We start from the raw sequence: 57,671 nt of genomic DNA, 5'->3' as shown, positions 1-57,671 counted from the left end.
TTTTCGCGCGTTGAATTTGAGCACGCAGCTCTTTCTCGGCATCTTTAACATTCACATGCTGCATGACCTGCCCCACATTGTCCCAGAGATAATTTTCCTGATCAATCAGACTGGGAACCTGATCACGCGAGGCTACCGGGCCCCAGCGATAATTTTTCCATTCCGAGTTCAAAGTCAGGTGAATACCGTAATCCAGTTCTGGATTCTTCTTGGCAAAATCAGCGAATTCTTTAAACCAGGGACAGGGAACCATAATGCTGGCTGAAGAAACAACCCCTTTTTTCATACCTTCAATCGTTCCCAGATTCACCGAATGCGACATGCCCGCATCGTCAGCGTGAATAATTACATAGCGTTTCCCGGCCTCTTTTTTACTTTCTGCCTGAACAGATGGGAAAGCGAACAAACAGATTACGAGAGCCAGAATCAGAGAGAATGGTCGTTTCATGAATCACCGTACCAATTTAGAAGAAATGAAAAGAAGATTTGATGCCACGATTTGAAAGGAATCGCTTGAAAAATGAACCCGCTCAGATCAAGCTATAGCAGGACACCCTGGTCGATACCGTTTCACTATTTTACTCATCCTGCAAGGAACCACAAATGAATTGTACTTCCGCGAAGCCGCTTGCAGCAATTTTGCTCATGCTGGTTACACTGAATTCCTTTAATGTAAACCAGGCTCAGGCCGAAATCAAACTTCCCGCCATTATTGGTGATAATATGGTCCTGCAACAGGGGCAGAAGAACCCGCTCTGGGGTTGGGCTGAGCCGGGTGAAAAGATCACTGTGACGGTAGACGGTCAGTCTCACACCGCCACCGCCGATGACAAAGGGAAATGGAAGGTCTCACTGAATCCCCTGAAAGTGGGTGGTCCTTATGAGATTACCATCAAAGGTAAAGACTCGGTGACACTCAAAAACGTGCTTTCAGGCGAAGTCTGGATCTGCTCCGGTCAGTCAAACATGGCCTGGACGGTACGATCTTCAAATGATTCCGATCTGGAAATTATGACCGCCAACTATCCGAAAATCCGATTGATATCGGTCCCTCAGGTCGGCACACAGGAACCTCAGGACAATTTCAATGGGAAATGGGAGCCCTGTACTCCCGAGACCGTCGCCAATTTTTCCGCCGTCGGCTACTTCTTCGGGCGTCAACTTTATCAAACTTTAAACGTTCCCATCGGCTTGATTGACAATGCCTGGGGTGGTTCTTCTGCCGAAGCCTGGGTGAATCGTAAACGTCTGGAAGACGAACCAGCTTTCAAGGAAATGATGCAGCGCTGGGAACAGACCGAAAAAACATACGACCATGAAAAAACCGTTGCCGCCTATAACAAGCGACTGGATCAGTGGAAAGCAGCTGCCAAAAAAGCCAAAACTGCTGGTAAACCAGCCCCACGTCGTCCACGTGGACCACGAAATCCGCTGACCGGCAATCACCGCCCTTCCAACATTTATAACGGCGTACTGTATCCCACAATTGGATATGGTATTAAAGGTGTGATCTGGTATCAGGGCGAGTCTAATGCCAGCCGCGCTTATCAATATCGCAAACTGTTCCCATTCATGATCCAGAACTGGCGTGATGAGTGGAATCAAGGTGATTTCCCCTTCTACTGGGTCCAACTGGCCGACTTCCGCAGCGAAAAACCAGTCCCGGCAGACAGCGACTGGGCTGAACTGCGAGAAGCACAGACGATGACCATGGACGCACTCCCTAATACGGGTGAAGCCGTGATCCTGAATCTGGGCGAAGCCATGGACATTCACCCTAAGAACAAGCTCGACGTCGCCAAACGTCTGGCCCGCTGGGCGCTCGCCAAAGATTATGGCGTGAACATCGTGCACCAGAGCCCACGCTACAAATCGATGGAAGTCAAAGGCAATAAAGCCATCCTGACTTTCGATCATGTGGGTGGCGGACTGGATTTATTCGACGTCAACACCCCGATCGGCTTCACCATCGCCGGTGAAGACAAAAAGTTCGTGAACGCCAGTGCCAAAATCATTGGTGCGAACAAAATCGAAGTCTGGAGCGATGAAGTGGCCAAACCCGCGTCCGTCCGTTACGGCTGGGCCGACAACCCCATCTGCAACGTGCAGAACAAAGAGGGTCTGCCTCTGACTCCATTCCGTACCGACGACTGGACCGGGATTACCGCCAATAATCACTAAATTCAATTTGTGAATTTGATCAAACGAAAACGCCTTGGGGAACGCAGTTCTCCGAGGCGTTTTTTGTCAGAGAAACCTGCGTGTGCCACCGTTCGGCTTGTCCGACGGTGCCGTTTCAATATCAGTGAAACATGTCCAACTTGTGTTATGGCAGATTACTCTGGTAATTCTTGATTGGGGAATTTATTGGTTAGGAATGAGTGAATTGCCAGCACTGTTGGGCAAGCCAACAGTGGCACCTCACGTGTGATCTGGTGCTGAATTTTGCTTCCACGAAATGCATGTAATTACACGAAAAAACAGCTGGTTTTGTAGCCCCGAATGCAATTTGGGGTTGTTGAAAACAATAGGAAACGGTGAGAGAAAGCGTGCGATGAAACTGACTCTTTCTCCCGTGTGTATTAATTCCAGGAACCGCGATTTTTCTAAATTGGAAGCATTAGTTTCCTACCGTCAGGTAGCGTTTCTTAATTCGAATGCCTCTTTATAAATGGGAGGAACCAGGGCTAACGCCCAATGGCACTTACTTCACATCATTCTTCCGTCGAATCTGCTCTTTTTTCTCGCTTTTTGAAGTGCGTTGACTTGGGGCGTCGTCGATACGCCTCCCGGGGATATTTGCGACCCGGTCGGTTGGGAAGCTTGTCCTGCATGGCGATGCCCAGCGCGAAACGAAAACGCTCTCGCCAGTCGGCAGCCGTGGTATACATCGACGACATGAGAAACGTCCGGAATGTGGTCCAGATTCTTTTGAAGCTCATGCGACGCGGAGGCTCTTTGATCAGATCTGCCGCCTGCCGCCGAAATTGAACGACCAGATTATAGGCGACCATTGAAGTCAGCAGTTCCTTGTGGAACATCTCCACGCTCCGCGCACGAATGTTTTCCGTATCCAGGACCACTTTGATATTCCGAATATCGGTTTCGACATCGGTCCGCCGCGCATACAGGTCGGACAGTAGCTCGACGGATTCATCCAGACTGGTGACCAGGTACAGCGGCTTCCCTTCGTTCGTTTCGATTTCATGCAGTTGAACCGACAGCACCGCGTCGGCAGGCAAATCGGGATGCTTCTTGCGTTCGCTGGGACTGGGCTGCCACTGACAGGACCAGGTTTTTCTGTCTGTTCCTTCTTTGACCAGAGTGGCAATTTTGCGCAGTCGATCGAACCGCTGCTTAGACAGTCGGAACAGGAATGACAGATCGGCCTGCTGAACCTTGTGGGCCACGGAAAAAATACCATAGCCGGCATCCGCCATGACAATACTGTCAGGGGGCATTTGCGTCAGGCAGTTGTCGATCAGCGTGGTTTCAGACACCGCCTCTGGACCGTACATGGCGCCCACTTCCGGAACCAGGGCAGCGCCGCTGGAGAGTTCATGAGCGACCACCAGCAAAGCCACAGGCCAGACCCCTTCGCCGTATTGATTCGAGGCGGGAGGATACTGCTCCTGCAGTTCTTCTTCTGGCGGCAGTGTGATCGTGGTGCCGTCGATCATAAACACGCGGCGATCCTGAAACGACGCCGGCGATGCTTCGATCATGGACTGACTGACTTCTCTGGCGAGCCATTCTGCAACACTGCACGGCAGACGCGTTCTGGCCCGGCTGTAGGCGCCTGTATTCAGCGAGAGTGTCCCCTCTGAGACGCGTTTATTATCGGGCAGCAGCTCTGGTTTGGAATCCAGCAGTTTTTTGACAGCCGCTTCCAGAGAGGCATCGGGATTCATCCGCTGATACACGAGCATCCAGAGCACGACACTGGTCGTGTAAACGGCGTTCGTACGTGTCGGATATAACTCGTCGGCCTGACTCAGATCGACCAGTTCCTGAATCTGTTCGAAGGCTTTGTCGAATTCTTGATCGAGTTGAGGATCAGCGGGGATTGTTCGTCTTGCACACATGCCAAAATGACTCCTTGTTAGAGAAGTTTTATGTCATGCGCAAATATCATGCCAGTCATGGCGGTTGGAATGATTATTTTTAAAGTAAGTGCCATTAGGCTAACGCCCTTCGGCTAATAAGTCATTCCGGCTGGCAAAGTACCTAAAAACAAAATCAGCCACACGGTGTTAGCCGTGGTCTAAACCGAACTGGGTTAAGTTTCGATCTTGGGAATCACATTTAAAATCAATAAATAAACTACCTAGCGCCGTGCCGCTCACATAATTGATGCCGGTCACAACCACTTCTTCTTTTTGAAATAGATGATCAAGACTGTGGGAAGTGTGATGAAAACAAGCCAGACTACGGGATAGCTCCACTTCCATTTCAGTTCCGGCATGTATTCGAAGTTCATTCCGTAGATCCCGGCGATAAAGGTCAGGGGAATAAAAATCGAAGCGAATACTGTCAGGATTTTCATCACTTCATTCATTTTATTGCTGACACTGGAAACATAAATGTCCAGCAGGCCTCCCAGCATGTCACGATAGGAATCGACTGATTCGGTAATTCGCAAGACGTGGTCGAACACATCCCGATAGTAAATATGGATCTTCTCGCTGATCAATTCATGGTCAGAACGCAGAATGGCTGAGAGCAACTCTCTTTGAGGAGATGTAGCACGTTTGATATCGATCAATTCCCGTTTCAGACGCTGGATTGCCACCAGAGTATCAGATGTAGGATTGGTCAGTAGCTCTTCTTCGATGTCATCGACCTGTTCATCCATGGAATCGAGCAATAAAAAATTCTGATCCACGATCGTATCTAAAAGCGCATAGGTCAGATAATCCGATCCCAGACTCCGAATACGACCAGTGCTGTTCCGAATTCGCTGAACCAGCGGGAGGAACAGATCATCCTTGCGTTCCTTAAACGTGAAGACAAAGTCATTGAGCACCAGAATACTAACCTGCTCGTATTTTACTCTGAAATCTACCGAGCTTGAGTCATTCTCCCCTGACGACAACCCTTTGAGCACGATGTAGAGGTAGTCGTCGTACTCTTCAAATTTCGGTCGCTGGTGGGTATTTAAGATGTCTTCCAGCACCAGGGGATGAATGTTGAAATACTTTCCGATCAACTCGGTGATTTCGACATTTTTCAATCCTTCCAGACAAACCCAGGTGATTGAGTCCTTCTCTCGGAATTTGAGCAGGTCCTCCACCGTTTCCACGACCGGTTCTTCGAGATCGATTCGACCATAATCAATCACGGAAATACGGGTTTCCTCTTCATCAAAATCACCGATATGCACCAGCGAACCTGGTGGCATCCCCGTCTTCTTTGAAATTCTGCTATAGGAATCGATCATCTATTTCTGCCCAAAATCAGAGTGATTTTCCTTCCGCTCCGGCCGCTGTGTGATGCCACCGATGGGGTAAAACAGCAGAGGGACGCAAGATTTATGTCGACATCAGGCGGATTTTAAGAGATCTTAAGAAGTTCTGCGAGACCAAGCTGCTCGCCACCGAGGGACTAGATTTCGATGGAATTCCCGTCTTCATGATACAGCACGCGGTACAATTCACGCCGACGGTCATTCCAGTTCTGCACACTGCCCCCCTCACGATGGCGGCGCAATTGCTCGAAATCGAGGTCGTGAATGATCACTGTTTCCACATTTGGATTACACTCAGCCGCCACCGCATCGCGGGCAAACTCGACATCAGCGGGCGTAAAGATACCAGACTGTGCATAGTGAATGTCCGCGTTTTCGACAAAAGGCAGGTTGCCCGTGCAGCCTGAAATCGCCACGTACAGATGATTTTCGATACAACGGGCCTGCGCACAGTGCCTGACACGCAGGTATCCGTGGCGGGTGTCCGTATTAAAGGGAACAAACACAATTTGCGCCCCTTTTTGAGCGGCGATGCGTGCCAGTTCGGGAAACTCGATATCGTAACAGATTTGAATCGCGATCCTGCCGCAATCGGTGTCAAACACTTCCACGCGTTCGCCAGAACTCACGCCCCACCATTTCCGTTCGCTGGGTGTAATGTGAATTTTATACTGTTTGCCAATCGTACCATCCCGGCCAAACAGATAGGAAATGTTATACAGCGTATCGCGCTCGACCACAAACTGGGAACCGCCAATCACATTCACATTATATTTGACTGCCATCTCGGTAAAGAAATCGAGGTATTGTGGCGTGAATTCTGCCAGCCGGCGTGCGGCCTGCCCCGGGCGCGTGGGCTCGACACAAGAGAGCAGCTGCGTTGTGAACAGCTCCGGAAACAGGATAAAATCGCACTTGTAGTCCGAAGCGGTATCGAGAAAGAATTCACACTGCTGGGCAAACTCGTCAAAACTTTTCACCGAACGCATCTGGTACTGGACCACACAGATGCGAATCTGTTCGACCGTATGATGAAACCGGCGTTTGGCGCCGCGCACATAATCCAGGTTGGCCCACTCCAGATAGGTCGCATACCCACAAGATTCGGTATCGGACGGTAAATAATTGGGGATCAGCCCTTGCACTGAAAAGCCGTTAGCCAGCTGTGCCGTCAATACCTGATCGTAGAGTGCTTTCTCAACGACTTTCTCAATATACTCCCGAGCTGAAAGAGCATCCGCATGTTGATGGTATCCCGGAATGCGGCCGGCGATGATCATTTGCCCCAGATTCTTCTGACGGCAGAGTTCTTTACGAGCGTCATATAAACGGCGCGACAGCTTCATCCCCCGAAATTCAGGATGAACCATGATTTCGATCCCGTAGAGTGTGTCTCCCTGCGGGTTATGATTCCGGATAAAACCGTCGTCGGCGACCGCTTTCCAGTTGTGCCATTCGAGACTGGGATCGAAATCCAGAATCAGACTCGATGACGAAGCGGCCAGACGCCCCTCAATTTCGACACACAATTGCCCTTCAGGGAAAATCGCCAGCTGGCTTTCGATATGCTCGCGTCCCCAGGCCGGCATACCCGGAAAACAGAGCTCTTCCATTTCGACCAGCGCGTCGAAATCTTCAATGGTCAACGGGCGGACTTTGATTTTCCATTCAAACTGCTTCAGGTCAAGCGGCTCCATACGGAATCCTTTTCAAACAAACGGCCGGGGATCACACGCTGGCGTATTATTGGTACCCGCACCGGTTTTGACTAGCCCTGTGAAATTGATTTGGAGCACAGATTCCGTTTTTTTCAGCCGTCCTGCTGCCTCGTAAATAACCGTTTGGTCTCTGCTTTACTTAACAGCATCAGTGAGCAACTGCCCAGAATGGTCCCCAGGGGAAACGCAATCAAAACCACCACCGAGCCAACGAAACAGGTTCGATGGCTGATCCGTTTCAAAATACAAGTTCCCGTCATAAAGCAGACCAGAGAGAAAAAGACGGTAAAGAGCAGCATTCCAATCACCATGCTTCGCCGGATTGATTCAAATTGGTCACTGTCTTCATATTTTGTTCCATCGGGTTTTGTCAGGTTTGCTGTTTCAAAAGAGTTCTCTTTGAGTTGTTCGCCAACCTTGCTCAAAACCGGCAGGTTGAAAATTGACAAGAGCCCCATAACTAAAAATAGCGTGCCAATCAGATTGAGCTGGCTGGCTTTTTTTTGCGTCATCAAAGGTTTCTCCTGAGAGAAATATGCTTGAGGGTTCAACTCGAAGCTTCTGCGAATTAAGACAGAAAGTCGGACTCATTTAGCTCTGTCTGTTCCTGAAACAGCGGCTGGACTTGTTTGTCAAACAGAATGAGCAGAGACCAGATTCCCAATGCAGTACCCCACGGCATACAGAGGCAGCTCATCGCCGAGCCAACGATGCAGAAGGTCTGGTGCTTTTTTCGGTAGAGATTGATCCCTGTGGCCAGCATCACCCCGCCAAAGATCAGCAACATTCCTCCCATAATACCATACATGAGAGGCAGCGTTCCTCGCATTTGTTCAAAAATCTCCCGAGGATTGGGAACCTCTCCCTGATGCGGAAAGTCGATTTTCATCACCGATTGCATCATCATGTAATGAATGGGAATGAAGAGTAAACCCAGCAGACAGAGCCCCGAAGCCGCCATAAACAGGACGCCGACCACCTTCAATTGTTTTTCAAGCTTCTCGGTTTCAAGAGACATCGGCATGGGCCTGGATCACAGATGTAGAAGTAATGCGCAGCGGTCAGTTGATCTTAGAAAAAAATCCCCAAGAGAGCAAACAGCGAACTCCAGACACCTCCCTCTTCTGTTCCTTCTTCCTCAGGACGCCGGGCGACCACTGGTTGCTCTGCCGGATTCTGATAACCAGACAGATCCGGCTCATCCCATTCCAGGGGATTCATTTCAATGTTGGAATAGGTGTAGACGGTGCTCTGATTTCCTCCGGAATGAATATATTGGACCGCCTTCAATCGCCAGGGCCTCTTTTCGAAATGGAGTTTAAATTCGCTAAAAAGTATTCTGTAATCCTTTTTTAAGGGCGTTCCGGTAATCCAGATGTGGGTTTCCGATTGCCGGAACACTTTAAAATCACAATGTTTCAGCCAATCATTGAATCTCGCCTGATTCGGCACACCGGGCAGAAACGGGGAGATTCCGTCCGCTGAGATTTCATAAAATAAATCTAGAAAGCCCCAGCCTTCGCCCTCTTTTCGCTTTGGCAGATTTGCGTAAATCCATTCTTGAACTGTTTTTTCTTCTTCGTCAATCATCAACAACCGCGTTTTCAGCCAGCGCCATTGTTCCGCTTCCGAATCTTTGTATTCATAAGACTTTCCTTCTGGCGTTTTTTTCAAGGACTCAATACCGGGCTTCTGAGCAGGAGGTCCATATCGCAGGAAACCATGACGGGGCCCAAGATAACCGAACTCACCATCCGCATGCTTTTGTACGCGAAACACTCTGTCGTAATAAATTCGGTGAAACTGACCTCTGACAGAAGTGAAGGTCAGATTCTCATCACTCCATTCACGCAAGACTTGAATGGCGCGCTGTTTCGATTCTAACTTCGGCTCAGATTCAGCCCTGACTGATACCCCCAGCCAACAGCAGAAAACCAACGGCAACAAATGATAGAACTTCATCAGTGCACTCCCTTGCGAAGACAAATGGCCATGACAACTGAAGTCAGGGATCGTATCAGTTTGCCACGCGATCGTCAAATTTTTCCCAAACCAGCTAGTGGGGAACCGTGCCCCCGTGCAGTTCGTTCAGGGGCCATCCCAAACGGGCATTATTTTTTCTCTCTCTGGTGAGTGATATCAAATAAAATACGGATATGCCGACAGTCAGAAAACCGTTTTTGCAGCGGTTTCTCACGTCGGTTGCTTTTATTCCTGTTTTGGAGAAGGAAACGAAACATGCCTTATTCTCAGTCAGTCTTAAAAAATGAATCGATGGCATCAATCCTGATTTGTCGCGCTGATCTTCCTTCCCGAATCAAGCAGACGCTACAATGCGGAACGCTACATCGAATGCACTTTGATCATGGAGTGAACTCCTGGCAACCTCAAGTGAACGCAAACGATAGCGGTTTGATGCGTCACGAAAACGGGTGCTCATTCGGAACCGGTTTCGCGGGCGTTTCCAAAATCGTGCTGAAACCAGTGGGTTTTATAGTGCTGATTTTCACAGGAGCAGAAAAAAACACGAGAACATTGTGTTTGTCTCGCGCACGCGACGCTATCTCCGCATGTTCGAAAACGGCATTTGGGAGTCGAGACCTGAAAATTCAGAACGAATCTTTGCTTTACCAATCCACACAGGTATCAAGAGAAATTCAGTGCTGGTTTCTGAATGTGTACTCTGATCTGAGAATACTGGTGAAAAGAACCACCCTGGCGGAACCAATCGCTTCGTTGGAATCAGGTGGCATTTTAAAGTCACTCGGCAGCAGCGGCTTCGCCACGCTCGCCTTGATCATCCTGGTGCTGTTTGTGGTTATTGTTGTGGTGGTGCAGACTCGACTCTTCAGTCGGTTCGACAACGACGAGATTCGTCGAGAGTTCTTCCACCACCTGTCCTTCGAGTCCATCTTCTTTTCGTCGTGCACGGCGAACTTGAGATGGCTTGGTCCCTTTGGGCAGCATGCCCAGATTACAGATTGGCTCGCCAGGACTAATCGCGGGCAGGGTAGTCATCCCAATCACGACCGCATCAAAGGGGGAATAGAGCATACTGCGTTCACGGCCGAGCAACGTGGTATTCGTAGCAAGCGGCTGGTCTTTTTTGATAATGTCTCCCGGCTTTACATGAAACTTCAGAAAGCCGCCCCGCTCTGCTCGCACCCAGGTCGATTTATCTACGACAACTTGATAATCAGGACTTTGAGGTTCGCCTTCCAGCATCTTTAGATCGCGAAGCACATTCCGCACGCCACGCGCCGCGGATTCCACGATTCCCGGTTCCACCTTCCAGACTTCTCCCCCTTCCATGATGATTGTGGGACAGCCGCCAGAACATGCTTCACGCCGAAACGCGCCGACGGGGCCTTTTCCATTCATAATGATTTCCGACCCAAAGGCTTCCGCCAGCCGTCGGACCTCGGGATTCGTCATATCGCCGCGAACATTCGGATAATTAGTCCGCCTGACCGAAGCGGTATGCAGGTCAATGCCGTAATCAGAGCGCGAGACAATTTCCTCAAAGATGATTCTTGCCATGCGACCGGCAAGACTCCCGGTGGCTGATCCGGGGAAGGAACGGTTCAAGTCGCGACGATCGGGAAGGTAGCGGGAGTGCCGATCAAATGCGAGAATATTCAGAACCGGTACCAGGATGACCGAACCTCTCAGCAGTTGAAAGTCTTCGTCCTGGATCAATTCACGAATCGCTCCTGTCCCATTTATTTCGTCACCATGCAGAGCTGCAGTGACGAAAACGACGGGACCATCTTCCTTAGCACGACGGATGTGAATCGGAATCTTCACCGTCATACTACTATAACTCTCGCTCACGGCCAATTTGACATCACGTGACTCACCAGCTGGAATTGATTCTCCATTCCATTGATCAATTGGCTTACGTTTGCGAGGTTTTGTCATAGTTACCGTTATTTTTTCAGTTGTTACGAGTTGGCTGACTCATTGTGAACTTCGTCTGCAACGGGCAAGTCGGGAAGCCCCAGCACTTTCGGACGTCGTTTACGACGTGTTTTCGACGGAATCAGATCGCGCATAAATTCCAGTTTGCCGAAACAAAGCAGACGATCATTCGATTCTAACAGCCGATCAGAACGCGGATTGGGGACCACCGTTGTCCCACGATATAATGTCAGAACATTGATATCATTGTCTCGCAGCCCAGACGCGTTGATTGCCTTGCCGACATAATCAGAGCCTTCGGGGATGTAAATTTCCGTGACTCCATATCCGCGGCTGACCGTGAGTCGCTGACGCAGATCGATCTCGGGAAAATCAACCTGAGCCGCAATGTAGTCGACGATGGCACCGGCAATATCGAGCTGCGTACATTTCTCGATCCCTTCCAGACCTGGTGAGGAATTGACTTCCATAATTTGAGGTCCGTCCTTGGCCTCCAGCATATCGACTCCTGCCACCCGTAGTCCCATAATCTGAGCAGCTCTGACTGCTGTTTTGCAATAGGTTTCATCAAGCACGACTGGTTCTGTCAGACCGCCTCGATGGACATTGCTGCGGAACTCCTGACCTTGCGCCACACGACGCATGGCAGCGACTACCCGGTCTCCGACCACAAACGCCCGAATATCACGGCCTTTACTTTCGGCGACAAATTTCTGGATAAGAACGTTTTGCTTCTGGCTCTGCAGCATCTCGATAATTGCTTCTGCCGACTTCACCGATTCCGCGAGCAGCACGCCGATGCCTTGCGTTCCTTCCAACAGCTTGATTACAACCGGAGCGCCGCCTACGCGTTCGATAGCTGGCAGGACATCCTTCTTATCACGTACAAACGTCGTTTGCGGAATGCCGATCTGGTGCCGACTGAAGATTTGCAGGCTGCGAAGTTTATCCCGCGAGTTAGAAATCCCGGCGGACGAATTCGCACAGAACACATCCATCTGTTCGAACTGCCGCACAACGGCGGTACCAAAGTAGGTAATCGAGGCACCGATGCGAGGCAGCACTCCGTCATAATCAGAGAGGGATTTCTGGTTGTAGTAAAGATCTGGCTCGGCTTGTTTCAGGTCGATCGCAAACTTAAGCGTATTCAGAACCTTGACCTTGAAGCCACGCTGTTCGGCCGCTTCGTATAATCGTCGCGTGCTGTAACATTTGGGACTGCAAGAGAGGATTGCCAGTTTCATAATATTCCTTGTAGAGCCGACTGAATCGGCGTTAGACAGAGGCTATTTATTCTTTGACCGCTTTACTCTCAGTGGTTTACCACCGTAGTAGGAGACTCCTGCATCAACAAAAAAACGTTGCCGGAATGCTTCACGTCCTAACAGCATTCTGAAGCCCATTTCGTCACGATTCGCGAGCGTCAATTCCACTTCCCACACGATGCCGAGCAGCTCAACATTGGTAATAATCACCGGCCTCATGCTGGCCTTACCGCTGGAACTGCGAACAGACCGATATTCGAACACGCGTGCTTCAGTCTCAATGACCTCATGCGTTTTCCGCTGCACAGGGTGAACTTTAAATCGAATCCACTCTTCCGCATCGCGTTCGAATTTATGTAAATCGTAGGCATGCAGAGACGACGACCGGGCTCCCGTGTCAACTTTCGCTTTGATTGTATGAATGCCCAAATCAGGGAGTTTCACCCATTCACGCCAGCCGATAACAGATAACTCAGCTTTTCGTTTTTGGACACTTCGTGGTGTTCTCGTCACTTCTGCTGCGAGGCCTCCATTGATTCTATTTAATCGTGATTTTATCTGACTTTAGTTGCTTTCGCTAGTTCCGGCAGACTTCAATTTGTTGATTCTATGCCTTAATTCAGGTCGAACTACTTAAAAAAGATATGTAAGCGGTAGGGTTTTTAGCAATCAGGAAGAGCATATAAATCATTTGTCGAGTGTGCCTAAGAGTTCTCTACCAATTGATCGAATTGATTCAGTAGTTTCAGTAATTGCTGCGCCTCTTCTACGTGACTGTGATAATCATACTGTCTCAGAGCCATGAGCCCCACCTGACTCTTCTCGGGATACTCACCTTTTCTGGCGGCTTCACGGGCATTTGGTAAGAACACACACTGGAGCCACCACTCAAAAGAGGGGGCATCCATGAAACTGGTCACTTCTGATTTCATTGGATCGTCGGTCCAAAACTTGATTCGTTTCATTTCTACTTCAATTTCAGCAAGCTTTGCCAATACCTGTTTGTCTTTTTCCGATCCTGTGTTTCTGGTCATTTTGAAAGCCCTCCTGATCTGGAAACTCTTACCATGCATACAAAAAAACAGGCTATGCACGAATCGAGCATAGCCTGTGTAAGTCTGGTTTTATTTTACGATGAAATCGTCGTCTTTAGTTATTCAGGCTTGAGCCAAAATCCATTGGAGTAGACGAATCCAGCTTAGGGGCGTACTCATAAGGAGCCGCATATTGATACTTCAATGGTGCTTTCGGATTGATGAGATATTCATCATCATTCCCAAAATTGGACGCTGAAGGATAGTGAGGCGTATAAGATCGCGAAGGATTCCCCGCAGCAGGTGCGTTGATCCGTTCTGACCACCCCAACTTGACATCAACAGTACTCACCGCACCCTGCTCACCCACTTGAACGACAGACAATTTCACATCCTGACCTGGCTGTGCTTTGGCGAGGAGTGCGTTTAACTGACGAACGGAAGCCAGACGATGCTTTCCAAAAGAGAGGATGATGTCGTACTTCATCAAACCTGCTTTGTCTGCAGGAGATCCGGGTGCCACGTGCATAATGACAACGCCGTATCCGGGATTGCCATTAATGTCTGTTCCGACTCCGGTCCACCAATCGGGGGCGCCATTGGTTAAATGTGCTGCCAAAGGTCCGGAAGCATCGGTTCCAACGATGCCTAAGGTTGCCTTGTAATACTTCGAATAATGCTGATTCAAGCGTGCTTTATGAGCTTCGCTCATCAAGGCGGCATACTTCTGACGGGCCGTAGAAGTTGTTTTATTGTTGACGGTCCCCTCTTGAGCCTGTGATTCATAATTCACGACTAAAAAGAGTGTGAGAAGACAAAGCAAGCCCTTGCTCGATATAGACTTCTGCAATTTCATCTTAGTAACCCTTTATCTCAAAATATGTACAAGACACATGAAAATTCTATTTGCTGCGTTTCTCAACTCGAAGACAACGTCTTTCTGTTACACTCAACGCATTTACCCTATCCTAGCTCACGCATACACCTTGTCAAACACGGAAATGGAAATATGTTGATTTCCTGCAACACGACAATTGTCTGATTTTCATGATCACCGTTGGCCGAAATTTAGAATCGGCGCAGCTGCAGGCGGGTGGTGCGAGAACGGTTCACAGGTTTCAAGAGCAGCCGAAGCCGACATTGAAAAGAGGGAACCAACTGGCGGAAAAGTTGTGTCATTGAACCTTTTCACGAATCGTTGCGGGTTCAGCCTTAGCTAAAAGAAAACACGACAAATCGACCTTGAGAGGTTGTGAGCTCTTTTTTGTCCTCAGATGTAATTGTGAGCGCAAGTATCCAGCCTGGGACGGCAAAGTCATTGTAAAAGAAACCCGGATCATCTGTGGATTAATTCTTGACTGCTTCCATGTATCAATCACCCAATCAGAGCTGTCTGTAGACAGATCCATTAACTGGTCTTCTTCAGGCAGAATGACAACCACTTCGCAAGCCACTTGCTCTTTCATCATTTTTTGTCCCAGCAACAGTTTTTGCGGCCGAACCTGGGTATCTTCGATGATGTTCGCCGTTACAGGAACAATAATTGTAGGGCGAAGAGAGTCTGGGGTACTAATTTGAAGATAGCCTTCAATTTTTCCAAATTCGTTTGTCGCAACGGAGATCTCAACAACTTGCTCAAGGCCTCTTGTAACCGGTTGGGAGACCTTGATTTTCTCGCTGGAAGACTTAACGGAGAGACCTGTTATTTTTTCTCTATCAGTGCGAAAGATTCGAATTTCCCTGGAGAAGGCTTCACCGACTCTTAATGTCGGCACTGTAATCATAGACGGCTTCGCATCAATGGGCCATTCGGCCCTCCCTTTCAGAGGCAGGTGAACTTGTTTATGGCGGCGATCATTGGTTTCAAATAAGACCATATGATTAAAAGTACCGGGTTGCTGAGGAGCATGCATCTTCACTTCGATCAGTGTGACTTCTCCCTGGGAGAGTGTTTCCTGTTCGATCGTCGCGGGGGCGCAGCCACATGAAGTGCGCAGATTTTGAATTTTTAATTTTTCTTCTCCCACATTTTTGAGCTCGATAGATGCTGTCAAAGGTTCACCAGGCAATACCGTTCCAAAGTCTTTGCCAACATTCTTGATTTCCAATAGAGGTTCTGGTTTTGATTTGGATTCAACATGATCAGAGCAACCCAAAACCAACATGAGAAAAAAACAGCGATACATTGTGAATGAGCCTCGTGGAAATTCTGGATCTGTGGTTTCAAGTGATAATACTGATCAATGAAAGGAGTTCTCCGGTATTAATCGATTCAGAGTGTTTAACCGTTTAAGGCAACTCGACTCCCAACCGATCGAGCTCTGCATTGAGTGCAGCTTTCGAGTTGGAACAGAGTAATGCATGACCATCCCATTTGAATGGTAGCGTATCCGCAGGAACCGGAGCCTTCGGTGGATCGATGATAACAGTGACTCCGTGATCATTCGGCAGGGAAACCACAAAATGGTTATTGTTCACATGCATGATCATCGGCAATTTAATCTCTGAAATAGATTCTTGATGAACGGTAATCCCAACAGAGAGAATTCCCAGTGTCTCGAGTCCTTTTTGCAGCTCCGCCATGGTTGATCTTCCTAAAGAATCACATGGAACGATCTCACCACACTTGGACAACGATGTCGAAACCCCAAGGCATTGAGAAATCACTCTGACAGCGACGGGCCCGCAGGGGTTCTGGGGATCAAGAGTAGCCAGAGTATTTTCATTTTCCAGGCTGGATTGATCAGCGCGCTGAGTTGGCCATAAGTTAAATTCCATCAAAAAAAGCCCCATTGATGTTAGAATCAACAAGACAACAAGCACAGAACGAAGTGCAGACATCTGACGTAATCCTTAGCTTACTTTGGCGAAGTTTTCCATTAGCCAAAAAACTCACGCTCTCCCAGAGACAATTTGAGGCAATTGATTTGCCAATCGAAAGCTGAGAATCGATATTGAATGCACAGCGTTACTTCGAATCAGGGTTTTGAGTGTTTTTGTGGCTCCGCCGGAAAATCATGATGCCGATCAGCATTACAAAAATTGCAATGTTCGTATAAACCAAAATCATCTTAATACTTTTATGATTGATCTGGTTCGCGCCAAAGACCTGGTTAGCAATGTCCTTGTCAGTCAACCTTTCAATGCTATAAGAGTCACCGGTGATTTTGTTATTTACAAATGTGTGGTTCGGAAATTCGACTTTGAAATCATCATCTGACAACGGGGGATTCACTTCCCAATTTTTGAAAATGAGTTCATGCCGAGAGGTTGTCGGATACTCTGTTTTGTCAGGGTCTGTATCCCCTTTACCGACACGAAAGCTTTCATACACGCCACGCCCAGGTACAAAAACGCCAGCATACGCATTCTGATAGTCGGACGTTAAGATCCTGGTATATTCAATCCACTTTCCATCCGGGTAACGCCTGAGGTTGGCAGACCGCTTGACCGCGGCAAAATTCAGCGAGGGAGCTAACCAGAATTTCTGTTTCCACTCAATATTATTCACCAGGACCGGCTTTGTTTCGACAACGACAGCAGGAATCCCCTCAATGTTGTCGTCGCCGACAACACTGGCATCGCCACTCGAAATCCATTCGAGAATCGTTTTATGGAAATAAAAAGTCAGATAGACCTGTGGCTTGATTCTCCATTGTGTTCCTTCCGGTTTGGAATGAATCAAAGCATTTCCCGCCTCCCCTTCCTGACCGGTAATCTCGCGTAATTCCTCTCCATTGAATGCGCCCTCCAGACGTCTGGGACGCTTATCGGAAGGAACCTTAAGGCCATCATGATTCCCTGTTGACCCATCCAGATAAGGAATATCGCCAACTTCGACAAAGTGAAATCGAGCTCCCAGCTCCTGTTTCACATCCATTGCCACATTCGATTTCAGAAAAATTTTCTCATCGAGAGGCGATTGTTCCAGAGTGTTAAGTCGAATTTGAACGGAATAGCTTTTGAACACACTCTCCAGATCAGTGAGTGCTGCTATAATTTCATCCTTGGAAATAGTGCTCAATCCATCTGCCGTTGCTGAGAATGGCAGGAAAGCAAGACAGAAAAAGAGAACGGCAGCTTGATAAAATCGCGTTTTCATCGCTTGGACCAGCCTGTTGAGAGTCACCCGAGACAGGAAGAAGAGAGGCAAGAATTCTTTCAGAGCTTGTGTGGATATCAACCACCTGGTTGTTCGCACTGAGTCTCTGTAGCGACCCTCACTCCTGAGCCACAGGTTCCCTGGGTTGAAGTACACAGAGATTCACAACTCCCGTTCACAACATCGCCTGTTTTGACTGTCGCACAAGAATAGCCCGAAGCTTCTACTGAGCAGTCGGTCCATGTTTTTACGATTTCTCCTCTTCTCATACGAGGACCCCGGCAATCTCCGAAATTCTCAGTTGTTTTCGTAACCGAAATACATTTCGCAGGATTACTGGTTGAAACCGAACAGGTGGATTCATTAACCGGACAAGGATTATTGTTCGGGTCCTGATTGATCATACAATTGGCTGTAAATTTTTTGGTGTGAGTACAGGCGTTATCTCCGCCAGTATAATGCAGACTCGACAGAACCGCCGGGCTCGCAGGATGAGAGAACAAACGAAGCGTTGGCAGAGAACCGAGTAGAAAAGCATTCAAAACAATGATCGTCGCTAAGATCCGATTAGACATGACTTCATCTCCAGATGCGCTATAGAATTAGGAATCGGTATCAATTTAACCGCCAACTTTGCAGGGCGTTGTTTTAGGTTTATTTTGCTTCTCGCCACATGTGCCATACTCAACGCATGTCGATTCGGGACAGTCTCCATTCACTTTTGCCCCTTTCTTACATTTGATACAGCCAAAAGTCTGGGGGTTAAGAACACAGTTAAAACCTTTACCACTCCCCTGCGGACCATTACCGGTACACTGCTCATGAGTCTGATAATGATGCTGTACGCACATGTTGACATCATTGGGGTCTTCAGCACAAAAAATTGTCGTTCCCCCCGGGCAGTTACTTGGATTGGTATCTACACAAGCCTTGGAATTTGCTTTCTTATGGTTACAACCAGTTGCTCCACCAATGAAAAGATGAGTTTCAGAATCATTGACTGTGACTACAGAATGATTGCCACTTACCAACTGAGCATGAACTGCCGCCGACATAAATAACGACAATATTACTAACCAAGAATGGAAACTTAACAGCCTCATAACAATCCTCCTGAACGTTAAATATGTCAGTGTTTTGGCAGATTAAATTGAACAGATCAATTTGCTTTTTTCACTTCTGGATTCAGATACGAATCTACCGTCGTCTCCAGTTTATTGCCGGGAATCTCTGTCGCTAGAAATTTGAGTTCTTTATCAAGGAGAATATAAACCGGAGTCTTTCCTTTCCCGATATCATTCCCCCAGATTCGATCCTTTTCATCCTTACTCGCATTACAGGAATCAGAATCAATAAACTTCAGTTTCCACCAGTTCCTGCTGTTGTAAAAAGCAGCCCCACGCTTATTCATTTCAGACAGGTAGTCTGGCCAGTCATCCATCCAGAAACTCACTACTTTGAAATCTGGACGGTCTCCATATTTCTTAAAGATCTTTTTCACTTCATTTAAATTCTTCTCATAATTCTTATCATCAAGCGACCAATATGTCAGAAGCGTAAAGCTACCTTTGTTTGTTTCAATATTGCTGACATTGCCATCACTGGCAAACCCCTCAATCAAGGGGGCTTTCTGACCAACACGAAACCGCTTTAAACCCTTTTTTCCCTCAACTGACTTTGAGACGACGTTTGGTTCTAATTCTGAAGGCCCCTTCGTTTGATTCTCTTCCGACTTTAATAATGAAGCCTGAAAGAACATGACCCCAATGATGAGAGTCCAAGAATATCCTGTTTTTGAGACCATCGAATTATCCAATCTCTGAGAGAGTGAAGCGGGCAATATCACCAAGTGCATACCCACCACACATCAGGAAACACATTTTCAGGTATATACTACCATGACAGAACATGGACACAACACCACTTGGGCACTTCTGGATAAAATTTTTTAATTTCAGAGAACACTTTCCCTATATTACATAGACCATAAGGCCGCTCCCCCACCATTAACACTGGTAGATTCTTTTTTTTCCCTATGTAATTGCATAACATCAGAATACTCTCAATTAGGAAATGACTCCGAAATCACAAGACAAAACGCATAACAAAACCCAGCTCATCAGGAAAACGAATCATCATGTATTCTCCAATGCTGTCTCACCTGAAAACAAGACTAACCACCATCGTGGCTATCTTCCTTTTATGCACCGGTTGGTCTCAACATGCATGGAGTGCCAAAAAAGAATCCGGGCGTCCTAACATCCTCCTGATTGTCGCCGACGATTTAGGCTATAGCGACCTGGGCTGTTTCGGGGGTGAAATTGAAACTCCACAACTTGACTCCCTGGCTGCCAGAGGAGTGCGCTTAACACAATACTATAACACGGGACGCTGCTGCCCTTCTCGTGGTTCGATTATGACCGGGCAATATCCCCATCGAATCGGACTGGGGCATATGACACGTAACCTTAATCAACGAGGTTATCAGGGGCACATTGCCGATGAAGCCATCACTGTCGCACAGATCCTGCAGCAGGGTGGCTATCGAACATTTCTCTCCGGGAAATGGCACTTGGGAACGGAAGACCCGACCAAGCTCGGCTTCGAAGAATTTTACGGAACACTAGTCAGCGCGAAAACGTTCTGGGATGTCGATCATTTTACGAGGCTGCCTGCTTCTCGGGCCACACATACATATCCCAAAGGAGAGTTTTATGGCACGGATGCTGTCACCGATTATGCGATCGATTTCCTGCGGATGGGCAGGCGAACTCCTGATCACCCCTGGTTCCTGTACCTGGCCTATAATGCGCCGCACTTTCCTTTGCATGCCCCCAAAGAGGATATTCTCAAATATGCAGACCGTTATCATGTCGGCTGGGATCAAATCCGAAAACAAAGACTGGCCCGTATGAAAGAGTTGAAAATCGTTCCGCCGGAAACCAAACTTTCTCCCCGCTCTCGCTACTGGGACTGGGGGGAATCAGAGGCACGCGTGAACCCGGCCTGGGATTCATTACCGACCGACCGTCGGGGAGATCTGGCACGACGCATGGCCATTTTTGCCGCGATGGTTGATCGTATGGACCAAAACATCGGCCGTGTTCTCACCAGCTTGCGTCAAAACAACGAGCTGGAAAACACGCTGATCATTTTCACTTCCGATAATGGTGCCTGTGCCGAGTGGGACCCGCATGGCTTTGACATCCGGTCCAGCCGGAATAATACATTGTACTGGGGAGATCAGCTCGACAAGATGGGAGGCCCGGACACACATCACAGCGTCGGTTCAGGTTGGGCGAATGCTTCGAATACGCCCTGGAGGCTCTATAAACACTATAACCATGAAGGAGGGATTGCTTCGCCGGGCATTATTCACTGGCCCCGTCAAATAAAACAAAAGGGGGCGATTGTTTCGACTCCCGCACACATTATCGATATCGTGCCTACGTTGCTGGAGGTCTCAGAAGTCAGCTATCCCCAAAAATGGGACGGCCACTCCACGCTGCCGCTACCTGGTAAGAGCCTGATCCCTCAAATCAATGGCAAGCAACAGACAGATCGCACGCTCTATTTTGAACATCAGGGCAACCGGGCTATTCGCGAAGGCCACTGGAAACTGTCGGCACTTCGGGGAGGCGACTGGGAACTTTACGATCTCTCACAAGACCGCACCGAGCTGAATGATCTGGCAGAGCAGCGCCCTGATCTCGTGAATCAACTGGATCAAAAGTGGAACCTCTGGGCGAAAGAAAACTTTGTACTCCCCTTCCCCAAAGACTACCGCATTGATTATCTGCCACCAATCAAAGAATAATGCGGTCTCGAAACGCATCAGAAACAAAAACAGAGTTGGCCGGGAATGACCAACTCTGTTTTTTACATTTCAAACGCAACCTGTGTGAATTGAGAAAATCTCACTCACTGGCAGCCGCATTTTTGTCTTTGTCTTTCTGATCCAGTCTGACCATCAGCCATTGCTGTGTCTGATCTTTTCCAATATGAACCAGCAGAGGGGCTTCATCTTTGGTCAGATTGTAAATACCCGTGTCATAAACAGTATTCTTATCGTCCCCCACGGTCCAGGCAGCACGTTGACTCTTTTTATCAATCGATCCCTGCACCTGCTGCGTCTTTTTTGTTTTCGTATTGGTGTAATTTCCGCGGATAATGCCTTTTGAATTCACAGCCAATTCGACAACCGAATCCGATTTTGTCTGTCCACTTTCAGACAAAGCAAATACGCCCAGCGGCATCCATTGTTCTTTTTCGTTGACATCAGCAGAAGCACCGGCGGCCGCCAACTGACTGGCCTGCTGCGTATACTCTTCCGCTGTGCCTACATCCTGATTATTGACGTACACACTGTTGTCCTGGTAGACCACGTTATTTCCGTAGTCATAATAAATCGGTTGCGTATCAGCCAGGGTTAACCAGGCCATCATGGAAGCCCAGGTACAGGCTCTCCAGGCGTAGCCTGCAGGCCAGGCAGGAACATACCAGACTCCCGGATTTGCCGCATACCAGCCTGGGTAGTACATTCCGTATCCATAAAATCCACCCCGTATGACTGCGCCATGATAATAACGCGTAGAAGGAGGCACATGCACAAAACCGGCTGCATAACCGCCGTTCGGGCCATGCACAATACCGCCGGCCGTTGTTCCGCCACCACGTCCATGAACCACACCACCTGCGGCACCGCCGCCATTGGGTCCTACAACTCTTCCTCCCGCGGCAGAAGCACCGCCTGGGCCGACCACGCGTCCGCCGGCAGCACTACCTCCATTGGGACCAACGGCTTTGCCTCCCGCAGCCGATCCACCATTGGGACCGACTACACGACCACCAGTTGCGGAACCACCATTCTTACCGTCAATAGAACCGCCCGCGGCATGACCACCATCAGGTCCGACAGCACCACCGCCCGAAATTGTATTTCCTCGCGGCCCGGTATAACTTCCGCCGCCGGCTACTCCACCATTGGGTCCATGATAAATATTGCCTGAACCGGAACCATTCGAGATCGAACGATTAATGGTATCGCGTCCCGTAAAATCCTGAATTTGGGGATGCGAGTTGGTGACGGAATTGTGACCGGCATCGGAAGGAAGCCCCAGAAAATTGTCCAGTCCCTGACGTGTGGGCCGCTGGTTAAAGTTCATATTACCTACATTCAAAGAACCATCGGTCCGACCACCACGCAAGCCGTTCATCCCCCCTTGATTGAGACCGCCACGACTGAAGTCGCCACCATTGGGACGGTTCATATTTCCGATATTCGACTTATCAAACGATCGCGCTTCGTTGGCGAAACGGCTATCGAAGCCGGTATTGTCATTGAAACGCGGGGGAACATCAAAGCGGCTGCCATAGTTGGAGAACCGGCTGCCATTGAAACCGCCTGCGCCCCCCAGGTTTCGGGAAGCTGCGTCAAATCCACCGCCACCACCGAGATTGCGACCTCCACCATATCCTCCGCCACCAAAGCCGCCTCCTCCGCCTCCGCGAAAGCCGCCGCCACCAAATCCTCCACCACCTCCATGAAAACCACCGCCGCCAAAGCCGCGCGCCCAGGAGACAGACGAATCAGATGAGACAAAAAGTAATGTCGTAATGGAAAGGACGCTGATGAAAAGTTTCATTCGATCAATCCTCGATTTCTGTATTCTTAAAAAAGCAATAATTTATTGTAGGAGCCGGCACTATTTTCGTTTGGAGACGACTTCCAGTGCGTCGGGTAACGGATTTCCATTCACAGTACGATTTACCGATTGCCAGCGGCAGCCGTTGTCATCAATCCTGGAAAGGATGTTATTCGCACTGGTAATCATTCCGTTACTGGTGACTCCCCGCGATTCGATGGCCCAACCGTTCTCCACGGGAACCCAGATTCCCAGAGCATGGCTACCATCGGTATTGAACGTCCAGGACATGATGTCACCCGAAATGGGATCGACGCCGATAATCTGTTTTCCCACTACTTTTTTTGCACCTTTCATGGTCGAATAGAAAGTCCGCTCAATAAACTTATTGCCGGGCAACCAATGAAAGTCTGTGGTTAATGTGATGCCTCTGTCTTCGGTAACCCAGGTCCCAATCAGCCACTCGAGATCTTTGATTCCGGAGAGAGAACCGGCCGCAGGCATTGCTGATTCTTTGATGCTGCCAATTTGCCATTGTCCATTACGCTTCACATGTGTGGCTGTATATTGGCTATACTCGGGCGCCACTTCAGGAACCGATACGATCGTCCGACCATCCTCAATCGCCAGAGTTTCACCAATCTGACGAACAGAATCGACAGAGATTTGAATTTTCGCTCCCTTGTTTTTCTTGAAATAGGTTGAGTATGCCCTTTGAATGGCAGCACGTCCGACCAACCGTTTTCCGCTAGCTTCGATATACTCGCCCTCCGGAGCCCAGAAACCAGCTACTTTCTGGGCATCCCCCTGATTGAAAGCCGCTTTAAATGCTGCTGCCATTTTTTTGATGTCTTGTGCGGCCCCAGAAACTTCGGACGTCGTTTGCGTTGCAGAAGGAGCCGGCGGCGCAGACTCGCCATTCAGAGGAGTTCTCTGAAACTGAGCAAAGCCAACAGAGCTGTCAAAGACAATCAAGAGCAACAAAGCGGGAAGCGTGAGACCACAGCCGGTCTGTCGAAGGAGAAGATTCATTCTGACATCTTTCAGAAATTTGAGTTGTTTGTGAGAGAGTACGCAGGCTGCCAGTTCGCTACAGCAACTGGTTTTATTTTATTCCTGTCTGTTCAATATTGCACGCTTTATTTATGATCTCTTTCAGAAATTTTATAAGCCGTGCCTCTTAACGGTAAACTCAATCGCCCAACTACACCAAAAGCGCAATTTAGAAAAAATTTTCGCTCACCTGAGTCTTGAATCAATCAGATAACACATTCTTCATATTCGGTAAACTTGATATGGCAGGCACCGTTTCGAATTCATAAACGGTCTGCAAAGATACAATAAAACACAACCTGACCCACACCTCTGTTCTGACCGGCAGTGTCTTTTCAAATGCGTCAAATGCGACTTAGAAACGCCCTTACGATATAAGAATCATCGATGCTTCATCGTCTCAAAAAACTTGCACCTCTGGTTGTCATCACAATTTTTATGGGAGCAATCTGGCTGCTCTCAAAAGAGTTAAAACATTACGACCTGCACCAGATCCGTTCTGCCGTCGCTCATATTCCGGCCTGGCGACTCTGGGCAGCCGCCGGCTTGACTATAATCAACTATCTGATTCTCATCGGCTATGATTATCTGGCAGTACGCGCCATTCAGCATCCGCTACCGCTCCGCAAGATCTCACTGGCTTCGTTTACCGGCTTCGTCATCAGTTATAATTTTGGTGCTCTGCTCGGGGGAACGTCCGTCCGATACCGTCTCTATTCCGCCTGGGGACTTTCGGCGGTCGAAATTCTGCAGCTTGTGATCATGCTGGGCACGACTTATTGGATTGGCGTATTTGCCTTAGCCGGTGCCGTGTTCATTTTACACCCTTTTCCTGTGCCGGCATCGTTACACTTGCCGTTCGTTAACGTCCAGTCGATCGGGTATGGACTGCTGGCTGTCGCCGCCGTCTATTCAGCGCTGCCTTTTATTCGCAAAACTCCAATTGTGTTTAAAGGTATTGAATTTCGCTTCCCCAAAACCAGCATGACTCTGCTACAACTTCTGGTTTCCGCGGTCGACCTGATGCTGGTCGGCGCCATTCTTTACACTTTGTTAGCCCCTGACCTGACGATTGGCTATCCAGAATTCCTGGGGATGTTTCTCCTGGCAACCGTAGCCGTGGTTCTGTCTCATGTGCCTGGAGGCGTGGGTGTCTTTGAGCTCGTCATCTTAACTCTGGTCGCTTCCCCGTCATCAGCAAAAATCCTGGCGGGCTTGCTGGTTTTCCGTGTGATCTACTACCTCATTCCGCTCTTCATCGCGATTATCATGCTGGGGCTGCACGAACTTTCGCTGCAACGGGGACTCGCAACACGGGTTGTTCAAAAAGTGAATCGCTGGTCTGTCTCTGTGACTCCCCTGGTACTCTCCTGGTGCACACTCCTGGCGGGAACCGTTTTACTGTTTTCAGGATCCACTCCCATTGTTAAAGCGCGACTCGCGCACCTGCAGCATACAATCCCTCTGCCGCTTGTCGAAGTCTCCCATTTTATTGGCAGCCTGATCGGTGCTGCACTCCTGGTACTAGCACGCGGCCTGCAACGACGACTTGATTCCGCCTGGTGGTTGATCACCTCATTACTGGGGCTCGGCATCATCGTCTCGCTCTTAAAAGGCTTTGATTACGAAGAAGCCATTCTGCTGGCACTAATCCTGATCGCGCTCTTTGTCAGTCGCAAACAATATTATCGTAAAGGCACCTTGATCCACGCACGATTCAGCCTGGCCTGGACCAGTACCATTCTGGTGATTGTCATTTGCTCGATCTGGCTGGGACTCTTTGCCTATAAGCACGTTGATTACTCCAATGAACTCTGGTGGGTCTTTACATTTCAAGGGAATGCATCCCGTTTTATGCGAGGCAGTATCGGTGCCGTCATCTTTCTTATGTTATTTGCACTCTCAAAACTAATCGCCGCACATAAACCCCGTTCCCAGGAACCAACGGCAGGTGAACTGGCTGCTGTCACTGAAATTGTGAAGGCAGCCCCCAAAACATCGCCTTACCTGGCTTTACTGGGAGATAAATCTCTGTTGTTGAACGAACAGCAAACGGCTTTCCTGATGTATGGCGTTCAGAAACGTTCCTGGATCACCTTCGGAGATCCTGTGGGTCCCGAAGAGGAGCGCGCCGAACTCATCTGGCAGTTCCGGGAACTGGTCGACCGTTATGACGGCTGGCCTGTGTTCTATCAGGTCGAACCCGAAAACCTCTCCCTCTATCTCGATCAGGGAATGAGCATTCTGAAGCTGGGTGAAGAAGCCCGTGTGCCTCTGGAAGCATTTGATATCGCGGGCAGCAGTCGAAAAAAACTCAGACAAACAGTCAATCATTGTCATAAAGAACAGTGTGAATTTTCTATCATCCCCGTTGATCAGGTTCCTGGGTCACTTCCCGAATTAAAACAGATCTCGGATGCCTGGTTGAAAACAAAAAATGTCTCTGAGAAAGGCTTCTCTCTCGGCTATTTTGACGAAGACTATCTCAAACAGTTTCCCATTGCCGTCGTGAAACAAAACGGAAAGACCGTCGCTTTTGCCAATGTCCTGGAGGGAGCAGACAAGGAAGAACTCTCTGTCGACCTCATGAGATATCTGCCAGAAGCACCGGCGAGTGTGATGGAATATCTATTCATTGAATTACTGCTGTGGGGTAAACAGGAAGGGTATACCTGGTTCAATTTTGGAATGGCCCCCTTATCGGGAATGCAGAATCGTCCCCTCGCGCCGGTCTGGAACCGGACCGCGAATCTGATCTTTCGACACGGCGACCACTTCTATCACTTTGAAGGATTACGAAGTTATAAGGAAAAATTTGATCCGGTCTGGACTCCCAAATACCTGGCATCGCCAGGCGGACTCGCCTTGCCTCATATTCTGAAAGACATCGTCGCTTTGATTGCAAAACCTCACTCGGACTTAACAGGGACATCACCTCATGGACCATTGGGATAAAATCGAAGGGTCTCCCATTCACCTGGGAGAAACCTGGATCGCATCGGAGAATGCCTATAATTTTGCCCTGTATTCAAAACACGCGACGCAGGTTTCGATCCTCTTCTTTACCGAAGAGAATTTGAATGAACCCGTCTTTCAATTTCAGTTTGAACCGCATCGCAACAAAACCGCGGAAATCTGGCACTGTCGTATTCCGGCTCTCGAGATCAAACATGCCAAATATTATGCCTACCAGATAGCCGGCCCTTCCCCAGAAGGTCTCTTTGACTGGCACACTTTCGATCCGGAAAAACTATTAGTCGACCCTTACTCACGCAACATCTACTTCCCCCCCACATTTGACCGGCAGCTTGCCTGCCAGCCGGGAAGTAATATGGGCCGTGCTCCGCTGTCCGTCCTGCAGTCAATCCAATGTGCGTTCAGTTGGGAGGATGATGAACCCATTCACCATACCTCGAATCTTGTCATCTATGAAATGCATGTTCGAGGTTTCACCAGACACAGTAACTCCGGTGTTACTGAAGACGCACGCGGTACCTTTGCCGGCGTCATCGAAAAAATCCCCTACCTGAAGGAACTGGGAGTGACGGCGGTCGAACTGATGCCCGTATATCAATTCGATACGCAAGACGGAAATTACTGGGGGTATATGCCCCTCGGTTTCTTTGCTCCTCACGATGGTTATTGCACGTCGCAAGAAACATGCGAACGTCATATCGAATTTTGCGAAATGGTCAAAGAGCTGCATCGTGCGGAGATCGAGGTCATTCTTGATGTCGTCTACAATCACACGGGCGAAGGAAATGAATTTGGCCCGACATATAGTTTCAAAGGCATCGACAACACAACCTACTATTCCATGACAGGCGATTTGGATACTCCCTATGCCAACTACTCCGGTTCGGGAAATACACTTCACACAGCGAATCGGGCAGTTCGTAAACTGATTATAGACAGTCTGCAATACTGGTCCAAAGAAATGCACGTGGACGGCTTTCGATTTGATTTAGCCAGTATCCTGACAAGAAGAAATGACGGGAGCATTGAAGAATCGAATCCGACGACCCTGGGGCAAATTGCTTCCGATTCAGCTCTGGCTGGTCGACGCTTTATCGCTGAGCCCTGGGATGCCGCCGGGGAATTTCAGCTTGGTTCAAAATTCCCAGGCCATCGCTGGATGCAATGGAACGCCGCCTATCGCGACACGATCCAGCAATTTGTGCGCGGCGATGCGGGACGAATTCCCGATCTGATGACGCGACTGTATGGCAGTTCGGATCTCTTTCCCGACGACTGTATGCATGCCCTCCGACCTTATCAGAGCGTCAATTACGTTACATCCCACGACGGGTTTTCCTTATATGATCTCGTATCCTACAACACAAAACGGAACTGGAAAAACGGCGAGAACAACGCCGATGGCACACGTGACTACAGTTGGAATTGCGGCTGGGAAGGCGAAGAGGGTGCTTCGCCAGAAGTAATGCAGCTCAGAAAACAACAGGTCAAAAACTTCTTTTGCCTGCTGATGGTGTCGAATGGCTCCCCGATGTTTCGGATGGGAGATGAGTTTCTGCAGACACAAGAAGGAAATAACAATCCCTATAACCAGGACAATGAAACAAGCTGGCTCGACTGGAGTAGACTGGATACACACCGCGACATGTTTCGCTTTGTCAAATTGATTATTGCCTTCCGCAAACGACATTCCTCTTTGTGCCGTTCACATTTCTGGCGAGACGATATCAACTGGTATGGAGTCACCCACTATGTCGATCTCTCAGAGAATTCGAAAACGCTGGCATTCTGCCTGCACGGCGCAGAAGAGGAAGACGCCGACATTTATGTGATGATCAATGCTTCCGCAAACGCGTGTCACTTTGGCATTCATGAAGGGGCTCCCGGCGAGTGGAAACGAGTCGTCGATACCTCTCTGGCCAGTCCCCAGGATATACTGGAGCTGGAAGAAGTTGCTGTGGTTTCCTCATCCACGTATGATGTTCAAGCACGTTCTGTGGTGATATTAATGAAGTAATCGGATGCGTCATGCAACTGGCCATTAACTAAGATATAGATCGGGAGAAAACTGATGATTAGCCTCATGGAGGTTTTTGGCAGCCTGATGATTCTCTTTGTCATAGTCCTGTTTTCTCATCGCCAGATTAAACGATCGGCAGACCGAAAAAACAAAGAAAACCGCCAGGACGGAGAGTCAGGACAGAACTCTGAGTAACTTCAGTCAAAGCCACTCGTTAGCTAAGGAATCATTTTGAGGAAAGATCCGTCATTTTCATCTTGAGAGTTTCAATTATCTGACCTAAGCTACTGAATCGCGCCCGCGATAGTGATTGATCCATCGAAGCCACTTTACAGGAGGTAAAGGCTGTGAGCGAATTCCAACCACCACAATCTGGGGATAAAATTACTACTCGCTGCTGCGTTGTCGGCGGTGGACCTGCCGGCCTGTTTTTAGGTTTCCTCTTGGCCCGTGCCGGCGTAGAAGTCATTGTGTTGGAAAAGCACAAAGACTTCCTGCGAGATTTTCGCGGCGACACAATTCACCCTTCCACCTTACAATTAATGCACGAACTGGGCATTCTGGATGAATTCCTGCAAATTGCCGATAAGCATTTTGATTCGCTCGATTTCAATATTGAAGGCAAGCAGATCCCAGGCCCCTACTTCACCCATCTGCCCACGAAATGCAAATTTATTACGTTTGCCCCGCAATGGGACTTTTTGAATCTACTCGCGAAACATGCCAGCGAATATCCAAACTTCCAGGTTCATATGCAATCCAAGGCAACGAACCTGATCCATGAAGGCAATCAGGTTGTCGGCGTCAAAGTAGAGGGAATTAACGGGGAATATGAAATTCGTTCCGACCTGGTAGTCGGAGCTGACGGACGAGGATCCGTGCTGCGAGTCGATGCGGGAGTCGAAGTCGTCGAAAAAGGAATCCCCATCGATGTCCTCTGGTTTCGCGTCGGAAAATCGAGTGAGTTACTGGATCACACACTGGGACGAATCAAGAATGGTCGCATGCTGATCACCGTTGATCGTGGAGACTACTTCCAATCGGGATTGATCATCCATAAAGGATCCTTTGACGAAATCAAAGCGGAAGGACTGGAAGCATTTCGCAAGCGAGTTTCAGATATTTTGCCGGATCTCGCGGAGGGTGTTGCCGCAATTGATGACTGGGAAAAAGTTCGTCTGCTATCGATCCAGCTGAACCATATTACCAACTGGGCTCAACCGGGTCTCTTATTTATTGGTGATGCCGCCCATGCGATGTCGCCCGTTGGCGGAGTGGGTGTTAATCTCGCGGTCCAGGATGCCGTTGCGACTGCGAACCTGCTCGCCGATAAACTTTATGCAGGCAAAGTCACACTCGAAGACTTAAAACAGGTTCAACACCGCCGTGAGCCCCCCGCACTCAAAACACAACGCATGCAGGTTTTCGCACACCAGCGTCTGTTTGGCGGTCAGACCGCTCCCGGAAAACCGGTTTCTCTTTCCTGGGGCTTTCGCAAAGTCGCCGGTCTGTTCGCCCCGATCATCCGTAAACAGGCAGGCAAAATCGTCGGCCTCGGCTTCCTGCCCGAGCATATTCAGACTCCGGAACGAGCCCCCAAAGAAAGTGCTTCGTTGACCTAGTCGATGCCAGATTCACAAAAGCACAAAAGAAGCTGGCGATTCAGCCTGATGAATTGTTAGAATAAATGCTGTTTCGAGGTACCACCAGGTGCCTGACTTAAGTGGCATGCATCGACAATTGGGGCTCCGGATGCGTCAAGGCTGTTTCAATCTACTGCTGTCTGTTATCGCTTTTCACCTGACCGCTTCCCTCCAGGCGGAAGAAATCACTCTCGATCCTTCCGCCATCAAAGCCGCGATTCAGTCATCCATCCCACTCATTGAAAAAGCGGCTGCAGGTTCTGCCCGCGAGCGAAAATGTTTTACCTGCCATAACCAGGCTCTGGCTGTGCTCGCGCTGGAAGAAGCGAAACAGCGAGGGTTTGCAATTGATGATGCCAACCTTGAGTTACAGATCAAGCATACCGCCGCCCATCTCAAGCGCGGTCTGAAAAATTATCAGGCAGGCAAAGGTCAGGGAGGCGGGCCGGACACCGCCAGTTACGCACTCTGGACTCTGGAACTGGCCGGGTACAAGTCGGATGAAGTGACGACAGCGGTCACCGGCTATCTATTGGAACGGAACAAAGACAAAAACCACTGGATTCGAAATTCGACACGCCCCCCTTCCATGTCCAGTGACACAAACACGAATTATTTTGTCATCCGAGCCCTCAAAACATTTGGCACCAGCGAGCAAGCCGACCGCATCGAAACACGCATTCAGCAGGCACAACAATGGTTACTCGATCTGCAGCCTCAATCGACCGAAGAACGCGTCTTCCAACTCCGTTCGTTTCTCATCCTGGAGGTTGATGAAGCAGTCACCCAGGCTGCCATCACAGCACTGCTCAAAATGCAAAACAAAGATGGCGGCTGGTCACAACTCCCCGAGATGACCAGCGACGCTTATGCCACGGGAACCGTACTTGTCGCCCTGCTCCGTTCCGATCTCGTCTCCGCCGATCAGCCGGCTGTCAGACGAGGTATTCAATATCTGCTCAACACACAACAGCCCGATGGTTCCTGGCATGTGCCCACGCGTGCGAAACCGTTTCAGACCTATTTTGAAACAGGCTATCCACACGGCAAGGATCAATTCATTTCGGTCACCGCAGGCAGCTGGGCCACGGTGGCCATCCTGTTAGCTCTCCCGCCAGAGAAATAACCCATGTTTTGCTAACAATCAGTAAAATCATCAAGAATTTTCAAATCGATTTCGTATTTTGGAGTCGATCTGATATAAACCGAGCTAGGTTTATTTCGACGTGACCGGTTGAGGTCAAAGCTGTTTCCCCACAACACAGAGATCATTCTTGAGGATTGATGATTATGTTTAGCCGCATTTCCAACGGATGGGCGTTATCCAAACAAAGTTTCCGCGTCTTGATGCTGGATAAAGAACTCTTGTTGTTCCCGATCATGAGCGGTTTTGCCTGCCTGATGGTCTTGGCCAGCTTTGCACTCCCGCTGATCAATAGTAAATACGTCACGGTCATTATGAATGAGCATCAGGCCCCTCAAGATCCGCTGGCCTATGTCATTCTATTTGCCTTCTATTTCGTGAACTACTTCGTCATTATCTTTTTCAACTCAGCGTTAATGTCCTGTGCCATCATCCGGCTCAAAGGGGGTAATCCCACTCTCAGCGACGGTTTTTCGTCTGCCCTGAATCGGCTGCCGCAAATCACAGGCTGGGCACTGGTTAGTGCAACAGTGGGCTTCATTCTCAGGCTGATCGAATCAAAATCAGAAAAGATCGGGCAACTCGTCGCCGGGCTGCTCGGCATGGCCTGGTCGATTACGACTTATTTCGTCATCCCAGTTCTCGTTGTGGAAAAAAAAAATCCCTTCGAAGCCATGAAACGCTCAGTAGGTATTCTTCGCAAAACCTGGGGTGAGTCTCTGGTCGCTAACTTCGGGATCGGCCTGATTGTCTTCCTGCTGATGATCCCCATCTTTGGGCTGATTGTAGGCGGCTTCATCATGATCGGATCGGTCAATGCAGTCATTGGTGGTATTATGATCGCAACCGGAATTGTCTGTATCTTACTTGTCTCACTGGTCTCTTCGGCCATCCATTCGATTCTGATTGCCGCGATCTACCTCTTCGCAGCAGAAGGCGAAGTTCCTGATCAGTTCGACCAATCACTGATCGAGCACGCGTTTACACACAAAAAAGCCAGATCGATTTGAGCCGACACGGAATCAGTTTTTCGTCTGCTGATCCGCGTCCCGCCAGACCTGCCTGCATTCCAGAGGATAATCGGTCAAAATGCCCTCAATGCCTGCAGCACGAACCTGATTCCAGACCTCAGGATTGCGTCGGCCCGCGCCAGAACCACCAAAGTTAAACAGGACCTGTTTCCCCTGCTGCTTGAGTCGATCGACTTCCGCTTTCTCTGCAACAAACGTCAGCAGAAACACATCCAGCTGATTCTCTTTTAAACGCGCGTCAATACTCTTGCGGTTGACGTTCTGTCCAATCCGAATGCGAGGATTCAGTTTCTTCAACCGCTGGCTCATTTCCGCACTCTGATCAAATGCGAAACTGTCCTCGAACAGATCATTTTTTTCGAGCAACTCCACCAGTTTCTTTTCGCCGTCGGGGTTCAATTGCTTGATATTCAGCGCAATGATTGTGTCCCCCTGTTTTCTCTCTTTGATTAACTTAAGCGTCTGCTCCAAAGTGGGAATCCGCGTCCCGGCGAATACCGGATCAAACCAACGCCCCGCATCCAGTTGCTGTGCTTCCGCCCATGTCACATCACGAATGGACTTTCCGAGACCATTGGTTGTTCTCGGCAAGCTGTCATCATGAATGATCACCAACTCTCCGTCCTTTGTCGTGCGGATATCCAGTTCAAAACCAATCCGCAAATCCAGGCAGACACGAAACGCCGGCAGCGTATTTTCCGGAGCGTGCCGTAACATCCCCCGATGGGCAATCAGAACGGGATCAGCAGTATGACTCACCTGAGAGAAAATACAGAAGCAGATACAAAATAGACTCAGTCTGACATATATTGATTTCATGATTAATGAGTGCCCTTCACCTGGCAGCATTCCTGAGAAATAAAATTGACTCTGCGGTACCGTTCATCAGAATAGAATTAAGAAACCAGATCACATCGATCTGGATTCTGCTTGAAGACCATCCTGACAGTGGAATATCATTATAGATACCATTCTGCCCCCTGTCTGTCACCTGAATCGGAAATAAAAATGCATTACCTGAGACCTTTCCTCTTTGCCCTGTTATTCATGACACTTCCTCTGAACGCGGCAGAGACGGAATTCGAATTGCAATTAACTTCTTCCAGCTATCAGAGATTCATCACACGGATCAAAAAACAGGGCTTTGCACTCACGGATGTCAGTGTCACGCCGGGAAAACGCTTCGACAGATTCATGGCCATTGCGGTGAAACGACCAGACCAGAAAGCATGGAAGGCCCACCATGGTCTCGACGCCCGCCAGCTGGAAGAAAAACAAAAACAATATGCCAGTGAAGGTTTTCAGCCAGTTGTCATCAGCGGCTACGAACGGGGAAACACATCACGATTCGCTGTAAGCTGGGAAAAGAACGAGCAAGCCGAACATATCATTCGGCATTCACTTTCGAATACACAACTACAAGACACACTCAATGAGTTAAAGCAGAAAGGTTTTATTCCGTTTAAACTGGATGGCTACATGCTCAATAACCAACCGGTCCATGCCGGGATCTGGGTGAAACGAAATGATGTCACCTGGGATGCGACCTGTAATGTTCCTTCAGACCAGTTTCAAAAAATCTTCGAGGACGTTTCTTCTCAGGGTTTTCGTCTGATTGATCTCTGCGGCTATGTCATTGATCGCAATCCTGTCTACCATGCAGTCTGGTATAAAGAAACGGAACCCGCCTGGATGTCACAATTCCATCTGACCCTGAAACAGTTCCAGGCAGAAGACAAAAAAATGCAGGATCAAAATTACCAACTCACGAATATCGATGGCTATCGAATTAACAACCAGCCCTTTTTCAACGCTATCTGGGTGAAAGAAGAAAACAAAACGGAATCCTCTATCTGGAAAAACGCGGATGAGATTCCGGTCTCAGGAAAAGAACAAAAAGAGTTCGCATCCCTGGACCGTTCCGTCAAAGAATTCCTGCTGGAGCACCAACCTCCGGGAGCCGCGGTCGCCGTCAGTTATCAGGGGCGGCTCGTCTATGCGCGGGGGTTCGGCTATGCAGACCAGGAACAGAAAAAACTGGTTCAACCCAACAGCCAGTTCCGGATCGCCAGCATTTCTAAGCCGATCACCGCAGTCGCGATCATGAAACTGGTTGAAGAGGATCAACTGGAATTAAATACCAGAGTCTTCGATATTCTCAAGAGTTACCAGAATGAACTTTCCCAACAGGGTGTAGATCCTCGACTGAAAGAGGTGACGATACAGCAATTACTTAACCATACTGGAGGCTGGGATCGAAGTGCCTCTTTCGACCCGATGTTCCGTTCGGTTTCTTTCGCGAAGCAATTGGGAACGAAACCTCCTGCAGAAACCGAAGACGTGATTCAGGTCATGCTGAAACAGCCTCTCGACTTCAAACCGGGAGAACGGTTTGCTTACTCAAACTTCGGTTACTGCCTGCTGGGCAGAGTCATTGAAACGGTAGCCGGAAAGCCTTATCACGAGTATATTCAACAAGAGATCTGTGACCCTCTACAAATGACTCAGACAAAGCTGGGAAAAACGCTACTGAAATACCGCGAGCCGAATGAAGTCAAATACTATAGCCCCAGAGTAGGCACCTCTGTATTTTCGGAAGAGGGAGTGGAACAGGTGCCTCAACCCTATGGTGCCTGGTATCTGGAAGCGATGGATTCTCATGGCGGCTGGATTTCATCCGCACCAGATCTGGTCCGATTTGCAACCGCATTCAATAACCGTGAGCAATGTCCGATTCTCAAAGCGCCCACGATCTCACAAATGTTTCAGCGTCCGGAAGGACTGGCCGGTTTTGATCAGAACGGAGATCCGAAATCCTTCTATTACGCCTGTGGCTGGTCGGTGAGACCCTTTAACCTGCGGGGTAGCGAAAATCATTGGCACAACGGCGCACTGCCTGGAACATCAACGATCCTGGTAAGACGGCGCGACGGAATCAACTGGGCCATCCTATTCAATACACGCTATGGAAAAGAGAAAAAGAGTTTATCATCTCTGATTGACGGGCAAATGCATCGTTGGGTAAACCAGATCAACGATTGGCCTGAATATGACCTCATTAAATAGAACAGACTTTCATGCCCCTTAAGATCAAACAACATCTTGCTTCAAATGAGTGTTAAAGAACTGTTTGGCAGTCTATTCATTCCTGTCAGCTCTTGTTTGCCTATTTTTGAATTGGTTTGATGCAGACACAATACCGTCGGCACCCGATGCTGTTTGCTGGCAGACTGCGGAATAAACAAAGAAGCCAGCAACCTCTGTTGAAGCTCATCAGAATGCGATGAGGTTTTCTGTCGTTTCAACATTCGGACGCCAGCCTCTTCCAGCGTCTTCATCCAGTCTTACCACGTTTTGACGGCCTGTTTCTGACTGCTCTAATCCAGATGATATGAGAGATCAAGGTGCTCCTGATACACGGGAGCACCTTGACTCTGTTCTGGACGTTAACCGGCTGACAGCAACCTGGAAACAAAACCTGTCAGACAGGAAAATTCGGACTGCCTCTTCTTTCCCCTGGTAACCTACTTGGAATCAGCCTGCTTTGACTCCGGCTTGACGGGTTCAGCCGCTGTTTCCAAGATATTTTTGATAATCGAATCCTTCAGTTTTTTATGATCCGATTCCACATCAATCAGCAGGTTGTTTCCGAAGATCACATTCGTCGTCGGTTCAATCACTTCAACGGCTTTGGGACGGACAGAAGAAAACAGGTTACCGGAAACCGTAACACCACGCGTTTTGTCCAGCGTCAAGCCAGCGGCTTTCAGGTCATTCGTACGACGTTTGACATTACCATTGCCAATATAGCTGTTCGAGAAATTATTCCCGGTGACGGTAATCCGTCCGGACTTGGGACCAATCCGCAACGCATCGGCAGCCAGCAGAGTGAAGGTATTCGCACTGACGGCACAACCGTGCGCGTCGTCCAGAATAATGCCGCTGCCGTTATGAGCAATCACATTCGCAGACAGCGTAATCCCATAACATTCCCGGTCCAGAACAATCGCCCGACCTTGACACTCTTCAATCATGTTGGCACAGACGATCGAACCGTAGGTATTTTCAATGATCACACCATCACGGAGATGGTCATCCAGGTTATTGCCGCTCATACATAGATTAAAACCGTCCATGCAGTGAAGTGCATCCAGGTTCTCTTCAAAGTGATTGGCAGAAACGACGATATCATGGCAACCGATCGTATTCAGACCAGTTGCTTTATTGTAAGTAATCAAACAGTCGGAAACGCGTGGATCTTCAAAACAGAAATCAAGAAAGATTCCGTCACTGCCGTGATAGCTACAGGTCACACCATGAATATAGATTTCTTGTACCCACTTCGCATTAATTCCCCGTCCGCTTTTCTCATTTCCGGTGACCCGAAAATTCTGTAACTGCACACGCCAGATACGCGGCTTGGGATCTTTCTTCCCATCAGGAAGTTTGGCGTCTGCTGGCGGGTGAATGGCAATCGCATCTTTCCCTGACTCGTTTTTGTTATGAATGTGTGTCGCAGATCCAGCTCCCATAATTAACACATCGCCCTTGGTGATCACCAGAGGCTGATCAATTTCAAACTTACCGGGTGGTAACAAAACCACTCCCCCCTCATCCGGTATCGCATCGATGGCTTCTTGAATCGAAGTATAATTAATCGCATGAATCACAGGCCGTGCACCGGCCAGTTTGGGCTTTTTAGAAGAAGGCTGGTTTTCCTGACCAGCGGCGACCAGATTGAGATTGAATAGCAGAGCCACAATCAAAAATGAAAAAAGAACAGAAGTTTGAGAACGTTTCATAACAGGCAGGACCTCTCATTTGATAAGAAGCGGGGGCAAGGATCAGGGCAACTCCGCTAGAGCTGACCGTTCAAAATCAATTCGCCAGAAAGTCTTGACAATCCAAACAAATTAACTTTCTTACGTAATTACCACTATGACAACCGAATCCGAGTAGATAGTCAAGTAGCAAGCGATTCCGATACGCAAATTGAATTGTTTCTGGCAGACTCGAAGCCTGCACGAAGTAGGATGTGAGGCGCCGTCTCCTTTTTTAAAAATCGAATTCGATGAAGCAATCAGCGAAAATGAAGGTCCCTTGTTTTTTATCGTGGGAATGCTAGAATCCTCTTCCTCAACAGTTGCATCCATTTCTAATTTCAGTAACATAAGTAGAGATAACAAGTTGCACCTGTTTTTCCATGGCAAGGAAACAAAAAAATAGCAATGCCGCTAATTTTCAGGTAACCAAAGCCTGCGAAAGACAGTCTAAAAGAGACATGCACCCGTAGCTCAACTGGATAGAGCACCGGTCTTCGGAACCGGGGGTTAGGGGTTCGAATCCCTTCGGGTGTACTTTTTCAAATCAATTTGAAACCAACACTTACAACGACAAGGCCTTCGTCACTCAGACGAAGGCCTTTTTTGTTCCCCCACTTATCCCTCGTGTAGTTAATTTATTCTGCTGCGCGATAAGCCGAGTGCGAATGGATCTGGTTTCCCATCCGCGTGGTGACGCCTGCTTTTTGCCTACAGTCGCATCTAGCGGGCTTCCCAAACCGTGCGCGTCAGCGGATTCTGGCAGTAAACTTGTTTACCGCGTTGCATCGCATCGATGCTGTCGTTCAACTGTATGCGATTCTTGCCATCTTTTCTTTAAGAATCTGACTCTCGGATCTCAGGTATTCGATCTATTCATGCTCGTGCTTGTTAGCCTAATCTGCAATCATAATGAAGAACAGTTGCAAGGTTATAGAGAGAAGCTCATAAATGGCCTAATTATGCAAGCATAAATTGTGGATCTTTCACAATTAGGACTATTCGTGATCGCATTCACTCTGTTTTTTTTGAATTGAAGTCAAAAAACAGAGTGATAGTTCTGAATCTATTGTAGTCGAGTAATAATCTCTAGGTATAATCAACAATTGACCACAACTCTATTCGATAAACCTGTGAGAACTCAGATAACGTGTGCAATCATGTTACATATGATTCATTTATAAGAGAGATAAAATTACTGGGCCATTATATTGAATAATCGAGCGAGTGCATTTACATCGTCGAGTTTGCTTTATCGTGTCAAACGACATGATCAGCAAGCATGGGAACGGATGGTTAACATCTATAGTCCGTTGGTTTACCATTGGTGTCGAAACGAATCTGGATTGAGTCCAGACGATGCTGCTGACGTAATGCAGGAAGTCTTTCGTTCTGTTTCAACCTCGATTGCTTCCTTCCGAAAAAAAGGGAACGGCACTTTTCGAGGCTGGTTACGTACGATCACCGCCAACAAAATTCGTGATATGATTCGCAAAATGCGCGGTCATACGAGTGCTATTGGTGGAAGTGGCTGGCAGAACCATTTAAAAGAGCTACCCGAATCCAAACTCGAAGAAACGGAAGCAGCCGAAGACGGGATGGTCATGCGACGTGCGGTGGAATTGTTAGATGGCAGCTTTCAGGAACAGAGTCGAAAAGCGTTTTGGCTCGTGGTAATCAATGGTTACACGGCAGCCGAGTCCGCAGAAAAACTTAAGATGACTGAGCAAGCAGTCTGGCAGGCTTGCTATCGGATTCGCCGACGTTTACGTGAAGAACTTGCCGATCTTATCGACTAACCATAATTGACGTTCCAGTTTTTATCGTGAATTATTGGCTCGATGCAACTTATACGTGGTGAATGAGTTAAAAGCTACTTTTGCATCTCTAAACTTTTTTGAGCTTTTCCATAAGTTCGCGTTAGGCGCAATCGTTTTATAATATTAGGGAAACCGTTTTTCGAATAAGAGATTGGAACAGTACTACTCAATTGGAATACCCAAAATACAAACAAACCGCGAATCAAAATCATAGACTTGATCGAAGCGGGTTGTGATCAGATATAAAATTTGCGATCACCAAAAGAGTGATAATTGATTCAACAGAATCTAAATATATGAGCTCCTAATGCCCAATCCAGAATGCCTTAGCCACGAACAGTTGCAAGCATTAATCACAGCCGATCTCCCTGAACAATCGGCTGATGAGTTGTTTGCACATCTTGAGTCTTGTGCTGATTGCCGTTCGGCCTTGGACGCCCAGTATCACCCGCAGAACAAAAACACACGAAGCCCCGTACTGAAACCTCTCGATGAAGAGCCGATCATGAAAGATCCGGCATTCCAACGCGCTGTTAAGCAAATCGAACAGTTTGGTTCAGAGGATTCAATATATATCGATCACCTTGCAAAAGATCATCAAGAAAAGGAGCGAGAACAACTTAATCTGGTCGGCGAACAAATTGACCAATATCGCATTGTTGCCAAACTCGGTGAAGGTGGAATGGGTACCGTTTATAAAGCGGTACACACCAAATTGGACAAAGTCGTTGCCTTAAAAATCCTGCCTACTGGAAGCCACGTTTCAGACGAAAGAATTGCTCGATTCGAACGTGAGATGCTGTCAGTAGGCCGATTGAATCACCCGCATATTGTCGGTGCAACCGACGCACGAGAAATCGACGGTACGCATTTTCTGGTGATGGAATATCTGGATGGAATTGATCTTTCACACCTCGTCGAGAGAATGGGGCCTCTGCCAATCGCCGATGCATGCGAAATTATTCGGCAGGCTGCCGTGGGTTTGCAGTATGCCCATCAACACGACTTGATCCACCGTGACATTAAACCGTCGAATTTGATGCTAACCACCGACGGACAGGTCAAAATTCTCGATCTGGGGTTGGCCCTCATTCAGGGTGATGAACCTATCGAAGCTCAAAACGGTGAACCAGCTGAAGGTGAGTTGACTTCAGCAGGTCAGATTATGGGAACGCTCGGATACATGGCTCCCGAACAGATTGACCATTCTCATGACGTTGATATCCGAGCAGACCTGTATAGCCTGGGTTGTACGTTTTTTAAACTGTTAACCGGTGAAGTACCGTTCGAGCATCTGAGTTCTACATCAGTCTCGGAAAGAGTGAAGATTCAGATAAAAGAACCTGCTCCCTCTATCTTGGAACGAAGAATGGAACTCCCTGACGAATTAGCTGCGATCATTGATCGCTTGCTGGCGAAGAGTCCAGGCGAACGATATGAAGATCCCGGACAACTTGTCCAAGCTCTGGAATCATTCACCGCCGGAAATAACTTGAGAGCGCTCGCTCAAAAGTTCTCGCCATCAGATAACAGCCAGAAATCAACACAGAGCGGTCTCTGGGATTCTATTTTACCTGTCGAAGCTGATAGCAATTCCACATTGAGATCTAAGCCGTTTTGGAAGATCTCTGCCATCGTCGTGGTGCTATTGCTGTTAGCAGCCTTGGTGCCGTTGCTGACGAAGAACAAAGACAAGATAAAGCTGACGCCGATTGATCCGGATCGTCTGGCGGCGGAGCGAGTCCTGACGGCCGGTGGAATCATTGAACTACAGACCAATTCCGGAACATTTGAAGTCTTCCAAGTCAGCCAGTTGCCATCGGAGCCATTTAGAATACAAACAGTACATATTGGTCACAGGTATTTGAAAACGACACCGGTACCTGATGATGTTCTGCGTAGTCTGTCGTCGCTCCAAGATGCTTTCGATCTCAATTTTTATAGCTCAGGATTGAGTAATCGTGGTCTGGCGCTGCTAACAGATCTCCCAAATCTAAAGTACTTGACCTTAAGTAAGAACTCAATATCTAGCGCGGGACTGGCACACCTGGTGCAATTCGAATCGCTTGAATCTCTCGGACTGGAATACACGCACATTTCTGATAAAGGGCTTCGACACCTTCAAAAGCTTCCTCATCTAAAAGATCTCAGACTTGATCAAACCGATATCACAGATCGTGGTCTGTTGAATCTCAAACAACACAAAAATTTAGAGACCCTTTCTCTACGTGGTACTCACGTGACCAATGCGGGAATACAGCATCTAAAGGAGTTTCCACAACTGTCATATCTAACGCTCCAGCATACCCCAATCACTGACGAAGGCTTGGTTGGACTACAGCAATTTAAAGCCCTCAGAACTATTGAGCTGTCGGGACCCCTCATTACTCCGGATGGGCTTGGCGGATTGGGAGACATCCCGAACTTGAAGTCCATAGCTCTTTCAGACTTCAAAGTCACCGAAACCTTATTCTCGAACCTGGCGCAGATCAAGAGTCTGGAATCTCTGAGTCTACCAGCTGACTCAGAAATATCTGACGAATGGCTGTATCATTTGCACTCACTACCCAAATTGTACCGTCTGAGACTAGGTGGTGAGTTCTTGTCAGATCGCGGTATGGAAGAGCTGTCTAAACTAAAGAATTTACAAATCCTCACAATATATAATTCCAGGATTACTGATACCGGTTTGGCCAACATTCCTCAATCAGCCGATCTAAGAGAGTTTAAAATTAATAGTCAATCAATTTTGACAGATCGTGGGTTGAATGAAATTACCAAACTGAAGCAATTGCGAGTTCTCCACATCAAGGAGTGCAAAATTTCCGATGTTGGTTTAGCCGACCTCCATCAACTAAAGCGGCTTCAAGAAATTCAAATCACGAGTTCCGAGATCACTGATGCCTGTTGTGAGGATTTGATCAAATTACCCCAGTTGAATGTTTTGATGCTCTACTCGACTCAAATCACCGCTGAAGGTGCTAAGAAACTGGTCGATGGCCTTCCCAATTGCAAAGTCTATCTTGATAGCGACTGGAAAACATTTTCTTGGCTAACGAGTCAAACACCGACTGCGCAATAGATTATTTCATCTCTCGGGTAGACGCCGCAACTCTTTCATAATAAGTGAGTTGCGCTGAGTGTTGCCGATTCGATCCTGCTTTCTTCGCATAATTTCATCAGTATGCGTTAGGCGCTTGCGTTCTTGAAGTTAAAGGGGCCCCAAGCTGATAAGTCCGCCGACCTTGCCCAGTTGCTGTTAGTAGACAGCCCGACCCAACACAACCTAGAGAATTGTAATGACTCGCAAAAAACTGTTGAAGAATCTCCGTAAACGTAGCCGCCGGCATGCCAACAAACGTAACCATAGGCATGCTAGAACACAACAGGTTCAGATTGAACAGCTTGAACCAAAACTGATGCTGACAGCCGATCTGGATGGCAACCGGATAGAACAGCTCCTCTCCCAGTACACCGCCGATGACTTTATACAGGGATTTGATAGTGCGCTGGTCAATCTTGAAGAGACCATCGATAACGCTGCCGCTGCGGTCAATCAGATTCCGCTGATCGGCGACCAACTTGTTTCTGCAGTCGATCCGTTTCTCACAATGCTGGACGACATGCGCGAATCACTGCGTTCGAACGTTGAATTCGCGTTCGCCCAAGCTGGTGCCGATGAGAATGCCAGTCTGCTCGAACTTTACGAAGGCACAATCTTCCAGGTCTTCGGTCCCAACGGACTCAATGCCTTACAGGATGGAATTGATCTCGGCACCGTTATTGACACCACCGATGTCGTCCGTACCTCCGGTATCGATCTATTCACGAACGGTGACGAAGTCGAAGATAGCGAATGGGTACAGTGGAACGTCCATCTGGCGCAACAGTTTCACATTGACATTCCCATTGATGCAACAATCGACTTCGAAGCTCTGACCGGTTCCGACACGTTGGCAAATCTGGGATTCTCGATTGAGACAACAGGCAGCCTGAGAGTAAGTGTCGACTGGGAAGCCTACCTGGGCTGGGGCGTTACACTTGGAAACCAGTTAACTAGCGTCGAACCCGGATTCTTCATCAACGCTGCAGCCGTCGATGACGCAGGAGAAGAAGTCAAAGAAATCCGGTTGACAATTGACATTACTGCTGCTCCAGCAACCGATGCCTTCGGACAGGAAATTCCCGGAGCACCAAGCGGACTGAGTGGAAATGTTGCGCTTGGATTAGTCAACGGTAGTGTTGTAGATGGAACCGTCAATCCGGAGACCGGACAAGTAGAAAACACTTCGTTCACCATCGACTTCACTGTCGACATTAATGATGATTCGTTTGTAACCGATCCTGATGCATTTTTGATTGGCCCGAATCAAGCGTTGTTTGATCGTGTCACACACCAGGAATTGCTCGAAAAGATCGATCAGAAACATGTTCCTGATGTGCTGACACCGCAAATCGATGTCGACGGACAAATCAAGTTACATTTCGAAACTGATACTGGCTCTCTTCCCGGGTATTCCGAACAGCAACTTGGTTTCATCGACGGCTCGCTGGGATTGCCAGAAATCACCTTCGATTTGAACGTCGACGCATCGGTCAGTCATCGATATTTTTCACTTCCGAATCAATTTGTGACGATCCCAGATATCGACCATTTGGCATTCAACAACGTAACACTCGATGTCACTCCACTGCTTAACGGTATTGTCACACCAATGGCCAATCTAGTGGGTGGAACGCTAGGGCCGCTGTTAAACGTCTTTGGCGTGGGGCTTGACGCGGGTGTAGGATTTCTCAATGCACCATTGCCGATTCTGAATGTAATCGGACCCGCGATGGGTTTTGGCCAACCGTCTATCCTGAGCCTCTCGGGTGTGGGGGACAAACTCAATCCACTATTCAATGCTGTTGGTGATATTGTTGATCTCCCTGCTGAGATTGCAGACTTCCTGCAAACTTACAATGGCGATCCGATCAACTTTGGCTCGTACGAATACGACTTTGACGCCGCTCCAAACGAGCCGAAATTCAATCGAACACAAACATCGTTGGCTGGCACTATCAACTCTGACGTATTTACCTCACTTTACGGAGAGAGATTGCAGCGCGGTGGATTCAATCTAGATATTATCGAACCGGGTGAAATTCTTGACATGTTGATCGGGAATCCATTCGATATTGTGAGCTATAACTTACCGGCGATCTCGCTGGATCTGAGTGGCGATTTTGGGTTTGATTTCAAAGCACTCAACTTCGGCATCCACGCCGGTGCCAGCCTGGACCTGAAACCAATCAGTTTTGTGTATGATTCATCCGGCTTGGAAACCATCGTTGACTCCACACGAGCCGGTATAATACCCGACTATAAAGATCTGCTCGATGGGTTCTACATTCGCAATAGTCCCGGCAGAGAGTTCAATCTTTCGCTTGACATCGGTGGCGGTGGCGGGGTCGATATCGGAGTCTTCTTCGCCAATGCAAATGCCAGTCTAGCTGGCGATCTGTTCTTCGATCTACAAGATCCGAATGAAGATGGCAAACTGCGGCTCAATGAGATTTTTGCAGTGACCGACCAATTGTCAAGTCCGCAGAATGTCATCAATTTGTTCGATGCCGGCATCGATATTGAAGGTAGCTTTGATTTCTCAGGCGGCTTTCGTATCTTTCTATTATTAAAAACGATCACGCAAAGTGTTTCTCTCAGCGGTTTGGGGATCCCCTCGAACATCAATCTCGGTCTTTCGTTAAGTAACATCCTGGGATACTCAGTTTCAAAACAGCCCGCAGGCCAGCCTGGCCTGGGAACCGAGTTCACTGAGGCCGAACAGAAAGTCCTCAGAATCAACGCGGGACTATTTGCTGACGATCGAGTGCACGGTAGCACGAACGACTCTGGTGGTATCGATGTTAGTGGCAGAGACGGTAGCATCATCGTTACCGCTAATTTGCCTGGTCAGGGTTTAGTGACTCAATCATTTGACGCCAACGTCGATCGCGTTGTCATTGTAGGAACTGAAAATAACGATCGGATCGACTTCTCGGGACTCTCCAACGTGGCCCTCGAAGTACACGGCCTGGGTGGTGACGACACCATTCTCACCGGCGGTGGAAATGATCTCATCTTCGCTGGTGCGGGGAATGACCTTGTCCATGCTGGTGCGGGCGATGACATCGTCCTGGGCGAAGATGGTGAAGATACAATCTTCGGTGAAGCAGGCGCTGATGTTATCGACGGTGGTCATGGTAACGACACAATTAATGGCGGCTCGGATAATGACTTCATCACCGGCGGGTGGGATGACGACCTGTTGATCAGTGTCGCTGGAATTGACCAGATTTTTGGAGATCGTGGTGATGATATCATTCAAATTGACCACCGGTCTCAAGCGACCATTGATGGCGGACGTGGTTTCAACACATTATTGATCAATGATGCTCAGGACGATTTCAATAACGATCGTCCACTCACCGCGACTCTCACTGCGAATACATTCGACGTCATCGGTGGCAGCACATCGACTTATTCAGATATCGACTTCGTTGACGTTTCGTTAGGATCTCTCGCTGACGTCTTGACGATTCATTCTACTTCATCATCGGTCCGAGTCGATGGAATCGTCGGCCTCACCGAATCCGATTCCCTGATCATCGATCGCACACACGACACCGTCGATAGAAATGGCGCGCTCACAGGCGATACGATCACCGGCCTGGGACTCAATGATATCACTTATACCAACATTGAAAACCTCGCGATCAACCTTGGTAGCGGTTCTGACCATTTTACTGTCGAAAGTACTTCCGAATTAACGGCTACCACAATCAATAGCGGTTTGGGCGATGATACGATCACACTCAAATCAGTCGGCAGCACCAAGCTGACTCAAATCATCGGTAATGATGGAAGTGATGAAGCGATTCTACTCATTCCAGATAATCCATCAGAATTTGGGCAACTCGGCGTCGGCGTCGAACGGCTGGTCATTGACAATTCCACTGCGGGTGACTCGGTCTCTTGGGAATACAGCGATGGGCGAATTCAGGCAAATGGTAATCCAATTGTTGACGCCCTGGGGGCGGAGCTGGTTGTTTTCACTGCTGGCCTGGGCGGAGCCGATTCGCTGGTCGTGGAAGACAACGTTGACAATCCGCAGTTCATCACAATCGAAAACGATCAGGTTCAGATTCTCGAAGGGGTCAACCTGCTTCATCAAAACGCAGCTCAGAATTTTTCGTTTGACACCACACAATTTCCAACTTCCGCACAAGGTATTGCAGGAGCTCAGGGGATCACCGATAGTCCAGATGGAAATCACGTCTATGTTACAGGCGGTTCACACATCGCAGTTTATCGACGGCAACTGGATGTCAACGGCAACAGAACTCAAAACCTGGAATTCATCCAGGTTCTCGTCGACGGGATTAACGGCGTTGATGGACTCCATGGGGCGCAGGATGTGATCGTCAGCCCAGACGGACGCCACGTTTATGTTGCAAGTTTCAATGACCAGAAGATTGCCATTTTTGAACGTGTTTCAGAAACCGGTCGGCTGATCTATAGAAGTCAGCTACACATGCCCGGCCAATCATTTACCGGCATTACCATGGGGCTCAATTCGCGGGTTTATGCGACTGCTGGCGGGTTCTTGGCTTGGTTCGAACGCGACCCCACAGACGGTCAGCTTAGGGTTGGGGGGCTCCAAGTCCCCGGGGGCACGCTTACCGACATCACCGTCACGCCTGACGGTAGCGAAGTGTACGTGACGACACAAAATGGTATTCATCGTTACGATGTCAACTTGAACGGCCATATCCTCGTCGATTCACAATTAACCCCCGGCGAGAGTTTATTCCTTGGTCAGTCAATCTACTCTCCGAACGGTGCTGTACGGCTTACTCTACAACATGATGGAAACCTGGTGCTGCACGACGTGAGTTTCCCTGCTCCCCGGTTACTGTGGCAGCTCGTCACGCAAAATACGGGTGTTGTGCGCGCTACGATGCAGACGGACGGGAACTTTGTGCTCTATCGAGCCGACGGTTTCGCCGTATGGGATTCCAATACGTCGGGTCAAAATGGACTTCGCGGGGTCGTTGAAGACGATGGGATCTTCAAGTTTCGTAACCCAGCCAATGTGGAGATCATATCTTCTCGTGGTCGTTTAGGCCAAGAGTATTCCTTTGCCGACAGGGCCGACAGTTTTCCTTACAAATCGGTGACCGCAACAAACCAATATGTGTATGTCGGAACGTCCACAGGAATCCGCCGATACGATCGCAATTTGAATTTAATCAATACTAAATTTAGCGTACGAGGAACGGACGTTACCGCACTTGATATTCACGAGCCTTCCGGAACCTTGATAGCCGGTTTCGACACTCGAACTACGCGGCCTATTGGAACTGATCAATTGATTGGCAACCAAGATTTGCATCTGGGGCAGTCGATCTACTCTGAAAACGGTGCTGTGCGGCTCACCTTACAACCCGATGGCAACCTGGTGATCTTTAATCTGAGAGACACCACGGGAAACCCAGTAATCTGGAGCCTCGGAACACAGGGTAGCGGCGCTGCTTTCCTCAGGATGCAGACGGACGGGAACCTTGTCCTCTATAGTGCTGGCGGCGCCTCCGTCGTTTGGAATTCAGGAACTTTCGAACCCGGCAACCCCGCGGTACGTGCAAGAATACAAAACGACGGAAACTTCGTACTGTACCGGGCGAACGGTACGGTAGCCTGGGTAACGAATAGCGTGATTCCCCCAGCACCGTATGAACCTCTCATTCCTGCTGAGATTCAAGTGCTCGACGGGGCGCTCAACCCAAGCATATTCAATCGTTCTGATCCTGGGGGAATTAACGGACCGACCACAATTCAAGACATCACTATGACAAGCGACGGCGTCAGCTACAGCATCGATCCTTCTCTCGCTTCGCTCTATGTGAGTCACGCTCCTAACTCTGGTGACACTCTTAGAGAGGGACAGCCCCAAAATCAAAGTCTGAATAAAGCAGGCGAAGCGGACGCCAAAACTGTCGTTTTTGGAAACACGGCTTACACGCTCAGTTCAAAATTGGGCACGCTGACGATTACTGATGCCAACACCGGTGCGAATAGGGGGCGTGTGATTATTCCCGGCATTCTAACCGCGGGATCAATTGCTGTCTCCGATAACGGGCAATTTCTCTACATCACGAATCCTACCGAAGACTCATTGCTGATCTATCACCTGGATTCCGTCGGCAACGTCAGCGGGTCTCCGCTTATCCTGGCTGATGGCGTCAGTGGTGCCGATGGTTTGGACGGAGCAAACCAAATCGAAATCGTCGGCGATCGCCTTTTTGTTTCCAGCCCGGTAGAAAACTCCGTAGCGGTCTATACGGGTGCCAATAGCGGCACACTCACATACCATTCGAAAACATCCGCTGGTCTAAATGGACCGACTCATATCACATCCTCAGCAGACGGCTCGCATGTCTATGTCTCGAGCGAACTCAACCATAATCTGGTTGTATTCGGAATTACTGGCAACGCGTTAGTGCCCCTGCAGTTTGTCACCAATGGTGTTGACGGTATTGTAGATATGAGGAGTCCGCAAACTTCCATTTTGAGCAACGACGAACGCTTCCTGTACGTAGGTAGTGGAGATGATTCGATCGCCATTTTTGCACGGAACACTGTCACTGGTCAGCTGACGTTCGTCGATTCGATTCGCAACGGCGCGCAGGGAATACAAGGCCTCGATGGATTAAGTTCGCTGGCAATGAGTAGTGACAATGACTATCTGTTTGCCGCAGGTGCTGAAGCAGACACCGTCGCTGTTTTTACTCGTGACATCGACTCCGGTAAACTTCGTTTTGTGCAACGCGTACGCAATGGTTCAGGGGGTGTTGTGGGACTCAACAATCCGACAGATCTGAACATTGTCGGCAATCAGCTTCTGATAACGACTGGAGGAGAAGCCGGTCCTCTCAACGAAAATGGTGGTCTGGCCTATCTGCAGATTGACTCTTCACTTCCCAAACCGAACGCATATAGAGCCACATACACGGGTGTTGAAAGCTTGACTGTTCGCTCAGCCGATGCCTCTGATCAGGTTAGTATCCGTCATATCGTAATTGAAACCATTGTCGAAACCAGAGGAGGCAACGATGACGTTGTGATTCACCATGCTCCAGCTGGACTGAGTACGACCGTGAATTCCGGTGCCGACAATGATAGCATTGTTCTTCGCGAGAGTGGCAACGGGTCTCAAGTCTATCTCAATGGAGAATCAGGCGATGACACACTGACCGTCTTCTCCGTCGGCAGCAACACCACAACGGTATTAGACTCGGGAACAGGAACAAATCTGTTTGTGGTCGATGGAACAACATTGGGAGCAGACCTTCAGATCGTAGGTCATGAAAGTGGTATTGATACTCTGAAGCTCGACACCAAAGGGATCACTCCCCCCTCGGAACCGAATCGTGTGGATGGTCCCACCAGCGATGATGGAGTTCACTTCGAACCGAACGGATCAATCGTAGTAACAGGTGAAAGTTTCGGTATCAACTACTCATTCATTGATGAAGTGCTTCGGATTGCTGCACCGACGGCTGCCGCTGGTGGCCCTTACGCGATTGATGAAGGAAATGCACTTTCGCTCGACGCAAGCGACACGATTGAACCAGCCCTGGGTGGTCTCGTTTCTTATAGCTGGGATATTAACGGCGATGGTCAGTTTGGTGACGTGATCGGACTTAGTCCTGTTATCACCTGGGCGACACTGATCGAATTTGGAATTGACGACAATGGAACTTATCAGATCGCTGTGCGGGCAACCAACTCGGAGGGTTCTGATGAAGTGTTTACAACACTCACATTGAATAACACCGATCCCATTCTCAGTTTGGCAGGTGGCAATTCATCAACTCAGTATGTCTCTTATGTATTAGATCTTTCCGCAACTGATCCCGGCGATGACACAATTAGTGAATATACGGTTGACTGGGGTGACGGCTCAAGCACCACTTTGACGAACGAAGCAACAGCCAGATTGTTACACACCTATACGACAAGTGGAAACTTCACAATCACCGTCAACGCCATCGACGAAGACGGGGGCCCTTACACAACAACGAACGATGTCAACGTGATCGCTGGACCGCCACCAACACGGGCATTGAGCGGTGCCGCTGGCCTCAATGAAAGTGAGTCCTTTGCGTTAACATTGACGGCAGCTGGACCAGGAACTGTGTCAAGCTGGCTGGTGAACTGGGGAGATGGAACCACGTCCACACTGAATAGTGCGAGCGGCTTACTCAACCATATTTATGCCGATGACGGAGCTTACCAGGTCACAGCGGTTGTCACTGACAGTAACGGCGCCACTTCATTGGCCACAAATTCTCTGAACGTTCGAGTGGAGAACATCGCACCAACAGTAACTTATAGCGGCACCTCGTCTGCTGATGAAGGTTCGCAATATACGATTCATAATCTCTCAGCAACCGATCCCGGGGCAGACACCATCAGTCAATGGATCGTTGATTGGGGCGACGGTCAGACAAGTCTGGTGAATCCCAATGAAACGAATGCGGCTCATATCTATCTTGATGATGGCAGCTATACCGTACGAGTGGGTGCCCGAGACGAGGATGGCATTTTTGTCAGCACAAATGAAGTCACGGTCACAGTCAGTAATGTAGCACCGACACTGACGCTGAGTGGCGACAGTCAGGTAGATGAAGGCTCGGTCTATAAATTGAATCTCTCGGATATCGACCCCGGCAATGATACCATTAGTGAATGGATCATCGACTGGGGTGATGGTACTTCGACCAATGGAGTGCCTGGTGAGATCGTTTCCGGCAATCCCGCTTCAGTCACACATGTGTATGCCGATGGCGATAACCAGTATACGATTACGGCAACCGCAACTGATGAAGATGGCACGTACACCTCCAGCAATACAGTGACCGTGAACGTGCAAGATGTGTCTCCAACTCCAACGATCAATGGTAATACAGTGATTACGGAAGGATCTCAGATCGAGATCAACCTGACATCCAATGACCCCGGGCCCGATCTGATCAACTCCTGGATAATTTATTGGGGCGACGGCACCACCCCAGACGTGTTACCTGGTGACGCACTTTCAGCCGTCCATACTTATGCGGACGATGGCGAGTACAACATCGTGGCAACGGTCAACAACAACGATGGCGCGATTGCTTCTGATCCACATGTGGTGACGGTCTTTAACGTCGCTCCTACAGTCATAATCGCAGGTGAAGTGCAGAGCGACTCGACTCAGCCTTTCAAGCTGACTCTGGGTAATATAATCGATCCAGGTGATGATACCGTGCTTGAATACCGCGTTGATTGGGGCGATGGTTCGATCTTCCCCGACAGCGACGGCGATGGCGACGACGATACGTTCGAAACCTTTACCTCAAACGGCGTCATCGAGCACACGTTTGAAGATGGCAACGGCGCCCACTTGATCGTCGTGACCCTCGTCGATGAAGACGGTACCTTTCCTGTTGCGGCAATTTTGCTGACTGTCAACGAAGGCAGCCCAGCACCATTGCGATTAAGTGCGTTGACTGCCCCAGAGAATCCAGGCGATCCGGAGAGCAGCTACATCATCGAATGGGGCGATGGCACTTCTAATACATACACAAACGCTGACGCCCTTCCGAACGGAGACGGTCTCCTGCTGATTGATGTGGACCATATTTTTGACAATAACGGTATCTATAGCGCAAAGGTCTATATCAAGCATCCCAATAGTATTGATCCCATTTTGGTGCGTGAACTGCCGGTGGTTGTCAACAACGTTAACCCGGAAATAGATAATGTAACACTTGTCACGAGTACCCCTCAAGAAGGAGCTCCTGTTCAACTTGAAGTCAATACTTCGGTCCAGGGAAGCCTGGATCTGCTGACTTATGAGTTTGACTTTGATAATGATGGTGTATTTGAAATCAGTGCTAGTGCCAACACTGCAAGCCACGTTTTTGCTGATAATGGGTCGTTTCTCGTTGGAGTCCGCGTTGTTGATTCAAGCGGAGGTAGTACTTCCCAAGTCATTTCGATTGATGTCGCCAATGTTGATCCCCAAATCAATTTGATCACGGAAAGCCCGCAAATCAATGAGGGTGCTTCGTTTTCCGTAATGGTTCAAGCAACTGATGCTGCCGGTGTACTCGATCCGCTGACTTACGAATTCGATTTCGACAACGACGGCACTTTTGAAACCAGCAACACCACTGGAGTTGCCGATCATACCTATGCTGATGATGGCCTCTTTATCGTCGGAATCAGAGTCTCCGACGATGATGGTGGCAGCGTGACAACTTCGAAGGAAATCTCCGTAGCGAACGTCGCTCCCACAATTGTGTTCACTGGAAATTCCACAGCAACTGAAGGGACTGATTACAATCTTCAGCTGGGAGACATTGTCGATCCTGGAGATGATACCGTGATTGCCTATACCGTACTCTGGGGAGATGGTCAAACAGATCAGTTTCTGGGTTCTCCTGTATCCGGTAGTTTCATTACTCACACTTACCTTGAGGGGCCCAATAATCACACGATTCAGATCATGCTCGAAGATGAAGATGGGACGCATCTGGTACCGACTGAAGTCAATGTGTCCGTTCAAAATGCCTCTCCGGTGATTACACGACTTGAGACCAACGCGTTTGAATTGGGAGAAGTTGTTCTGACTGAGCAAACTACGATTTCCGCTGATTTCACAGAGCTCGGTATTCTAGACGCACATTCCGCCAGCATCGACTGGGGTGATGGCACGGATCCGGAATTGGTTCCTGTTAATGAACTTGACGGGGCCGGTACACTGAATGGTAATCATATCTATGCACTTCCCGGTACATATACAATTACCGTCACACTCACTGATGATGATGGTGGTATAACTCAGGCGGAAGTCACTGCATTCATCGCTGGCACAGGTCTTTTCAATGGTACTTTGAGTCTGGTTGGTACTAATGGTAATGATCACATTCATGTGTTTCGTTTTTTCCATAAATATGTGGTGATTGCCAATATCTTATCCGGGTTCCCAGTACGGTTTTTCAATGTATCTGACGTTCAGAAAATCAGTGTTGTGGCCAGAGGTGGCAATGATCATGTTCATATCAGCAACAATGTCTCTGTGCCTGCCATTCTCAGGGGTGGTGATGGCCATGATTCCCTGATTGGTGGCTCTGGTAATGACACTTTGTTAGGAGAGAACGGACACGACTATTTATCGGGTGGAAATGGGAACAACATTTTGGTGGGCGGTGATGGTAATGACTGGCTCAGAGGTGGACGTGGTCGGGATCTATTGATCGGTGGTCAAGGCAGAGATTATATCAAAGGTGGTTCAGGAGACGATATCCTCATCGGTGGATTCACCAGTTTCGATACGAACCTGGATGCCCTCAACGCCATTTCCACTGAATGGAATTCGGGAGCCAGCTACCAGACGCGTATTAACAATCTTCAGACCGGAGTCGGCCCTGATCTAGTCACATTAAAAGCCAACGGTCCTGACACCACCGTTTTCGATGATGGTGAGCGCGACACGCTCAAAGGAGAAAGAGGACACGATTGGTTCCTGGGTGATAGTGACGATGATCGAATGAGAAAAAGACGGGATGAAGTTTTCACTCATATTGATATCCTGGACCTCATTTGATATTCATAACAGATTCGTGTACTTCGCAGGCTATTTTGAGAACATCCTATACTGAAGCCATGAATATATGCGGTCAGGATTTACTTCGGTATTATTAAACGCTAAATCGCGTTAGGTCAATTTATTCAGCCATATACTCTATAATGATTTGATTTCATACTCAGTATGAAAATTGAAACTACTTCTCAATGACCGGTTCAAATACCATAGACGACCTGGTCAGAACTTTGGAGAAGCCTTCGAACCTCGAAACTTTACTCAGTCCACTTGAGCCCCCCCTATTATCCCCCTACTAATACGCGTTCTCCAAGCAATAACAAAGCATTGTCAAAGCGTGGTTGAAGTAAATGGCACTGAAAAACAGGCCTTTGTGAAGCATAAGCAACACATGGCGAAAGCAACTACGGTCTTCGGAACCGGGGGGAGTAGTGGAATTGTAAACGCAACCTTATCACTTACGCACAGAGGACTTCCAACGTGCGACTTGTTACCGAGTTTGGAGTTTTTAATCCAACTGATACGCCCACGCGCACGAAATTTTGACCGCAACGAACCAGACTCAATAATCTAGCACGATCCTTCCAAAGTAGATCACACTTTATTTTGGCAGTACCAGAATCAGCATTGAGTAACTTTGCCGTAACATTTTTTACATATTTGATTTCCACTTTGTTCTTCTACTGATGAACGTTATTACCTTAGGTCGATTCAACTTCTTTTGTTAAAATACTAGTTTCAAATTCTAGATTTTCTTTTTCAGCTCAATCAAAGTTAATTTCTTGACCTGTGTTTCGTCTTTTCGCGTTCCTGATACCATGTCACACCCAAATGTTTCATTCAGATATTCCTGCTAGAATACTACTTGAACATGTTCAATTGGGAATCTGATTTGATTCCCCAATTCGCTTGTCAGGTATTGAGAAAGGTCATCTGCGACTATCTTAGTAATCTTTTCAATTTGAGCATCGGTTGGAGATTGACCTCTAAGATCTAAAAGAACTGTCTGAAGTCTACCATGCCCTGTAATTTGAACTCGCTGTGCGATTTGCTTTCGAAGTGACCGCTTCCGAGTGCCTCCTTGTAACATTTTCAGAATCGCATTAACATCAATATTTCCATTGCTATGTATTAACCGATCACTCTTAACCTCTACCATGAGTTCGCTTCCATGAATATCGGGCACAGTAGAGCCTTTTGGTGGTCGTCTGCTTAAACTACCATCTTTCTTACGAGCTATACTCCCAGTTTTGGTAAACGGCTGATTTGGACTTGACCCAATTTGGCCATATAGGTACTGCATTTCCATTTCTGTCTGTCGGAAATGTGGCTTGGTAGGTTTGCCTTTTTGCAAATCACGAAGTGTTTCTATATACTTTCGATATTCTTGACGCTTCTTAGGATTTAATTGCTCTTGAATCTGAGTTTCCCAGAACGCAATCAATTCATCATATTCTTTTAGAGTAAATCGGTGCTTTACAGAATTTGTGGCCATACGTTTGGCGTATCGAATCCCAGTTTCAACTCCTTCTTTTCCAACTTTTTCCAGTGCTTCTTTAGTAACTTTAATTCCATGCTTTGTTACCGTTGCCCCATGACCAAATATTGGGATCATTCCAGCAGCAGAAAAACCTACCCCTTCCCAATCACCTTCGATCAAGTAAATGCCGGCGTTAATAGCATCAGGAAAAACTCCGAGTACCGGGATCAATCCTGCACCGTCTAATACCAAGTGTACCCATTCCAAGACCGGATCCTCTTTGTGAGAAGGCTGTCTGGATTTATCCATCTTCTTAGCAAGTCGGTTGACATGTGTTGGAACTGTATCAAGTCGCTTTTCGTTCTTATTGCCCTGTTTGATTGTCGCTTTTGCTTCTCGAATTGGGGCATAGCAAGGCTCTAGCTCATTATGCTCGTCGGTTCTGCCGGAATCCCGAAGTTGCTTCAAGTATTCTTCAAAGTCCATCGGGTCACTGGCAACCATCAGTCGAGCCGACTTACCGTCTTCGTCAAGTTCAAAATAGAGATGATGCTGCTTACCTTCTTCGTCCTTAAATTCCTCTTTCGCATCCCACCAGTTAGCAACCTGCTGTGCGCCAGATTTAATACCGCCCCAAACTTTTTTCCCAAATGCAACCAGCTTTTCAACCACAAACTCTATCACCTTGTCGATCGGCTGGCGTAGTTTTGAAACGACAGACTTGATTTTGTCTCCGATGTCACCTAGCCCGACTAAACGGGCGAGGAAGGCAATGATGAGCGGGATCGAATTGGCCATTGCTTGTTCAATCCACTCGGCGGCGGCACCGACCATTCCTTTGGCCATGCGCGTGAAGCTGGATGTAATCGATTTAACCCAGACGAAGATCTCCTTGATCCGCTCAATGAAGAACATCATTGTGTTGTACATCATCAAGACAGCTTGAACAAAAGCACCAACGGGCGTAAACATCGAAGCCAGTTTGTTTGCCGCCTTCATAATCAATTGTGTAATTAACCATTCGGAGACGGCATCAACAATCTTCTGCTTAACCTCAGCCATTTTGTCTTTGATCCATTCCCAGATGATACCCGGGCCTTCTGTAAATAGTGACTTGACCTTCGCCATCACATCTTCAACGACCGCAACATTGCGCTCCCCAACCATCTCGACCACTTTCCCGCGAATATACTGGTAAGTGAATCCAAATATCTCCAGCAGCATGCTAAACACAGACTTCAGTGTAAAAGTCTTGGGAAGTGTAATCCCGCCAGCGGCAAAGGCGCCAAATATCCAGCCCGTAATCCCGCCAACGAAATGTTGCCGAAAATTCGACATGAATCGACTCATGCCCTGCCCAACTGAGTGGATCAAACTCTTCAAGAAACGGGCTGGTTGCTTGATAATGTCCATAAACGCATCACGCGCATCTGACAGGATGGATAAGAATTCTTCGCCCGGAATGCCAACTGCTTTACATGCTGCCAGGAAGAGAATTTTTGCTGCATCAAGAAATTCGCCATTCAGTATGGCACCGACGATCTGAATTTGGGTCACGATTACGAGTTCAAACAAATCCATAATCTTGGTAACCACTGATTGAACACGGTCGATTAAGACAACCACTGTGTCTTCAAGTCTCTTGGCGATCGCATTCACAACTTCGACAGCGTTTTCGACCACGACGTCAATGGCTGCATTGACCTTGGCGCGCAGTTTCGGAAACGCAATCAACAAAGCAACAACCAATATCTTCAAACCTGATGCAAATGTCTGAATCATTCCCACAACGACGTCACGGAGACGATTGATAATACCGACTGCAACCTTTTTGGCTGTATC

Annotated in this window: 33 protein-coding genes and 1 tRNA gene (2 of these 34 cut by a window edge); 12 read left to right on the top strand and 22 right to left on the bottom strand. The window is 48.4% G+C overall.

The annotated features are described in order from the left end of the window. Window positions 1-448, bottom strand: the 5' portion of a protein-coding gene (locus tag Enr17x_RS09365) for a polysaccharide deacetylase family protein (protein ID WP_145308081.1). 497 nt of this gene lie to the left of the window's left edge; only the first 448 of its 945 coding nucleotides appear in the window; its start codon is at window positions 446-448; the stop codon falls past the left edge of the window. 155 nt (window positions 449-603) lie between these two features. Here Enr17x_RS09365 and Enr17x_RS09360 point away from each other — a divergent pair, with 155 nt between their 5' ends. Beyond that, window positions 604-2,181, top strand: a complete 1,578-nt coding sequence (locus Enr17x_RS09360) for a sialate O-acetylesterase (protein ID WP_145308079.1) — start codon at window positions 604-606, stop codon at window positions 2,179-2,181. Window positions 2,182-2,714: 533 nt separating this feature from the next. On the opposite strand, the gene Enr17x_RS09350 is transcribed toward Enr17x_RS09360, so the two are convergent. From Enr17x_RS09350 to Enr17x_RS09275, 16 genes are all read right to left on the bottom strand, one after another. Continuing rightward, complete coding sequence (locus Enr17x_RS09350; protein WP_145308077.1) at window positions 2,715-4,085, bottom strand: IS4 family transposase; 1,371 nt, start codon at window positions 4,083-4,085, stop codon at window positions 2,715-2,717. A gap of 275 nt (window positions 4,086-4,360) precedes the next feature. Continuing rightward, on the bottom strand, window positions 4,361-5,440 hold the full coding sequence (corA, locus tag Enr17x_RS09345; protein ID WP_145308075.1) for a magnesium/cobalt transporter CorA: 1,080 nt from the start codon (window positions 5,438-5,440) through the stop codon (window positions 4,361-4,363). Window positions 5,441-5,604: 164 nt separating this feature from the next. Further along, window positions 5,605-7,164 carry a carbon-nitrogen hydrolase family protein gene (locus Enr17x_RS09340; protein WP_145308073.1) on the bottom strand — a complete coding sequence of 520 codons (1,560 nt, stop codon included), beginning with the start codon at window positions 7,162-7,164 and terminating at the stop codon, window positions 5,605-5,607. Window positions 7,165-7,277: 113 nt separating this feature from the next. Further along, a complete protein-coding gene (locus tag Enr17x_RS09335; RefSeq protein WP_145308071.1) occupies window positions 7,278-7,697 on the bottom strand; it encodes a hypothetical protein in 420 nt (139 codons plus the stop codon). A 56-nt stretch (window positions 7,698-7,753) separates the two neighbouring features. Next, window positions 7,754-8,203, bottom strand: a complete 450-nt coding sequence (locus Enr17x_RS09330; protein WP_145308069.1) for a hypothetical protein — start codon at window positions 8,201-8,203, stop codon at window positions 7,754-7,756. 53 nt (window positions 8,204-8,256) lie between these two features. Continuing rightward, complete coding sequence (locus Enr17x_RS09325; protein ID WP_145308067.1) at window positions 8,257-9,147, bottom strand: hypothetical protein; 891 nt, start codon at window positions 9,145-9,147, stop codon at window positions 8,257-8,259. 798 nt (window positions 9,148-9,945) lie between these two features. Further along, a complete protein-coding gene (locus tag Enr17x_RS09320; protein ID WP_145308065.1) occupies window positions 9,946-11,106 on the bottom strand; it encodes a succinylglutamate desuccinylase/aspartoacylase family protein in 1,161 nt (386 codons plus the stop codon). Window positions 11,107-11,129: 23 nt separating this feature from the next. Beyond that, a complete protein-coding gene (locus tag Enr17x_RS09315) occupies window positions 11,130-12,350 on the bottom strand; it encodes a RimK family alpha-L-glutamate ligase (protein WP_145308063.1) in 1,221 nt (406 codons plus the stop codon). Window positions 12,351-12,392: 42 nt separating this feature from the next. Beyond that, complete coding sequence (locus Enr17x_RS09310; protein WP_145308061.1) at window positions 12,393-12,884, bottom strand: ATP-dependent zinc protease family protein; 492 nt, start codon at window positions 12,882-12,884, stop codon at window positions 12,393-12,395. Between the two features lie 191 nt (window positions 12,885-13,075). After that, window positions 13,076-13,405 (bottom strand): YqcC family protein, encoded by a 330-nt coding sequence (locus Enr17x_RS09305; protein WP_198001062.1) that lies wholly within the window; start codon window positions 13,403-13,405, stop codon window positions 13,076-13,078. 115 nt (window positions 13,406-13,520) lie between these two features. After that, entirely contained in the window at window positions 13,521-14,261 is a 741-nt protein-coding gene (locus tag Enr17x_RS09300) for a PDZ domain-containing protein (protein ID WP_145308057.1), read from the bottom strand. 319 nt (window positions 14,262-14,580) lie between these two features. Further along, a complete protein-coding gene (locus Enr17x_RS09295) occupies window positions 14,581-15,591 on the bottom strand; it encodes a DUF1573 domain-containing protein (protein WP_145308055.1) in 1,011 nt (336 codons plus the stop codon). Between the two features lie 103 nt (window positions 15,592-15,694). Further along, window positions 15,695-16,183, bottom strand: a complete 489-nt coding sequence (locus Enr17x_RS09290) for a cysteine peptidase family C39 domain-containing protein (RefSeq protein WP_198001061.1) — start codon at window positions 16,181-16,183, stop codon at window positions 15,695-15,697. Window positions 16,184-16,373: 190 nt separating this feature from the next. Next, window positions 16,374-17,507, bottom strand: coding sequence for a LolA-like protein (locus Enr17x_RS09285; protein ID WP_145308051.1), 1,134 nt, complete (start codon window positions 17,505-17,507; stop codon window positions 16,374-16,376). 620 nt (window positions 17,508-18,127) lie between these two features. After that, window positions 18,128-18,610 carry a hypothetical protein gene (locus Enr17x_RS09280; protein WP_145308049.1) on the bottom strand — a complete coding sequence of 161 codons (483 nt, stop codon included), beginning with the start codon at window positions 18,608-18,610 and terminating at the stop codon, window positions 18,128-18,130. Window positions 18,611-18,666: 56 nt separating this feature from the next. Beyond that, on the bottom strand, window positions 18,667-19,311 hold the full coding sequence (locus tag Enr17x_RS09275; protein ID WP_145308047.1) for a hypothetical protein: 645 nt from the start codon (window positions 19,309-19,311) through the stop codon (window positions 18,667-18,669). Between the two features lie 333 nt (window positions 19,312-19,644). On the opposite strand from Enr17x_RS09275, the gene Enr17x_RS09270 reads away from it, so the two are divergent. Beyond that, window positions 19,645-21,324 carry an arylsulfatase gene (locus Enr17x_RS09270; RefSeq protein ID WP_198001060.1) on the top strand — a complete coding sequence of 560 codons (1,680 nt, stop codon included), beginning with the start codon at window positions 19,645-19,647 and terminating at the stop codon, window positions 21,322-21,324. Window positions 21,325-21,424: 100 nt separating this feature from the next. Here Enr17x_RS09270 and Enr17x_RS09265 read toward each other — a convergent pair whose 3' ends face one another. Together Enr17x_RS09265 and Enr17x_RS09255 are read right to left on the bottom strand one after the other, a co-directional pair. Further along, window positions 21,425-23,152: a hypothetical protein gene (locus Enr17x_RS09265; protein ID WP_198001059.1), complete on the bottom strand. Its 1,728-nt coding sequence runs from the start codon at window positions 23,150-23,152 to the stop codon at window positions 21,425-21,427. Window positions 23,153-23,212: 60 nt separating this feature from the next. Then, the gene (locus Enr17x_RS09255; RefSeq protein WP_145308043.1) at window positions 23,213-24,184 is read right to left on the bottom strand and encodes an SgcJ/EcaC family oxidoreductase; all 972 of its coding nucleotides are present in this window, start codon (window positions 24,182-24,184) and stop codon (window positions 23,213-23,215) included. A 408-nt stretch (window positions 24,185-24,592) separates the two neighbouring features. Here Enr17x_RS09255 and mprF point away from each other — a divergent pair, with 408 nt between their 5' ends. The 5 genes from mprF to Enr17x_RS09230 all read left to right on the top strand — a co-directional run bounded on the left by mprF (window position 24,593) and on the right by Enr17x_RS09230 (window position 32,998). Continuing rightward, window positions 24,593-27,160: a bifunctional lysylphosphatidylglycerol flippase/synthetase MprF gene (gene mprF, locus Enr17x_RS09250; protein WP_145308041.1), complete on the top strand. Its 2,568-nt coding sequence runs from the start codon at window positions 24,593-24,595 to the stop codon at window positions 27,158-27,160. Then, window positions 27,144-29,198, top strand: coding sequence for a glycogen debranching protein (locus Enr17x_RS09245; protein WP_145308039.1), 2,055 nt, complete (start codon window positions 27,144-27,146; stop codon window positions 29,196-29,198). The genes mprF and Enr17x_RS09245 overlap by 17 nt, the downstream gene beginning before the upstream one ends. A gap of 350 nt (window positions 29,199-29,548) precedes the next feature. Next, window positions 29,549-30,823 (top strand): FAD-dependent oxidoreductase, encoded by a 1,275-nt coding sequence (locus Enr17x_RS09240; protein ID WP_145308037.1) that lies wholly within the window; start codon window positions 29,549-29,551, stop codon window positions 30,821-30,823. Between the two features lie 88 nt (window positions 30,824-30,911). Next, window positions 30,912-31,970 (top strand): prenyltransferase/squalene oxidase repeat-containing protein, encoded by a 1,059-nt coding sequence (locus Enr17x_RS09235; protein WP_145308036.1) that lies wholly within the window; start codon window positions 30,912-30,914, stop codon window positions 31,968-31,970. A 164-nt stretch (window positions 31,971-32,134) separates the two neighbouring features. Continuing rightward, window positions 32,135-32,998, top strand: coding sequence for a DUF6159 family protein (locus Enr17x_RS09230; protein WP_145308034.1), 864 nt, complete (start codon window positions 32,135-32,137; stop codon window positions 32,996-32,998). A gap of 12 nt (window positions 32,999-33,010) precedes the next feature. Here the strand turns inward: Enr17x_RS09230 and Enr17x_RS09225 are convergent, their stop codons facing one another. After that, window positions 33,011-33,838, bottom strand: coding sequence for a glycerophosphodiester phosphodiesterase (locus tag Enr17x_RS09225; protein ID WP_198001058.1), 828 nt, complete (start codon window positions 33,836-33,838; stop codon window positions 33,011-33,013). 189 nt (window positions 33,839-34,027) lie between these two features. Between Enr17x_RS09225 and Enr17x_RS09220 the strand changes: the two genes are divergently transcribed. After that, on the top strand, window positions 34,028-36,085 hold the full coding sequence (locus tag Enr17x_RS09220) for a serine hydrolase (protein ID WP_145308030.1): 2,058 nt from the start codon (window positions 34,028-34,030) through the stop codon (window positions 36,083-36,085). A gap of 458 nt (window positions 36,086-36,543) precedes the next feature. On the opposite strand, the gene Enr17x_RS09215 is transcribed toward Enr17x_RS09220, so the two are convergent. Next, a complete protein-coding gene (locus tag Enr17x_RS09215; protein WP_145308028.1) occupies window positions 36,544-37,821 on the bottom strand; it encodes a right-handed parallel beta-helix repeat-containing protein in 1,278 nt (425 codons plus the stop codon). Between the two features lie 481 nt (window positions 37,822-38,302). Here Enr17x_RS09215 and Enr17x_RS09210 point away from each other — a divergent pair. The 4 genes from Enr17x_RS09210 (at window position 38,303) to Enr17x_RS09190 (ending at window position 54,352) form a co-directional block, all read left to right on the top strand. Then, window positions 38,303-38,376: transfer RNA gene (locus tag Enr17x_RS09210), tRNA-Arg, on the top strand. A 755-nt stretch (window positions 38,377-39,131) separates the two neighbouring features. Next, a complete protein-coding gene (locus Enr17x_RS09200) occupies window positions 39,132-39,638 on the top strand; it encodes an RNA polymerase sigma factor (RefSeq protein ID WP_145308026.1) in 507 nt (168 codons plus the stop codon). A gap of 328 nt (window positions 39,639-39,966) precedes the next feature. Beyond that, window positions 39,967-42,741 (top strand): protein kinase domain-containing protein, encoded by a 2,775-nt coding sequence (locus Enr17x_RS09195; protein ID WP_145308024.1) that lies wholly within the window; start codon window positions 39,967-39,969, stop codon window positions 42,739-42,741. Between the two features lie 217 nt (window positions 42,742-42,958). After that, the gene (locus Enr17x_RS09190) at window positions 42,959-54,352 is read left to right on the top strand and encodes a PKD domain-containing protein (RefSeq protein WP_145308021.1); all 11,394 of its coding nucleotides are present in this window, start codon (window positions 42,959-42,961) and stop codon (window positions 54,350-54,352) included. 850 nt (window positions 54,353-55,202) lie between these two features. Here the strand turns inward: Enr17x_RS09190 and Enr17x_RS09185 are convergent. Continuing rightward, window positions 55,203-57,671, bottom strand: the 3' portion of a protein-coding gene (locus tag Enr17x_RS09185) for a hypothetical protein (protein WP_145308020.1). Its footprint extends 1,494 nt past the window's final position; 2,469 of the gene's 3,963 nt are visible here — the last part of the coding sequence; its start codon lies beyond the right edge, outside the window; its stop codon occupies window positions 55,203-55,205.

This window comes from Gimesia fumaroli (assembly GCF_007754425.1).
GTDB lineage: Bacteria > Planctomycetota > Planctomycetia > Planctomycetales > Planctomycetaceae > Gimesia > Gimesia fumaroli.
The sequence above is the reverse complement of the archived record's forward strand: the minus strand, read 5'-3'. Positions and strand labels throughout refer to the sequence as shown.

Excerpts from the sequence above, each read along its gene's own strand:
- Enr17x_RS09190 (WP_145308021.1), top strand. The coding sequence starts at position 42,959 with ATGACTCGCAAAAAACTGTTGAAGAATCTCCGTAAACGTAGCCGCCGG.
- Enr17x_RS09215 (WP_145308028.1), bottom strand. The coding sequence starts at position 37,821 with ATGAAACGTTCTCAAACTTCTGTTCTTTTTTCATTTTTGATTGTGGCT.
- corA (WP_145308075.1), bottom strand. The coding sequence starts at position 5,440 with ATGATCGATTCCTATAGCAGAATTTCAAAGAAGACGGGGATGCCACCA.
- Enr17x_RS09270 (WP_198001060.1), top strand. The coding sequence starts at position 19,645 with ATGTATTCTCCAATGCTGTCTCACCTGAAAACAAGACTAACCACCATC.
- Enr17x_RS09285 (WP_145308051.1), bottom strand. The coding sequence starts at position 17,507 with ATGAAAACGCGATTTTATCAAGCTGCCGTTCTCTTTTTCTGTCTTGCT.
- Enr17x_RS09225 (WP_198001058.1), bottom strand. The coding sequence starts at position 33,838 with ATGAAATCAATATATGTCAGACTGAGTCTATTTTGTATCTGCTTCTGT.
- Enr17x_RS09220 (WP_145308030.1), top strand. The coding sequence starts at position 34,028 with ATGCATTACCTGAGACCTTTCCTCTTTGCCCTGTTATTCATGACACTT.
- Enr17x_RS09290 (WP_198001061.1), bottom strand. The coding sequence starts at position 16,183 with ATGGAATTTAACTTATGGCCAACTCAGCGCGCTGATCAATCCAGCCTG.
- Enr17x_RS09200 (WP_145308026.1), top strand. The coding sequence starts at position 39,132 with ATGGTTAACATCTATAGTCCGTTGGTTTACCATTGGTGTCGAAACGAA.
- Enr17x_RS09305 (WP_198001062.1), bottom strand. The coding sequence starts at position 13,405 with ATGACCAGAAACACAGGATCGGAAAAAGACAAACAGGTATTGGCAAAG.
- Enr17x_RS09315 (WP_145308063.1), bottom strand. The coding sequence starts at position 12,350 with ATGAAACTGGCAATCCTCTCTTGCAGTCCCAAATGTTACAGCACGCGA.
- Enr17x_RS09340 (WP_145308073.1), bottom strand. The coding sequence starts at position 7,164 with ATGGAGCCGCTTGACCTGAAGCAGTTTGAATGGAAAATCAAAGTCCGC.
- Enr17x_RS09275 (WP_145308047.1), bottom strand. The coding sequence starts at position 19,311 with ATGGTCTCAAAAACAGGATATTCTTGGACTCTCATCATTGGGGTCATG.
- Enr17x_RS09295 (WP_145308055.1), bottom strand. The coding sequence starts at position 15,591 with ATGTATCGCTGTTTTTTTCTCATGTTGGTTTTGGGTTGCTCTGATCAT.
- Enr17x_RS09350 (WP_145308077.1), bottom strand. The coding sequence starts at position 4,085 with ATGTGTGCAAGACGAACAATCCCCGCTGATCCTCAACTCGATCAAGAA.
- Enr17x_RS09320 (WP_145308065.1), bottom strand. The coding sequence starts at position 11,106 with ATGACAAAACCTCGCAAACGTAAGCCAATTGATCAATGGAATGGAGAA.
- Enr17x_RS09245 (WP_145308039.1), top strand. The coding sequence starts at position 27,144 with ATGGACCATTGGGATAAAATCGAAGGGTCTCCCATTCACCTGGGAGAA.
- Enr17x_RS09195 (WP_145308024.1), top strand. The coding sequence starts at position 39,967 with ATGCCCAATCCAGAATGCCTTAGCCACGAACAGTTGCAAGCATTAATC.
- mprF (WP_145308041.1), top strand. The coding sequence starts at position 24,593 with ATGCTTCATCGTCTCAAAAAACTTGCACCTCTGGTTGTCATCACAATT.
- Enr17x_RS09255 (WP_145308043.1), bottom strand. The coding sequence starts at position 24,184 with ATGAATCTTCTCCTTCGACAGACCGGCTGTGGTCTCACGCTTCCCGCT.
- Enr17x_RS09265 (WP_198001059.1), bottom strand. The coding sequence starts at position 23,152 with ATGAAACTTTTCATCAGCGTCCTTTCCATTACGACATTACTTTTTGTC.
- Enr17x_RS09325 (WP_145308067.1), bottom strand. The coding sequence starts at position 9,147 with ATGAAGTTCTATCATTTGTTGCCGTTGGTTTTCTGCTGTTGGCTGGGG.
- Enr17x_RS09330 (WP_145308069.1), bottom strand. The coding sequence starts at position 8,203 with ATGTCTCTTGAAACCGAGAAGCTTGAAAAACAATTGAAGGTGGTCGGC.
- Enr17x_RS09335 (WP_145308071.1), bottom strand. The coding sequence starts at position 7,697 with ATGACGCAAAAAAAAGCCAGCCAGCTCAATCTGATTGGCACGCTATTT.
- Enr17x_RS09300 (WP_145308057.1), bottom strand. The coding sequence starts at position 14,261 with ATGAAATTGCAGAAGTCTATATCGAGCAAGGGCTTGCTTTGTCTTCTC.
- Enr17x_RS09230 (WP_145308034.1), top strand. The coding sequence starts at position 32,135 with ATGTTTAGCCGCATTTCCAACGGATGGGCGTTATCCAAACAAAGTTTC.
- Enr17x_RS09280 (WP_145308049.1), bottom strand. The coding sequence starts at position 18,610 with ATGAGGCTGTTAAGTTTCCATTCTTGGTTAGTAATATTGTCGTTATTT.
- Enr17x_RS09360 (WP_145308079.1), top strand. The coding sequence starts at position 604 with ATGAATTGTACTTCCGCGAAGCCGCTTGCAGCAATTTTGCTCATGCTG.